The organism is Streptomonospora nanhaiensis (assembly GCF_013410565.1).
In the GTDB taxonomy this organism is placed as follows: Bacteria; Actinomycetota; Actinomycetes; order Streptosporangiales; family Streptosporangiaceae; genus Streptomonospora; species Streptomonospora nanhaiensis.
Genome location: NZ_JACCFO010000001.1, coordinates 2,510,863 through 2,568,279, shown reverse-complemented (window position 1 = coordinate 2,568,279; position 57,417 = coordinate 2,510,863). Strand labels below are relative to the sequence as shown.

At 76.0% G+C, this 57,417-nt stretch carries 51 protein-coding genes and 1 pseudogene (2 of these 52 cut by a window edge); 20 read left to right on the top strand and 32 right to left on the bottom strand.

Features of this window, described 5'->3' with window-relative positions:
• Positions 1-13: the start of a sulfatase-like hydrolase/transferase gene (locus HNR12_RS11115; RefSeq protein ID WP_179767418.1), read on the bottom strand. 1,421 nt of this gene lie to the left of the window's left edge; only the first 13 of its 1,434 coding nucleotides appear in the window; its start codon is at positions 11-13; its stop codon lies beyond the left edge, outside the window.
• A gap of 97 nt (positions 14-110) precedes the next feature.
• On the bottom strand, positions 111-1,448 hold the full coding sequence (locus HNR12_RS11110) for an MFS transporter (protein WP_179767417.1): 1,338 nt from the start codon (positions 1,446-1,448) through the stop codon (positions 111-113).
• Positions 1,449-1,864: 416 nt separating this feature from the next.
• On the opposite strand from HNR12_RS11110, the gene HNR12_RS11105 reads away from it, so the two are divergent.
• Both HNR12_RS11105 and HNR12_RS11100 read left to right on the top strand, forming a co-directional pair.
• Complete coding sequence (locus HNR12_RS11105) at positions 1,865-2,893, top strand: substrate-binding domain-containing protein (RefSeq protein ID WP_179767416.1); 1,029 nt, start codon at positions 1,865-1,867, stop codon at positions 2,891-2,893.
• A 148-nt stretch (positions 2,894-3,041) separates the two neighbouring features.
• A complete protein-coding gene (locus tag HNR12_RS11100; RefSeq protein ID WP_338119750.1) occupies positions 3,042-5,321 on the top strand; it encodes an alpha-galactosidase in 2,280 nt (759 codons plus the stop codon).
• Between the two features lie 45 nt (positions 5,322-5,366).
• Here the strand turns inward: HNR12_RS11100 and HNR12_RS11095 are convergent, their stop codons facing one another.
• Positions 5,367-5,669, bottom strand: coding sequence for a helix-turn-helix transcriptional regulator (locus tag HNR12_RS11095; RefSeq protein WP_179767415.1), 303 nt, complete (start codon positions 5,667-5,669; stop codon positions 5,367-5,369).
• 66 nt (positions 5,670-5,735) lie between these two features.
• On the opposite strand from HNR12_RS11095, the gene map reads away from it, so the two are divergent.
• Positions 5,736-6,518 carry a type I methionyl aminopeptidase gene (gene map / locus HNR12_RS11090; protein ID WP_179767414.1) on the top strand — a complete coding sequence of 261 codons (783 nt, stop codon included), beginning with the start codon at positions 5,736-5,738 and terminating at the stop codon, positions 6,516-6,518.
• A gap of 34 nt (positions 6,519-6,552) precedes the next feature.
• Here the strand turns inward: map and HNR12_RS11085 are convergent, their stop codons facing one another.
• Positions 6,553-7,203 (bottom strand): TetR/AcrR family transcriptional regulator, encoded by a 651-nt coding sequence (locus tag HNR12_RS11085; RefSeq protein WP_179767413.1) that lies wholly within the window; start codon positions 7,201-7,203, stop codon positions 6,553-6,555.
• A 153-nt stretch (positions 7,204-7,356) separates the two neighbouring features.
• Here HNR12_RS11085 and HNR12_RS11080 point away from each other — a divergent pair, with 153 nt between their 5' ends.
• Complete coding sequence (locus HNR12_RS11080; RefSeq protein WP_217782888.1) at positions 7,357-8,586, top strand: FAD-dependent monooxygenase; 1,230 nt, start codon at positions 7,357-7,359, stop codon at positions 8,584-8,586.
• A gap of 124 nt (positions 8,587-8,710) precedes the next feature.
• Here HNR12_RS11080 and HNR12_RS11075 read toward each other — a convergent pair whose 3' ends face one another.
• The gene (locus HNR12_RS11075; protein ID WP_308118926.1) at positions 8,711-9,772 is read right to left on the bottom strand and encodes a hypothetical protein; all 1,062 of its coding nucleotides are present in this window, start codon (positions 9,770-9,772) and stop codon (positions 8,711-8,713) included.
• A 583-nt stretch (positions 9,773-10,355) separates the two neighbouring features.
• Between HNR12_RS11075 and HNR12_RS11070 the strand changes: the two genes are divergently transcribed.
• The 8 genes from HNR12_RS11070 to HNR12_RS11035 all read left to right on the top strand — a co-directional run bounded on the left by HNR12_RS11070 (position 10,356) and on the right by HNR12_RS11035 (position 20,866).
• Complete coding sequence (locus HNR12_RS11070; protein ID WP_179767411.1) at positions 10,356-10,754, top strand: DUF2267 domain-containing protein; 399 nt, start codon at positions 10,356-10,358, stop codon at positions 10,752-10,754.
• A gap of 170 nt (positions 10,755-10,924) precedes the next feature.
• Entirely contained in the window at positions 10,925-11,893 is a 969-nt protein-coding gene (locus HNR12_RS11065; protein WP_179767410.1) for a TIGR03557 family F420-dependent LLM class oxidoreductase, read from the top strand.
• Between the two features lie 290 nt (positions 11,894-12,183).
• Positions 12,184-12,621 carry an Hsp20/alpha crystallin family protein gene (locus HNR12_RS11060; protein WP_274613982.1) on the top strand — a complete coding sequence of 146 codons (438 nt, stop codon included), beginning with the start codon at positions 12,184-12,186 and terminating at the stop codon, positions 12,619-12,621.
• A gap of 281 nt (positions 12,622-12,902) precedes the next feature.
• Positions 12,903-13,697, top strand: coding sequence for an SDR family NAD(P)-dependent oxidoreductase (locus tag HNR12_RS11055; RefSeq protein ID WP_179767409.1), 795 nt, complete (start codon positions 12,903-12,905; stop codon positions 13,695-13,697).
• Between the two features lie 80 nt (positions 13,698-13,777).
• Positions 13,778-14,749 carry an NADP-dependent oxidoreductase gene (locus HNR12_RS11050; RefSeq protein ID WP_246425053.1) on the top strand — a complete coding sequence of 324 codons (972 nt, stop codon included), beginning with the start codon at positions 13,778-13,780 and terminating at the stop codon, positions 14,747-14,749.
• 279 nt (positions 14,750-15,028) lie between these two features.
• Positions 15,029-15,529: a metallophosphoesterase family protein gene (locus tag HNR12_RS11045; RefSeq protein ID WP_179767408.1), complete on the top strand. Its 501-nt coding sequence runs from the start codon at positions 15,029-15,031 to the stop codon at positions 15,527-15,529.
• 124 nt (positions 15,530-15,653) lie between these two features.
• The gene (locus tag HNR12_RS11040) at positions 15,654-16,649 is read left to right on the top strand and encodes a zinc-binding dehydrogenase (protein WP_179767407.1); all 996 of its coding nucleotides are present in this window, start codon (positions 15,654-15,656) and stop codon (positions 16,647-16,649) included.
• 1,214 nt (positions 16,650-17,863) lie between these two features.
• Complete coding sequence (locus HNR12_RS11035) at positions 17,864-20,866, top strand: DEAD/DEAH box helicase family protein (protein ID WP_179767406.1); 3,003 nt, start codon at positions 17,864-17,866, stop codon at positions 20,864-20,866.
• A gap of 459 nt (positions 20,867-21,325) precedes the next feature.
• Here HNR12_RS11035 and HNR12_RS11030 read toward each other — a convergent pair whose 3' ends face one another.
• Both HNR12_RS11030 and HNR12_RS11025 read right to left on the bottom strand, forming a co-directional pair.
• A complete protein-coding gene (locus HNR12_RS11030) occupies positions 21,326-22,309 on the bottom strand; it encodes an MBL fold metallo-hydrolase (RefSeq protein ID WP_179767405.1) in 984 nt (327 codons plus the stop codon).
• Between the two features lie 190 nt (positions 22,310-22,499).
• A complete protein-coding gene (locus HNR12_RS11025; RefSeq protein ID WP_179767404.1) occupies positions 22,500-23,408 on the bottom strand; it encodes a serine hydrolase in 909 nt (302 codons plus the stop codon).
• A gap of 164 nt (positions 23,409-23,572) precedes the next feature.
• Here HNR12_RS11025 and HNR12_RS11020 point away from each other — a divergent pair, with 164 nt between their 5' ends.
• Positions 23,573-24,556, top strand: a complete 984-nt coding sequence (locus HNR12_RS11020) for a LysR family transcriptional regulator (RefSeq protein WP_179767403.1) — start codon at positions 23,573-23,575, stop codon at positions 24,554-24,556.
• Between the two features lie 21 nt (positions 24,557-24,577).
• Here the strand turns inward: HNR12_RS11020 and HNR12_RS11015 are convergent, their stop codons facing one another.
• The 6 genes from HNR12_RS11015 to HNR12_RS10990 all read right to left on the bottom strand — a co-directional run bounded on the left by HNR12_RS11015 (position 24,578) and on the right by HNR12_RS10990 (position 30,064).
• Positions 24,578-25,288: a response regulator transcription factor gene (locus HNR12_RS11015; RefSeq protein WP_179767402.1), complete on the bottom strand. Its 711-nt coding sequence runs from the start codon at positions 25,286-25,288 to the stop codon at positions 24,578-24,580.
• An 86-nt stretch (positions 25,289-25,374) separates the two neighbouring features.
• Positions 25,375-25,953, bottom strand: a complete 579-nt coding sequence (kdpC, locus tag HNR12_RS11010; RefSeq protein WP_179767401.1) for a K(+)-transporting ATPase subunit C — start codon at positions 25,951-25,953, stop codon at positions 25,375-25,377.
• Position 25,954: 1 nt separating this feature from the next.
• Entirely contained in the window at positions 25,955-28,012 is a 2,058-nt protein-coding gene (gene kdpB / locus HNR12_RS11005) for a potassium-transporting ATPase subunit KdpB (RefSeq protein ID WP_179770543.1), read from the bottom strand.
• Between the two features lie 98 nt (positions 28,013-28,110).
• Positions 28,111-29,805, bottom strand: coding sequence for a potassium-transporting ATPase subunit KdpA (kdpA, locus tag HNR12_RS11000; RefSeq protein ID WP_179767400.1), 1,695 nt, complete (start codon positions 29,803-29,805; stop codon positions 28,111-28,113).
• On the bottom strand, positions 29,805-29,894 hold the full coding sequence (locus HNR12_RS10995) for a potassium-transporting ATPase subunit F (protein WP_179767399.1): 90 nt from the start codon (positions 29,892-29,894) through the stop codon (positions 29,805-29,807). Before HNR12_RS10995 ends, kdpA begins: the two co-directional genes overlap by 1 nt.
• Entirely contained in the window at positions 29,891-30,064 is a 174-nt protein-coding gene (locus HNR12_RS10990; RefSeq protein ID WP_179767398.1) for a hypothetical protein, read from the bottom strand. Before HNR12_RS10990 ends, HNR12_RS10995 begins: the two co-directional genes overlap by 4 nt.
• Before the next feature lie 328 nt (positions 30,065-30,392).
• Between HNR12_RS10990 and HNR12_RS10985 the strand changes: the two are divergent.
• Positions 30,393-32,932 (top strand): annotated as a pseudogene (locus tag HNR12_RS10985) (ATP-binding protein).
• Between the two features lie 12 nt (positions 32,933-32,944).
• Entirely contained in the window at positions 32,945-33,094 is a 150-nt protein-coding gene (locus HNR12_RS27815) for an SDR family oxidoreductase (RefSeq protein ID WP_179767397.1), read from the top strand.
• A 46-nt stretch (positions 33,095-33,140) separates the two neighbouring features.
• Here the strand turns inward: HNR12_RS27815 and HNR12_RS10975 are convergent, their stop codons facing one another.
• The 7 genes from HNR12_RS10975 to HNR12_RS10945 form a co-directional block, all read right to left on the bottom strand.
• Positions 33,141-34,166: an ABC transporter substrate-binding protein gene (locus tag HNR12_RS10975; RefSeq protein ID WP_179767396.1), complete on the bottom strand. Its 1,026-nt coding sequence runs from the start codon at positions 34,164-34,166 to the stop codon at positions 33,141-33,143.
• Entirely contained in the window at positions 34,163-34,912 is a 750-nt protein-coding gene (locus tag HNR12_RS10970; RefSeq protein ID WP_179767395.1) for an ABC transporter ATP-binding protein, read from the bottom strand. The genes HNR12_RS10975 and HNR12_RS10970 overlap by 4 nt, the downstream gene beginning before the upstream one ends.
• Complete coding sequence (locus HNR12_RS10965) at positions 34,888-35,775, bottom strand: ABC transporter permease (protein WP_179767394.1); 888 nt, start codon at positions 35,773-35,775, stop codon at positions 34,888-34,890. Before HNR12_RS10965 ends, HNR12_RS10970 begins: the two co-directional genes overlap by 25 nt.
• Before the next feature lie 35 nt (positions 35,776-35,810).
• A complete protein-coding gene (locus HNR12_RS10960; RefSeq protein ID WP_179767393.1) occupies positions 35,811-36,335 on the bottom strand; it encodes a flavin reductase family protein in 525 nt (174 codons plus the stop codon).
• Positions 36,336-36,466: 131 nt separating this feature from the next.
• On the bottom strand, positions 36,467-37,075 hold the full coding sequence (locus HNR12_RS10955; RefSeq protein ID WP_179767392.1) for an NAD(P)H-dependent oxidoreductase: 609 nt from the start codon (positions 37,073-37,075) through the stop codon (positions 36,467-36,469).
• A 20-nt stretch (positions 37,076-37,095) separates the two neighbouring features.
• Positions 37,096-38,274: an LLM class flavin-dependent oxidoreductase gene (locus HNR12_RS10950; RefSeq protein ID WP_179767391.1), complete on the bottom strand. Its 1,179-nt coding sequence runs from the start codon at positions 38,272-38,274 to the stop codon at positions 37,096-37,098.
• Positions 38,275-38,356: 82 nt separating this feature from the next.
• Positions 38,357-39,679, bottom strand: a complete 1,323-nt coding sequence (locus tag HNR12_RS10945; protein WP_179767390.1) for an SfnB family sulfur acquisition oxidoreductase — start codon at positions 39,677-39,679, stop codon at positions 38,357-38,359.
• Positions 39,680-40,126: 447 nt separating this feature from the next.
• Between HNR12_RS10945 and HNR12_RS28420 the strand changes: the two genes are divergently transcribed.
• Positions 40,127-40,441 (top strand): ATP-binding cassette domain-containing protein, encoded by a 315-nt coding sequence (locus tag HNR12_RS28420; protein ID WP_308118609.1) that lies wholly within the window; start codon positions 40,127-40,129, stop codon positions 40,439-40,441.
• A gap of 106 nt (positions 40,442-40,547) precedes the next feature.
• Here the strand turns inward: HNR12_RS28420 and HNR12_RS10935 are convergent, their stop codons facing one another.
• Entirely contained in the window at positions 40,548-41,288 is a 741-nt protein-coding gene (locus tag HNR12_RS10935; protein WP_179767389.1) for a methyltransferase domain-containing protein, read from the bottom strand.
• Positions 41,289-41,414: 126 nt separating this feature from the next.
• Positions 41,415-41,735, bottom strand: a complete 321-nt coding sequence (locus tag HNR12_RS10930) for a gas vesicle protein K (protein ID WP_338119749.1) — start codon at positions 41,733-41,735, stop codon at positions 41,415-41,417.
• An 85-nt stretch (positions 41,736-41,820) separates the two neighbouring features.
• On the opposite strand from HNR12_RS10930, the gene HNR12_RS10925 reads away from it, so the two are divergent.
• The 4 genes from HNR12_RS10925 (at position 41,821) to HNR12_RS10910 (ending at position 46,669) form a co-directional block, all read left to right on the top strand.
• Positions 41,821-42,447, top strand: coding sequence for a TetR/AcrR family transcriptional regulator (locus HNR12_RS10925; protein ID WP_179767388.1), 627 nt, complete (start codon positions 41,821-41,823; stop codon positions 42,445-42,447).
• Positions 42,448-42,596: 149 nt separating this feature from the next.
• A complete protein-coding gene (locus tag HNR12_RS10920) occupies positions 42,597-43,703 on the top strand; it encodes a hypothetical protein (protein ID WP_179767387.1) in 1,107 nt (368 codons plus the stop codon).
• Positions 43,693-45,162: a glycosyltransferase family 4 protein gene (locus HNR12_RS10915; protein ID WP_179767386.1), complete on the top strand. Its 1,470-nt coding sequence runs from the start codon at positions 43,693-43,695 to the stop codon at positions 45,160-45,162. The genes HNR12_RS10920 and HNR12_RS10915 overlap by 11 nt, the downstream gene beginning before the upstream one ends.
• A 202-nt stretch (positions 45,163-45,364) precedes the next feature.
• A complete protein-coding gene (locus tag HNR12_RS10910) occupies positions 45,365-46,669 on the top strand; it encodes a hypothetical protein (protein ID WP_179767385.1) in 1,305 nt (434 codons plus the stop codon).
• Between the two features lie 44 nt (positions 46,670-46,713).
• On the opposite strand, the gene HNR12_RS10905 is transcribed toward HNR12_RS10910, so the two are convergent.
• From HNR12_RS10905 to HNR12_RS10860, 10 genes are all read right to left on the bottom strand, one after another.
• Positions 46,714-47,700 (bottom strand): zinc-dependent alcohol dehydrogenase, encoded by a 987-nt coding sequence (locus HNR12_RS10905; RefSeq protein WP_179767384.1) that lies wholly within the window; start codon positions 47,698-47,700, stop codon positions 46,714-46,716.
• A gap of 43 nt (positions 47,701-47,743) precedes the next feature.
• Positions 47,744-48,436, bottom strand: a complete 693-nt coding sequence (locus HNR12_RS10900) for an HAD family hydrolase (RefSeq protein ID WP_179767383.1) — start codon at positions 48,434-48,436, stop codon at positions 47,744-47,746.
• Positions 48,433-49,830 (bottom strand): tyrosine--tRNA ligase, encoded by a 1,398-nt coding sequence (tyrS, locus tag HNR12_RS10895; RefSeq protein WP_179767382.1) that lies wholly within the window; start codon positions 49,828-49,830, stop codon positions 48,433-48,435. The genes HNR12_RS10900 and tyrS overlap by 4 nt, the downstream gene beginning before the upstream one ends.
• Positions 49,831-49,897: 67 nt before the next feature.
• Complete coding sequence (locus HNR12_RS10890; RefSeq protein WP_179767381.1) at positions 49,898-50,929, bottom strand: hypothetical protein; 1,032 nt, start codon at positions 50,927-50,929, stop codon at positions 49,898-49,900.
• Entirely contained in the window at positions 50,926-51,729 is an 804-nt protein-coding gene (locus HNR12_RS10885; protein WP_179767380.1) for a glycosyltransferase family 2 protein, read from the bottom strand. The genes HNR12_RS10890 and HNR12_RS10885 overlap by 4 nt, the downstream gene beginning before the upstream one ends.
• A gap of 73 nt (positions 51,730-51,802) precedes the next feature.
• The gene (locus tag HNR12_RS10880; protein ID WP_179767379.1) at positions 51,803-52,519 is read right to left on the bottom strand and encodes a class I SAM-dependent methyltransferase; all 717 of its coding nucleotides are present in this window, start codon (positions 52,517-52,519) and stop codon (positions 51,803-51,805) included.
• A gap of 5 nt (positions 52,520-52,524) precedes the next feature.
• Positions 52,525-53,541, bottom strand: coding sequence for a hypothetical protein (locus HNR12_RS10875; protein ID WP_179767378.1), 1,017 nt, complete (start codon positions 53,539-53,541; stop codon positions 52,525-52,527).
• Positions 53,542-53,695: 154 nt separating this feature from the next.
• Positions 53,696-54,805, bottom strand: coding sequence for a hypothetical protein (locus HNR12_RS10870; protein ID WP_217782395.1), 1,110 nt, complete (start codon positions 54,803-54,805; stop codon positions 53,696-53,698).
• A gap of 13 nt (positions 54,806-54,818) precedes the next feature.
• The gene (locus tag HNR12_RS10865) at positions 54,819-55,703 is read right to left on the bottom strand and encodes a 23S rRNA (adenine(2503)-C(2))-methyltransferase RlmN (protein ID WP_179767377.1); all 885 of its coding nucleotides are present in this window, start codon (positions 55,701-55,703) and stop codon (positions 54,819-54,821) included.
• Between the two features lie 76 nt (positions 55,704-55,779).
• Positions 55,780-57,417: the 3' portion of a type IV secretory system conjugative DNA transfer family protein gene (locus HNR12_RS10860; protein WP_179767376.1), read on the bottom strand. The gene runs 102 nt beyond the window's last position; only the last 1,638 of its 1,740 coding nucleotides appear in the window; the start codon falls outside the window, past its right edge; its stop codon occupies positions 55,780-55,782.

Below are 57,417 nucleotides of genomic sequence, written 5' to 3'. Positions count from 1 at the left end.
CCCCGTCCGCCATCGCCGTCCCCCTCGTCCTTGCCCCTGCCGTTGCCGCATGTCTGCGGTGCCCGCCGTGATCACCCTGCCCGCCCCGCCCGCCCGAGCGGGGCGCCCGCTCACCCGCCCGCGCCCGGGGTGTCCCGGCCGGACGCGGCCTCCAGTTCGGCGGTGTCGACGTGCCGGGTCTCGCGCATGAACAGCGTCGAGACCACCGACACCGCGCCCAGGCCCACCACCAGCAGCGCCACCGGCCAGGTGGCGCCGTCGAAGGCCACCAGCAGCGACGTCGCCGCGGCCGGGACGAACCCGGCGACCATGGCCGAGGTCTGGTAGGCGAACGACATGCCCGAGTAGCGCACCCGCACCCCGAACATCTCGGTGAACAGCGTGGCCTGGAGGCTCGACATGCACACCGCGCCGCCCACGGCGGCCAGCGCCATCGCCGTCCACGCCCACCACGCGCTGCCCATCTCCAGCAGCCAGAAGTAGGGGAAGGCGGTGAGCGCCACGATCACGCCGCCGGCCAGGTACAGCGGGCGCCGCCCCACCCGGTCGGAGACCGCCCCGGCCACCGGCATCAGCGCCAGCCCGAGCAGGTTGTACAGCACCACGCCGGTCAGCGCCACGCCCTGGCCGAACCCCAGGCTGGTGGTGACGAAGCTGATGGCGAAGGGCTGGTAGACCTGGGAGGTCCCGGCCTCGCCGAGGCGCGCGCCGAACCCCACGACGACGCTGCGGGGGTAGCGGCGCAGCGCCGTCAGCAGCGGGACGCGCGCCTGGGCCTCGGCCGCCTTGACCCGGTGGAACGCGGGCGTCTCCTCGATCTTGAGCCGCACCAGCAGCCCCACCACCAGCAGCACCGCGCTGAGCAGGAACGGCACCCGCCAGCCCCAGCTCAAAAAGGCGTCCTCGGGCAGCAGCGCGAACAGGCTGACCACGGCGACCGCGATCAGGTAGCCGATGGGGCCGCCGGTCTGGGGCAGGCTCCCCCAGAACCCGCGGCTGTGGCGGGGGGCGTGCTCGACGGTGAGCAGGGAGGCGCCGCCGAACTCCCCGCCCAGGCCCAGGCCCTGCACGAGCCGCAGGGTGACCAGCAGGACGGGCGCCCACACCCCTATGGTGTCGTAGTCGGGCAGCAGGCCGATGAGGAAGGTCGCGCCGCCGATGATCATCATCGTGGCCACGAGGATCTGCTTGCGCCCGACGCGGTCGCCCAGGTGGCCGAAGAGGAGGGCGCCGATGGGCCGCGACACGAACCCGACGCCGAAGGTGGCCAGCGACAGCAGCGTGCCGATCAGCGGATCGGCGTCGGGGAAGAAGAGCCGGTTGAAGACGAGCGCCGCCGAGAGCCCGTAGAGGTTGAAGTCGTACCACTCCAGCAGGGCGCCGGAGAGGCTGGCGGCGATGACCTTGCGCATGGGTTGGCGGGGCGGGTCGTCGTTCGGGCGTGTCATGTCAGCCTTCTCCGTTCGGCGGTGGCGCCGGGCCGGAGACGGCCGGGTGCGCGGCGCCGGGGCGCACGCGGGCCGGGACCGGGCCGGACGAAGGTGCCGCGCCCCGCGCCGCCCAAGGGCGGCCGGACGGACGGCCGCGGCCGCGCGGGGAGAGCCGGCGGGCGGCGCGGCGACGCCGCCCCGGTGGCTCTGAGAGGACCCGCGCGGCCGACGCCCGGGGGTGCCGGGCGGGCGTCCTGCGTTCTGTTATTCGATTAACACGCCGCACGCTACAGCGCGGCGGTGGCGGCGTCCAGACCCCCGGGGCGGGTCGCCCGCGGGCGCGGCCCGCCCGGTAGCGGACGGCCGCGGCCGGCCCGGTCGGCGGGCGCCCGGGCCGGGCCCGCGCCGGGCGGCTAGGCTTGCCGGATGTGGCAGTGACCGAGCCCCCCGCACGCCCGACCCAGCGCGACATCGCGCGCCGGGCGGGGGTGTCGACCGCGACCGTCTCCTACGTGCTCAACGGCCGGCGCGGCGGGGCCAAGCCGCCGCCCGAGGAGACCCGCCGGCGGGTGCTGCGCGCGGTCGCCGAGGTGGGCTACCAGGTCGACCACGCCGGCCGCAGCCTGCGCCGCCGCCGCACCGACCTGGTGGCGCTCATGTACCCCGCGCCCTCCAGCCCCTGGTCGGACCGGCTGGTCGAGCAGCTGCAGGCGGGCGCGGCCGAGCGCGGCCTGGGCGTGGTGGCGCTCCCCCTGGGCGGCGCGGCCTCCGGCGACGCAGCGCTGCGGGTGCTGCGCGAGCGCTACGTCGACGGCGCCGTCCTGCTGCCCGACTGCGGGGTGGACCCCGCCGAGCTGGCCCGGCTGGCGGGCCGCGGCTTGGCCCTCGTCGTGTTCGACGACCACCTCGCCCCCGACGGCTTCGACGTCGTCCGCCAGGACCGCGCCCGCGCCTGCCGCGCCGCCGTGGAGCACCTGGTGAACTCCGGCCACCGGCGCATCGCCTACCTGGCCCACCCCGGCGAGGACCGCTGGGACACCGGCCGCTCGGTCAAGCTGCGCGGCCACCGCGACGTGCTCGCCGCCCACGGCATCGCGGCCGACCCCGGCCTGGTGCTGCCCGTCGCCGACTCCCGCCCCGCCGCCTACGCCGCGGTGCGCGACCTGCTGCTCCGCCCCGACCCGCCCACCGCCGTGCTGTCGGCCACCGACCGCGCCGCCATCGACGCCGTGTGGGCCGCCCGCGACCACGGCGTCGCCGTGCCCGAGGGGCTGGCGGTGGCGGGGATCGGCAACATCCCCGAGGGCCTGGTGATCACGCCCGCCCTGACCACCGTGGGCGCGCGCGAACTCGACTTCTCCCGCGAGGTCGCCCGCCTCTTCGCGCGCCTGGACGCCACCGCGCCGCTGCCCGGCGAGGTCATGGCCGCGCCCTGGGAGCTGATCGTGCGCGCCTCGGCCTGACCGCCGCCCCGGCCGCGCGGCACCGCACCGCCCCCGCCCGGCCCGCCGTCCGCACCCGCCGCCCCCGGACGCGCCTGCCGTGCCCGGCGCCCGGCCATGGCCTACGCTTGAACGGCTCGGCCGCCGCGAGACCGCGAGTGGAGGCGCTGTGCCCGACTCCGTGCCCGACCCCGCCCCCGGCACCGCACCGGACTCCCCGGTCGCCGTGCTGCGCCGCGCGGGCGCCTGCCTGGCCGTGGACCTCGCCCCGCTCGCCGGACGCGGCCTGCCCGAGGTGCTGCACTGGGGCGCCGACCTCGGCCCGCTCACCCCCGGCCTCGCCGAGCACCTGCGCACCACGTCGGTGCCCGCCGTGCCCCACAGCGCCCCCGACGCCCCGCGCGGGTTCACGGTGCTGCCCACCCAGGCCGACGCCTGGGCCGGCACGCCCGGCCTCAGCGGGCACCGGGCGGGCACCGGCACCGAGCCGCGCCTGCGGCTGCGCGGGCACCGGCTGCACGCCGGCGGCACCGCCGACACCCTGGTGCTGGACCTGCACGACCCCGCGGTCGGGATCTCCGTCGAGTTGCGCTACCGGCTCGACGCCTTCGGCGTGCTGCGCGCCCGCGCCACCGCGACCGCCGACACCGGCACGGGCACCGGCACCGCCACCGGCGCGGGCGAGCCCGCCCCCTACGACCTCTCCGCCCTGCGGGTGCTGCTCCCGCTGCCCGCCCGCGCCTGCGAGGTCCTGGACCTCACCGGCCGCTGGGTGCGCGAGCGCAGCCCCCAGCGCGGCCCGATGCGCGACGGCACCCTGCTGCGCCGCGCCCTGCGCGGGCGCCCCGGCCACGACAGCCCCCTGCTGGCGGCGGCGGGCACGCCGGGGTTCGGGTTCGGCGCGGGCGAGGTGTGGGCGGTGCACGTCGCCTGGAGCGGCGACCAGGAGTACCTGGTGGAGCGCCTGCCCGAGGGCGCCGGCGCGCACGCCGCCGTCCTCGGCGGCGCCGAGGCCCTGCGCCCCGGCGAGGTCCGGCTCGCCCCGGGTGCGGCCTACACCGGCCCCGAGATCGTCTTCTGCCACTCCGCCGCCGGACTCGACGGCGTGTCCGCGCGCCTGCACGAGAGCCTGCGCGCCCGGCCCCGGCACCCGGCCCGCCCGCGCCCGATCGTGCTCAACACCTGGGAGGCCGTCTACTTCGACCACGACCTGGACCGGCTGCGCGCGCTGGCCGACCGGGCGGCGCGGGTGGGCGTCGAGCGGTTCGTGCTCGACGACGGCTGGTTCCGGGGCCGGCGCCACGACCGCGCGGGCCTGGGCGACTGGGAGGTCGACCCCGCCGTCTGGCCGCACGGCCTGGACCCGATCATCGACCACGTCCGCGCGCTGGGCATGGACTTCGGCCTGTGGGTGGAGCCGGAGATGGTCAACCTGGACTCCGACCTCGCCCGCACCGACCCCACCCGCCTCCTCCACCCCGAGGGCGACCCCGGCCGCACCTGGCGCCACCAGTACGTCCTGGACCTCGCCCGGCCCGACACCTGGCGGCTCATCCACGACCGGCTCGACGCGCTGCTCACCCGCTACCCGATCGCCTACGTCAAGTGGGACCACAACCGCGCCCTCTACGAGCCCGTCCACCGCGCCGGGCCCGGCCCCCAAGAGCCCCCCGGAGGCGCCCGCCGCGTGCCCGGCGTGCACCGCCAGACCCGGGCGGTCTACGCGCTGCTGGACGCGCTGCGCGAGCGCCACCCGGGCGTGGAGTTCGAGTCCTGCGCCAGCGGCGGCGCGCGGATCGACATGGGGATCATCGAGCGCGCCGAGCGGGTGTGGGCCTCGGACTGCAACGACCCCGTGGAGCGGCAGGCGATCCAGCGCTGGACCGGGCTGCTGCTGCCGCCCGAACTGGTCGGCGCCCACGTCGGCCCGCCGACCGCCCACACCACCGGCCGCCGCACCGACCTCGCCTTCCGGCTGTGCACGGCCCTGTTCGGCCACTCCGGGATCGAGTGGGACCTCACCGGCTGCGACGAGCACGAGCTGGCGGCGCTCACCGCCTGGACCGCGATGGTCCGCGAGTTCCGCCCGCTGCTGCGCACCGGCCGGACCGTGCGCGGGGAGCAGACCGACCCCGCCGCGCTGCTGCACGGCGTGGTGGCACCCGGGCGCGACCACGCGCTGTTCTGCTTCGCGCAGGTGGCCACGGCCGCCGCCGAGCAGCCCGGCCGCACCCCGCTGCCCGGGCTCGACCCCGATCGGCGCTACACGCTGCGCCACCGCACCGAGCTGGGCGACCCCACCCGGGGCGCGGCCACCGCGCCCGCGTGGCTGCGCGCCGGCACCGCGCCGCCCGTGCTCAGCGGCGCCGCGCTGGGCGCCCTGGGCGTGCCGATGCCCCGGCTGCTCCCGGCGCAGGCGGTGCTGGTCGAGGCGCGCGCCGCCGACTGAGGCCGGGGGCGCGGGCGGCGGATCGGCGGCCGGGCCGCCGCGCGCCTAGGAGGCCAGCCGCGCGGCCGCGGTGTCGGCGGAGCCGACCGGTTCGGAGCCGCGCTCGGGCCGGGTGACCTCGGCCCACACCGCGTCGAGGGAGAGGCCGAGGACGTCGGCGACCGCGGCGATGGTCGGGAAGGCGGGGGTGGCCACGCGGCCGGTCTCGATCTTGCGGAGGGTCTCGGGCGAGACGCCGGCGTCGAGCGCGGTCTGGAGAATCGAGCGGTTCCCCCTGGCGCGACGCAGGAGGGCGCCGAGGCGCTGCCCGCGCTCGACCTCGTCGGGAGTGAGCGGCAGTCTGACCATGACGGCGATTGTAGTACCGGCATAGTATGGCCGGTATTGTTATTGGACCACTGAGAGGGGCGCCGCATGATCGAGATCCTGAAACCCGCCGAACTGGCCCAGGCGAAGGAGACGGGCGCCCTGGTCGGCCGCATCCTGCACACCCTGAAGGACCGCTGCGCGGTCGGCACCAACCTGCTCGACATCGACCGGTGGGCGCGCGACATGATCGTCGAGGCCGGAGCGGAGTCCTGCTACGTCGACTACGCGCCCTCCTTCGGCCGCGGGCCGTTCGGCCACTACATCTGCACGGCCGTCAACGACGCCGTGCTCCACGCGCGGCCCTACGACCGCGCGCTGGCCGACGGCGACCTGCTGACCCTCGACCTCGCCGTCTCCAAGGGCGGGGTCGCCGCCGACGCCGCCATCAGCTTCATCGTGGGCGAGTCGCGGCCGCCCGAGAGCGTGGCGATGATCGAGACCACCGAGCGCGCGCTGGCCGCCGGCATCGCCGCCGCCGCGCCCGGGGCCCGTGTGGGCGACATCTCCCACGCCATCGGCTCGGTCCTGCGCGAGGCGGGCTACCCGGTCAACACCGAGTTCGGCGGCCACGGCATCGGGTCGACCATGCACCAGGAGCCGCACATCTCCAACACCGGGCGGCCCGGCCGCGGCTACCGGCTGCGCCCCGGGCTGCTGCTGGCGCTGGAGCCGTGGATCATGGCCGACACCGCGCAGCTGGTCACCGACGCCGACGGGTGGACCCTGCGCAGCGCGACGGGCTGCCGCACCGCGCACAGCGAGCACACCATCGCCATCACCGACGACGGCGCCGAGATCCTCACCCTGCCGAGCCGGGTGCGGTCGTGACACCGGGGCCGCGCCCGCGGGGCCGCCCCCGCGGTCAGGGCGCGGCCCCCGCCCCGTCGCCGGCCGGGCCGGCGGCCCCCTCCGGCCCCCGCTCCGAAGGCCGCCGGCGCGCGGACCCGGGCGGGGCCTCGGGGCCCTCCGGGTTCTCCACACCGAGGGCCGACAGGGCGGCCGTCAGCACCGCCGGGCGCAGCTCCCGGGGGTCGGCGTCGCCGAAGAACACCAGGCAGTCCGACAGTCCGCCGATGGCGGTGACCGCGCGGCTCTGCGCGGTGAGGTCGGCGTCGGGCCCGGCCAGCAGGGCGATGAGCCGCCGCCGCCAGTCCATGACCCGCGCGCCCAGGTCCAGGTACGACAGCGTCGCCAGCTCGCGGGCGACCAGGGCGGTCACCCGGCGGTGGCGGCAGCTGGCGTCGAAGTAGCCGCCCAGCAGCGCGCGGGGGTCGGTGGCACCGGCGGCCTCGTCGCGGGAGATCAGCTCCTCGATCTCGTCGATCAGCGGCTGGACCAGGCTGCGCACCAGCTCCTCGCGCGAGGGGAAGTGGTAGTACAGCGCGGGCTTGGTCAGCCCCAGCCGCTCGGCGATCTCCCGCAGGCTCGTCCGCTGCACCCCCTGCTCGCTGAACAGGTCCAGGGCGGCGGCCTGGATCCGCTCGCGGGTCTCGCTGCTGCGCGCTCGTGGCACCTGGGCGGTCCTCCTCGGTCGTCTTGACGCATTGAGCGTAGTGCGCCCCCAGCGGGGGCGGATTCTTTTACCTACCGGAAAGTAAACCATTGACGGAGGTCTTCGCCGCCGTTTACGTTTACCTTCCGGTAAGTAAACAACGAGGAGGACACCGTGGGGCTGACCGTGCTGATCTCCGGGGCCAGCGTGGCCGGGCCGGTCCTGGCCTACTGGCTGCGCCGCCGCGGCCACAACCCGGTCGTGGTCGAGCGCACGCCCGAACTCCGCATGGGCACCGGCGGCCACGCCGTGGACCTGTTCGAGCCGGCCGTGGAGATCGCCGAGCGCATGGGCGTGCTCGACGAGGTCCGCGCGGCCGCCACCGGCACCGCGCGGCTCACCCTGGAGCGGCCCGGCCGCCGCCCGGTCGAGGTCGACCTGGGCGGGCTCGCCGCGGAGTCCGCCGACCGCCACGTCGAGGTGCTGCGCGGCGAACTGGCCCGCATCCTGCACGCCGCGACGCGCGACGACGTCGAGTACGTGTTCGGCGACTCCATCAGCGCGCTGCGCGAGGACCCCGGCGGCGTCGAGGTCGCCTTCGAGCACGCCGCGCCGCGCCGGTTCGACCTGGTGGTGGGGGCCGACGGCCTGCACTCCCAGGTGCGCCGGCTGGTGTTCGGCCCGGAGGAGCGCCACCGGCACTTCCTCGGCGGCTACCTCAGCGCCTTCACCGTGCCCAACCACCTCGGCCTCAGCGGGCGCATGGTGGTGTACAACGCCGTCGACCGGCTGGTGGGGCTCTACCCCGTCTGGCAGACCGGCGACGCCCGCGCGGTCTTCCTCCGCCGCCACGCCGAGGTGCCGTTCGACCACCGCGACACCGAGGCGCAGCTGCGCCTGCTGCGGGAGATGTTCGCCGACGACGGCTGGCAGGTGCCCCGCCTGCTGGAGGAGGCCGGCGGCGCCGCCGACTTCTACTTCGACTCCATCAGCCAGATCCGCATGGCGGAGTGGTGGCGCGGCCGCACCGCGCTGGTGGGCGACGCCGGGTACGCGCCCGGCCCGGCCGTGGGCGGCGGCACCACGGTGGCGTTCGTCGCCGCCTACGTGCTGGCCGGCCACCTCGCGGCGGCGGAGGGCGACCACCGCGCCGCCTTCGCCGGCTACACCGCCGAGATCGGCGACTACGTGGCCCGCAGCCGCGGGTTCGGCCCCCGGGCGATGCGCACCCTGGTGCCCCGCTCGCCCTTGGAGGTCCGCCTGGCCGGGTGGATGCTGAGCGCCCTGCCCCGCCTGCCCGCCGCCGTGAGCGCGCGCCTTCTGGGCGGCGAGAACCGGGTCTCCACCCAGCTGGCCCGCTTCCCCGTGCGCGAGTACCCGGTGGCCCCGCCCGCGGGCCCCTGATGGGAGGCGGGGCGGCGGCCGCCCGCCGGCGCCGCGCACCCCGCGACGCACGCGGCGGCCCCGGGGTCCGGGGCCGCCGTGGGGCGTAGGGAGCTGACCGGCGCTGGGCCGGGTGCCGCGCGGGCTACCGGGTCTTCGCCGCCTCCCGCGGGCTCGGCGTCCAGTCGGCCGCCGCGCGCACGGCCACGCCGGCGGCCTCGGCGATCTCGGCGGGGGTGGGCTCGGCCGGCTCGGCCTCGGGGTCGTAGTGGAGTTCGGCGACGTCACCGACGATCCGCACCTTCGACTCGTGCAGATCGGCGATGTCCTCCTGGCTCCACCCCGCCACCCGGTCGCGGAACCCCGAGCGGACGCCCAGGCGCGGTCCCCGCTTCTCGCGCGCGGCGAACCCCTCGATCACCTGCGACCGCAGCCGGCGGGCCGAAGGCCGGTCCATGCCCGCGTCCACGAGGTTGCCGTTGACCGACCGCAGCACCTCGGCCTCGGGCGCCGTCACCCCGCTGTGCACGGTGGTGGCGGTGTCGGGCGCGGGCAGTCCCGACGTGTCGCCCAGCTGGACCGCCTCCAGGAAGCGGTGCCAGAGCCGGTCGGCGGGCGAGCCCGGGTTGGTGATGAGGGTCACCCGGTCGGGGCCCACGATCCCGGCCCACCGCTGCGCGAGCCTGCCCAGCGCGAAGGCCCGCCACAGGTGGGTCCTGGGGTCCTCCTCCAGCTCCGCCCATCCCCGGTCGCGCTGCTGGGCGAGCTGGCGCAGATAGCGGTCGTAGCTGGTGGCGTGGCCGTTGCGGACGTGCTGCTGCCACACCGACGGCAGCAGCCGGCCCAGCCCGCGCCCGGTGATGAACACGTCGGTGTTCTCCGGCACCCCGAACTCCTCGACGGTGCGCCGCGCGGCGTCGGCGCGCACGACCGACAGCGCCTCGGCCGACACGACCGCGGTGCCCGACCAGTCGCGCACCTGCTTGCGCAGACTGGCCCACCAGGCCTTCTCCTTGGCGGCCCGCTCCTCGCTCACCCACGGGTACTCGGTGCCCAGCAGGCCGTAGGTGGCGGTCTCGTGGTGGTTGAGCCGCCCGCCCTCGGAGCGCATGCGGGGCGGAACCGGGTACAGGACGTTGATCGCGGCCAGTTCGCGCGTGCGGTCCTGCATCATCTGCTGCAGATACGTCGTTCCGGATTTCTGCACACCTATGTGCAGGACAAGCCGCTGTGCCACGGGCTACTCCCATTCCTCGAACTTGCGCGCGCAGAAGCTACCGCCGGGAGGCGATCGGCGGACGAACGCCAGGGGTACACCGGGGTGGGGCCGGCGCGGCGCCGGCCGCCGGTACGCGGACCGGCCGGTTCCGCGTCAGGCCCGCCAGGGGTGCGGTGCTGCGGCGCCTTCACCGAAATTGTCACACGCCACTCCTACGATGGCGATGCCTCCGTTGCCTGGAGGTAAGGCGTATGAGCAGATGCCGGACACCGGGGCCGGTCCGCGTGGAACGGGCCGGCCCCGCCCCGGCGCTCCGCCGCCGCGCGCCCGCGGGCTCCGGTCCGCGCCCCGCCCTCGGCGAGACGACTCCCACCCGCGCGGCTAACCGGTGGCACCGCGTGGGAAACCGGCCCGGCCCGTGCGCGCCGCCGCGCATACCCCGCCGCCCGCGTGGTAGCGGACCCGGTGGAGGACGGACCGCCCGGTCGCCGCGCCGGGCGCGAGTGCCATCGGCACGCAGAGCAGAGCAGTACGCAGACCAGTACGCACGCGCGACGGACTGGAGGGCGACATGCAGCACGACGCGTTCATCGGACAGGTGCAGGCCCGCGCCCGCCTGGACAGCCGCGGGGCCGCCGAGGCGTTCACCCGCGCCACGCTGGAGACGGTCGCCGAGCGGATCAACCCCGACCTCGCCGACGACCTCGCCGCGCAGCTCCCGCAGGAGATCGGCGAGAACGTGCGCCGCGTCACCGACCAGTACGACCCCACCGAGCGCTTCGGCCAGGACGAGTTCGTCGACCGGGTCGCCGTACGCGCCCACGCCGACCGCTCGCAGGCGTCCTTCGCCGCCCGCGCGGTCTTCGAGGTGCTGGACGACGCCACCACCAACGTGATGCCCAAGGTGCGCGGCGGACTGCCCGAGGACCTGCGGCGGTTCACGCTCGCGGGCAGCAGCGGCGGCACCTGAGCCCGCCCCCCGGCGGCGCCCGGGGGACGGCGGCGCGGCGGTGCGACAGCGGGCCGCCGCGCCCGCGCGCCCGCCGCCCGCGCGGCGTCGGGCCCCGGACCGCCGGCCCCGACCCCGGCCGGGCCCCGGCCGGGGGCCGACCACGCCAGCCGACCACACCGAGGAGAGCCGTGCCGCGCATCGGGTACTTCCTGTCGACCGAGCAGCATCCGCCCCGCGAACTCGTCCGCCAGGCGCGCATGGCCCACGAGGCCGGGTTCGACGGGCTCTGGATCTCCGACCACTACCATCCCTGGCTGGACCGGCAGGGCCAGGCGTCGTTCGTCTGGTCGGTGATCGGCGCCATCGGCGAGGCCGTCCCGCTGCCGGTGACCACCGCCGTCACCTGCCCCATCAGGCGGATCCACCCCGCGATCGTGGCGCAGGCCGCGGCCACCACCGGCGCCCTGCTGCCCGGCGGCTTCGCGCTGGGCGTGGGCACCGGCGAGGCGCTCAACGAGCACATCTTCGGCGACCCCTGGCCCTCGGCGCCCGAGCGGCTGGCGATGCTCGAAGAGGCTGTCGGGCTGATGCGCGAGCTGTGGACCGGTCGGCTGGTCTCGCGCAGAGGGACCTACTACACCGTGGACGGCGCCCGGATCTACACGCTGCCGGAGCGGCCGCCGCGGGTGCTGATGTCGGCCTTCGGTCCCAAGGCCGCCGACACGGCGGGCCGGATCGCGGACGGGCTCATCGTCATGGGGCCCGCCGAGGACACCGTGCGCGAGTTCCGCGCGAGCGGGGGCGAGGGCAAGCCCGTCCAGGGCGGCCTGCACGTCTGCTGGGGGCCCGACGCCGCGCGGGCGCGGGCGCTGGCCCGGCGGCAGTGGCCCAACGACGCCCTCCCCGGGGAGACCTCGCAGATCCTGCCGCTGCCCCGGCATTTCCGCCAGGTCACCGATGAGCTGATCACCGAGGAGCGGGTCGCCGCGCAGGTGCCGTGCGGGCCCGACCCCGAGGCGCACCTGGCCGCGATCCGCCCGTACTACGAGGCGGGCGCCGACGAGGTCTATGTCAGCCAGATCGGCCCGGACCAGGACGGCTTCTTCCGGTTCTACGCCGACGAGGTGATCCCGCGCGTCCGCGCGGACCGCCGCTAGCCGCGCCCGCGCCGCCCGGGGCGCCGGTTGAGCCGTTCTGAGCCCGCGTCCGCCCCACGCGCGCCCGCCGCACCGCCTTCGCCGCATCGCCGTGCCCGCGGGCACCCCGGCCCGGCCGCCGCACCCGGTGGCCGGGCCGGTGCCGTGCGGGGCGTCGGCCCTGGCCGCGGCCGGGATCGCGGTCCGACAGGCGCGGAAAAATCGGGGGCGCGGATGTTTATCCGCGCGGAAGGTCGGCAACAAAGTTGAGTGTCGACGCATCAGGTTTGCTGAGCAAACAGGAGGTGACCATGATGCTGATGCGTACCGACCCCTTCCGGGAGTTCGACCGCCTCGCCCAGCGGCTCCTCGACGACACCGCCGGCCGACCGGCGGCCATGCCGATGGACGCCTACCGCGAGGGCGACACCTTCGTCGTCTCCTTCGACCTCCCGGGTGTCCGCGCCGATTCCATCGACCTGGAGGTCGAGCGCAACGTGCTGACCGTCCGCGCCGAGCGCCCCGGTCCCGCCGACTCCCAGGGCCGCGACACGGTGGTCACCGAGCGCCCCTACGGATCCTTCTCCCGGCAGCTCTTCCTGGGCGAGACGCTCGACACCGACAACATCGCGGCCGACTACACCGACGGCGTGCTGACGCTGCGCATCCCGGTCGCCGAACAGGCCAAGCCGCGCAAGATCAGCATCGCCGCCGGCGGCAGCGGGCAGGCGCGCCAGATCGGCGCCTGACGCCCCCGGCGCCGGCCCGGCGCGGAGCGGGCCGCTCCGCGCCGGGCACCGGTCGCCTCTGCCGGAGGGCGGCGCCCGCGCGGCGCCGCCCTCCGGCGTGTCCGCCCCGCCCCCGCGCGCGGGGGCGGGAGGAGGGGACCGGGAGATGGGTGGGCGTCCTCACAGCCGGCCCGCGCGTGGCGTGCCGCCCCCGGCGCCGCCGCATTGCCACGATGGGGTCCGGTGCGCGGAGGACCGGCTCGGCGCACCGCCACGCACCCGGAGACGACGAAAGGCGCGCGATGCGACTCGACCTCAGCGGCAGGACGGCACTGGTCACCGGCTCCACCCAGGGGATCGGCGAGGCGATCGCCAGCGGCCTGGCCCGCTCGGGCGCCCGCGTGGGGGTCAACGGCCGCACGGCCGCCCGGGTCGAGGAGGCCGTGGCGCGGCTGCGCGCCGAGGTCCCCGGCGCCGAGGTGGTGGCCGTGGCGGCCGACGTCGCCACCGAGGACGGCGCCGCGCAGGCGGTCGCGGCCCTGCCCGAGGCGGACATCCTCGTCAACAACCTCGGCGTCTTCGGCTCCGCGCCCGCTCTGGAGATCTCCGACGACGAGTGGCGGCGCTACTTCGAGGTCAACGTCCTGGCGGGCGTGCGGCTGACCCGGGCCTACCTGCCGGGCATGATGGAGCGCGGCTTCGGGCGGGTGCAGTTCATCGCCAGCGACTCCGCCGTGGTCATCCCCGCCGAGATGATCCACTACGGCATGTCCAAGACGGCGCTGCTCGCGGTGGCGCGCGGCTTCGCCAAGGAGGCCGCGGGCACCGGGGTCACGGTGAACTCGGTCATCGCGGGGCCCACGCACACCGGCGGGGTCGAGGACTTCGTCTACCAGTTGGTCGACCGCGACCTGCCGTGGGAGGAGGCCCAGCGCGCCTTCATGCGCGAGCACCGGCCGCAGTCGCTGCTGGGCCGGCTGATCGAGCCCGAGGAGATCGCCAACATGGTGGTCTACCTCAGCTCCGCGCAGGCCGCGGCCACCACGGGGGCGGCCGTCCGGGTCGACGGCGGCTACGTCGACTCCATCCTCCCCTAGGCGGGCGCGCCGGCGTCCGCGTCGCGCGCCGCCGGGGGCGGTGCTGGCCTCGCGGCGGCGGGCCGGGCAGCCTTGGGGGCATGACTTCGCAACACACCGACCGGCCCGCCGTCATGCGCGCCGTCTCCCAGGACCGCTTCGGCGGTCCCGAGGTCCTGCGGCTGACCGAGCGCCCGGTCCCCGAACCCGGCCCCTCCCAGGTCCTGGTGCGCGTGCACGCCGCCGGCCTCAACCCCACCGACTGGAAGCACCGCTCCGGCCGCCGGTTCCTCGGCGACCCGCCCTATGTGCTGGGCTGGGACGTCTCCGGCGTCGTGGAGCGCGTGGGGATCGGCGTGACCCTGTTCGAACCCGGCGACGAGGTCTTCGGCATGCTGCCCTACCCGCACGGCGCCGGCTCCTTCGCCGACTACGTCACCGCGCCCACGCGCGCCCTGGTCCGCAAGCCCGCCGGCATCGGGCACGTCGAGGCCGCCGGCGTGCCGCTGGCCGCGCTGACCGCCTGGCAGGCGCTCGTCGACACCGCCGGACTCGCCGAGGGCCAGCGGGTGCTCGTCCACGCGGCCGCCGGGGGCGTGGGCCACCTGGCCGTGCAGATCGCCGTGGCCCGCGGCGCCCGCGTGGTCGGCACCGCCAGCGAAGGCAAGCACGAGTTCGTGCTCGGCCTGGGCGCCGAGGAGGTGATCGACTACCGCGCGGTGGACTTCGCGGCCGAACTGGACGGGCTCGACGTCGTGCTGGACACCGTGGGCGGCGACTACGGGGTGCGGTCGCTGGACACGCTGCGCCCGGGCGGCACCCTGGTCACGACCCTGCCCGTCGGGCAGGAGGAGGCGATCGCCCGGGCCCGCGAGCGGGGCATGCGGGCGGCGGCCATGCTCGTGGAGCACGACCACGCCGGGATGTCGGCCGTGGCGGACCTGGTGTCGCGTGGCCTGCTCAAGGCGCACATCAGCGAGGTGTTCCCGCTCAGCCGGATCGCCGACGCGCACCGCGCGGGGGAGACCGGCCACACCACCGGAAAGATCGTCGTGGACGTGGCCGGCGGCTGAGGCCCTGCCATCGCCGGAGGCCGCCGTACCCGGAACGCGTGCCGGGTCGGCGGCCGCCGTACCCGGCGCCCACCCGTCCGGCGGGCCGCTGGGGCGGGATCGGCCGGGCCGGATCCGCAGACCCGGATCGATCGAGCCGGAGCCGTCGAGCCGGATTGGCCGGTCCCGGGCCTGTCCCGCCGTGCCCGGTCCCGTCGCGTCGGATCGGCCGAGGGATTCCGTGGAGCCGCGGGTGCGCCGCCCGCGCCCGCGCGCGGGCGGAGGCTAGGGTGGGCGGCGATGAGGCTGCTGATCATCTCCGACACCCACATCCCGCGCCGCGCCCGCACGCTGCCCGACCAGGTGCTGGCCGAGGTCGAGCGCGCCGACGTGGTGGTGCACGCCGGGGACTGGTGCGACCTGGACTCGTTCACCGACCTCCAGGCCCGCGCCCGCCGACTGATCGGCGTCCACGGCAACAACGACGGTCCCGACCTGCGCGCCCGCCTGCCCGAGGTCGCCCGCGCGGAGGTGGAGGGCGTGCGGCTGGCCGTGGTCCACGAGACCGGTCCGGCCGCGGGCCGGGAGAAGCGCATGGCCGAGCGGTTCGGCGACGTCGACGTGCTGGTCTTCGGCCACTCCCATATCCCGTGGGACACCACCGCGCCCACCGGTCTGCGGCTGCTCAATCCCGGATCGCCTACCGACCGCCGCCGCCAGCCGCACCACACCTACCTCACCGCCACGGCCGCCGACGGCCGACTGCGCGACGTGCGCCTCCATCGGGTCGACCGCCGATGACCCCGCTCGGGCGGGGCGGGGTGCGTCCTCCGTCACAACGGGTTGACCTCAACATGAGTTGAGGTTGCAGGCTCGTGGTCGGACGCGCCCGCGCCGGGCGCCGGTGGAGGCGAGGAGAGCCGACATGCGTGCTGTGGTCGTGGAGGAGTACGGCGGGCCCGAGGTGCTGCGGGTGCGCGAGGTGCCCGAACCCCGGCCCGGGTCCGGCGAGGTGGTCGTGGCCGTGGTGGTCGCGCCGATCGATTTCGTGCAGACGCAGCTGCGGCGCGGGGTCACGCCCGGCCCGCCGCTGCCCGCGGTGCCCTACACCCCCGGCAGCGGGGTGGCCGGGCGGGTGCTGGCGGTTGGGGAGGGGGTGTCCGCCGACCTGGTGGGCACCCGCGTGTTGGGCCGCACCCCCGGGGTGGGCGGTGCCAACGCCGAGCGCGCCGTGGCCGCGGCGGCGTCGCTGATCCCCATCCCCGACGGCGTGTCGTTCGCCGATGCCGCCGCCCTGCAGAGCGACGGCAGCACGGCGATCGGCCTGGTCGAGGGCGCGGGCGTCCGTCCGGGCGAGTACGTGCTGGTGGAGGCCGCGGCGGGCGGGCTGGGCAGCCTGCTGGTGCAGCTGTCCCGCGCGGCCGGCGCGCGGGTGGTCGGCGCGGCGCGCGGCGAGGCCAAGCTGGCGGCCGTGCGCAAGCTGGGCGCGGAGGCGGTGGTCGACTACTCGCTGCCGGGCTGGACGGAGGAGGCCCGCGCGGCCACGGGCGGAGCGGGGTTCGACCTGGTCTTCGACGGGGTCGGCGGAGAGATCGGCCGCGCGGCGCTCGGCCTGGTCGCGCGGGGCGGCCGCTTGTCCGTGCACGGCGCCTCCAGCGGAGCCGCCACCGAGGTCGCGCCGGAGGAGGCCGCCGAACGGGGCGTGACGGTCCTGCCGCTGTCGCAGCTCTTCGGCTTCGGCGCCGGCGCCCACGAGTGGACCCGGCGGGCCCTGGAGGAGGCCGCGGCCGGGCGGCTGACCCCGCTGATCGGCGCCACCCTCCCCCTGGAACAAGCGGCCGAGGCCCACGCCGCGATGGAGGCCCGAGCGGTGGTCGGCAAGACCCTGCTGATCGTCGACGAGGCTGCCGCGCCCGCCTAGACGAGCGGAAGACCCCACCAGGGGCGGTTCCGGGGCGGCGGCGCCCATCGGTTCTGGGGGTGGGTGGTGGGGGTGGTGTCGGGGGCGGCGAGGGCGGGCGGGGGTTCGGCCCGCGCCCACCGGTCCTCGGGGCGGATGGCTGAGGAGGCGACGGCGGGCGGTCGCCGGAGCTGTACATCCGTTCGTGCGGCGGCCGAATGGCTGGTGGTCGGCAGGGGCAGGGGCGGCCCAAGTGGGCGCGTGGCCGGAGCCACCCGGCCGTTGGGCGCTGAAGCTTCCAATGGACGGGTGACGGAGACGGAATCCGCACATCGTCGGCATTCGGAGTGATGTTTCGTGATGGATTGCCCGTTTCGTCCCCCCGAAAGGAGGTGGAGGGGGCCACTGAGGGGCGCCGTGAACGCCAGGGTGACCACATGGTGAGACGGCAGGGTGCGGCGCCGTGGCCATATGCCCGCGATGCCCGTTTCTTGGGGCGGCGATCTCGCACTGGCGGTCATAGGGGCGACCGGGGATGCCAGGTCGTCGTGAAAGGCCCGGTTTTCGTCTCGCCCTGTGAGATCGCAGGGGGTTCGTGCTCCCTTATGTCCGGTTCGGGGCTCCGGCGGGCACGCCGCCGCGCACTCGTGGCGGTACCGGCGGGCGCAGGACCTGGCCCTGCCGCTGCCCCCGCCACTGGAGCCGCGAAGGGCCGCCGCCTTCCGGGGCCGGGCGCGCCCGCCGGGCCGTCCGGTTGCCTTGGTGCCGCATCGCTCACCGCAGCCACCCGCCCGCCCGCATCACGGAAGACGCTGACCCGCATCTCCGGCCGCCCTCCCCGCCCCGTCGCCTCCCCCACCCCTGACCCCCGGGCCGGTGGCCGCCGCCCTGGCCACCGGCCGCCCTCGCCGCCGCCCCGGCCATCCGCCCCGATCGGCGGTGGTCGCGGGCCTGGGCCCTGCTTGCCCCCTGCCCTTGTCGCCGCCTGGGCCATCCGCCTCGCAGCTCGGAAACCGCTGACCCGCAGCATCGGCCGCCCTCGACGCCCCGCCGCCCCCGCACCCCTGACCCCGGACCGGTGGCCGCTCGGCCCAACCGTCCGCCGTCCTCTCTTGGGCGGTCCCCGCGCTCGACCCCTGTGCGGGGGCGGCGGCATACTGGCCCCGATCGTGGACAGCGGGCGGGTGCCGCAGTGGCTCCGGCCGCCCGGAGGCGCGGACGGGACGGGGTGGGCCATGACGGCGGCCGACGCGCCGACGGTGATCGGCGACGCGCGCTGGCCCGGCACCCTGCGCCCCTACCAGCGCGACGTGCTGGAGCGCCTGCGCAACCGGTTCGCCTCCGGCGAGCCGCGTGCGTGGGTGGTGCTGCCGCCCGGTGCCGGAAAGACCCTGGTCGGGCTGGAGGCCGCGCGTGAACTCGGCGCCCGCACCGTGGTGCTCGTGCCCAATACCGCCATCCAGGGCCAGTGGGTCGCCGAGTGGGAGCGCTTCGAGCGCCCCGGCGGCGCTCGTGCCGGGACCTCGCGCGAGCTGACGGACGCGGTCAACGTGCTGACCTACCAGTCCCTGGCGGTGTTCGACCCGGACGCCGACGCCGACGCGGGAACCGACTCCCGGACCACCACCCACCCCGATAGTCGGACCGACACCCAGCCCGAAACTGAGACCGATGCTCGGTCCGACGTCCCACCCGGCACCCCACCCGTCCCCCAGAGCCCTGGACGGCGCCTGCTCGGCCGGCTGCACCCCAACGGGGCCGCCCTGGTGGAGGCCCTGCGCGGTGCCGGGCCGCTGACGATCGTCCTCGACGAGTGCCACCACCTGCTCCAGGTCTGGGGGCGGCTGCTCGCCGAGATCCTGGCAGAGCTGGACGCGCGGGCGCACGTCATCGGCCTCACCGGTACCCCGCCCACCACGCTCACCCGCACCGAGTCCGCGCTGGTCACCGGCCTGTTCGGGGCGCCCGTGCACGGCGCCTCCATCCCCGCGCTGGTGCGCGACGGCTACCTCGCCCCCTTCGCCGAGCTGGCCTGGCTGGCCGCCCCCACCGCCGTGGAGCGCGACTACCTCGCCGAGAACGGCCTGCGCTTCAGCGAGCTGTGCACCGACCTGCTCGCCCCCGGGTTCGCCGAGCCCGACTTCCGCTCCTGGCTGCACACCCGCTTCGTGGAGGGCGTGGACCCCGACACCGGCGAGCGGCGGTCCTGGCCGGAGTCGGCGGCGGCCGAGCCCGACCTCGCCGACGCGCTGCTGCGCCTGCACCACGCCGGCCACGTGCCGCCGCCCGAGGGCGCGCGCCTCCATGAGCGGCACCGCACCGCCCCGAGCGTGGCCGACTGGATGGCGCTGCTCAACGACTACGCCCGCCGCCACCTCCTGCCCGGACCGGGCCGCCCCGCCGCCAACGCCGAGGCGTTCGAGCGCGTCCGCGCCGCGCTGCCCGCCGTCGGCTACCAGCTCACCCGGCGCGGCGTGCGCACCGGCCGGTCGCCGGTGGACCGGGTGCTGGCGCGCAGCGCGGCCAAGGCGCGGGCCACCGTCGAGATCGCGGCGGTGGAGTCGGCCGCCATGGGCGATGAACTGCGCGCCCTGGTGCTGTGCGACCACGAGCGCGAGGGCGCCCGCCCCTCCGCACGGCTGCGCGGCGTGCTCGCCGACGAGGCCGGCTCGGCCTGGGAGTGCCTGGTGCTGCTGGGCGAGGACGTGCGCACCCGGCCGCTGCGCCCGATGCTGGTGACCGGGCGCACCGTCGCCACGACCGCCGAGGTCGCCGCCGACTTCATCGCCTGGGTGCGCCGGCGCCGCCCCGGTCTGGAGTTGGCCGCCGTCAGCGGCGGCGCCGACACCGTCCTGGGCATCGGCGCCCGCGAGGCGGACCTGGTGCGCGTGGAGGGGGAGTGGGGGTCGCGCACCTGGGTCCGGCTGGCCACCGCCTACTTCACCGAGGGCGGCTGCCAGGTGCTCGTGGGCACGCGCGGCATGCTCGGCGAGGGCTGGGACGCGCCCGCCGTGAACACCGTGATCGACCTGACCACCGCCACCACCCCCACGGCGGTGGTGCAGGGGCGCGGGCGCGCGCTGCGGCTCGATCCCGAGCGCCCCGGCAAGACCGCCCACACCTGGACGGTGGTGTGCGTGAGCCCCGACCACCCGCAGGGCGCCGGGGACTGGGAGCGGTTCGTCCGCAAGCACGAGGGCTACCTGGCGGTGGACCCCGAGGGCGAGGTGATGAACGGCGTCGCCCACGTGGATCCGACGTTCTCGCCGTTCCACCCGCCGCCCGCCGAGGCGTTCGACGCCGTCAACGCCCGCATGCTCGCGCGCGCCGAGGACCGCCTCGGCACCCGCGAGCGCTGGCGCGTGGGCACCCCCTACCGCGACGAGGTGCTGCCGACCCTGCGGGTGTCGCCGCTGCCGGGCGCGGCGCCGGAGTGGACCCGCTCCGTGCCCGAGGACGCCGAGGTCCGGCCGCCGGGCGCCGTTCCCGCGCAGTGGGGGATCGCCATGCGCGACGCCGACCCCGCCGACCGCCCCTCGCAGGCGCCCACCCCCGCCTCGGCGGTCCTGGGCGCGCTGGCCGCCGCCTGCGTCGCGCTGTTCTGCCTGGCGCTGGGCCTGATCACCGGGGCGGTGGTGGCCGCACCGGCCGCGCTGGCGGCCGTGGAGCGGCTCGTCGTGCGCCGCGCGCGCCTGGCCGCGGCGACGCGGCTGGTGCGGGAGGCCGCCCGGCCGCCCGGCGTGGTGGCGTTCGCCCGCGCCGTGGCCGACGCGCTCGCCGCCACCGGGCAGTCCGAGGCGGGCGCCGAGGGCGTGCGGCTGCACGTCGACCGCGACGGCAGCTACCGCGTGACCCTCACCGGGGCCGGGCCCGAGGCGGCCGAGCGCTTCCGGGCGGCCCTGGACGAGGTGCTGTCGCCGGTCACCGGCACCCCGCGCCGTCTGATCGCGCGCTATGAGGTGGCGCCGGAGGGCCACCCGGGCGGCGAGCGCGGCCTGGCCGCCGCCTGGCTGCGCTACGAGGCGCCCTACAACCGGGTGGCCGCGCACGCGGTTCCGGCGGTCTTCGCCCGCGACCACGCCCGCCTGGCGGCGTTCGAGCAGGCGTGGCGGCGCTGGGTGTCGGCCGGGGTGTCGGTGTCGGGGGCCCTGGCCGCCCAAGCCCCGGCCCTGCGGGCGGAACCCGGCGCGGCGACACCCGTTCCGGTGGCCACCACCAGCCGCCTGACCTGGTGGTGAGCCGGCCTGCGCTTACGGCCGGACGGCCCGGGCGGCCCAAACCCAGGCGGGACCCGGGCCGCCCGGGCCGCCCGGATCCCGCCGGGGCCGGGCGGTTCGAACGGCCGCCCGGAGGGCTCAGCGCCGGGCCCGGCCGGGTTGGGCCTCGCGACGGTCCATCGGGAATTCCCGGCCGCCGGTAGCCAGCGGAGCTCGTGCGCGCGCCCTGGCGCCCCCTGGCGTCCCCGGCGGGCCGGCTCGCCGGGGGACGTTCGTTCCGGGGGCGCGGTGCGGTAAGGGCGGGCCGAGCCCCTGCGCGGGCCCGCGCCCGCGCCCCACCGCCGGGCGCCGGGTGACCTCCGTCGGCGGTCTCCGGCGGGTGGGCCGGCCGGGGCCCCGCCCGGGGCCGCGCGGTGCGAGCGGTGAGGGCGGGCACCATCCGCCCGCCGCGCGAGGCCCTGGCGGACGGCCCTCTCCGGACTAGCCGAAGGTGTAGGGGGTCAGGTACTCCGGGATGACGACCTTGGTGCCCGGCGCGACCTCCTCGACCTTGGCCGCGAACTCCTCGGGGCCCATGGCCTCGCCGGTGGCGTCCACCGGCGGGTTCTTCAGCGGCACCTCGAAGTCGTCCCAGTGCACCGGCACGACGGTGGGCGGCTTGCCCAGCGCGCGGATCAGCCGGGGGACGTAGTCGTGGGTGGCCGAACTGGAGGGCAGCGCGATCATCGCGACGTCGGGTGTCAGGCCCGCGACGCTGCGCTCGGCGAAGTCGCTGGCGCCCATGAAGAAGATCGAGGGGCCGCCCTTGACCCGCACCTGGAAGCACAGGGTGTCGCCCTCGGGCAGGTCGGCGATCGTGGCCGGTTCGGTCGCGGGCGGCGCGGAGACCGAGCCGGGAAACGCCATGGAGTAGTTGCCGTTGCGGCTGTGCAGAGAGGGCACGACCTCCACCACGAACTCGGGGAAGTCGAAGACCTCGCCGCCCTTGACCGCGCTGAGCTGGGCGGTGTCGACCTTCATGGCCTGGGCCAGGTGCGCCGTGGTGGAGGTGCCCACCACCCGCGCGCCGGTGCTCTTGGCGATGTAGGGCACGTCGTTGAAGTGGTCCCAGTGGGAGTGGGTGACCAGGATCAGCGACGGGTCGCCCATGTGCCGGTCGACCACGTCCTTGCGCACCTTGAGCCCCGTCGTGGGGTCGAACTTCCCGGTGAACAGGCCGGTGGGGTAGCGGGACAGGTAGGGGTCGACCAGCAGGGTGGCGCCCGCTGCCTCCAGGCGCCAGCCCGAGGTGCCCAGCCAGCGCAGCCGGGCGGTGGTGCTGTGCCGGCGGGCGCGCGGCGCGGGCGCGGGCGCGGTGTCGGCGGCGGCCGCGGCGGTTCCGGCGGCCCCGGCGCCCAGCAGCGAGGCCAGGGCGGTCCCGGCCCCGGCGGTGCGCAGGAAGCGTCGGCGGTCCAGTGCGGACATGGATCTCCCCCAGTCGGTTCGGTGGCGGGTGGCGCGGTCCGGCGGTGCGGTGGCCGCGCGGGGACGACCCAACCAGCGCGGCGGCCGCCGCGTCCAAGACCGGACGCCCGCACCTCTCATACGCGGACGCGTATGAGACCTGGCGGCGGCCGCCGCCGACCGGGGGAGAGGGCGCGAAAACCGCCCGGCGTCACGCCGCGGGCGCGCGGCCGGACACCGAGCGCAGCTCCTCCACCGCCGTGCGCGCGGCCCGGCCGATGGCCAGGTCCACGTCCAGGCGGCGGGCGTCGGACTTGACGGTGGGGGTGGCGGCGAACACCGCGACCGCGTACCGGCCGCCGTCGGGGTACTCGGCGACCCCGGCCTCCATGTGCAGGCCGGGCAGCGTGCCGGTCTTGGCCGACACCCGCACCGCCGGGGGGAACCCCGAGGCGATGCGGGTCCAGAAGATCTGCTGGGCCAGGAAGCCGCGCACCGCCGCGCACGCCGGTGCGGGGCCCGCCGCGTCGCGCCAGACCAGCTCCAGCAGCCGCGTGATGTCGCGCGCGGTGCTGGAGGTCGTGCGGTCGGGGTCGAACACCCGCAGGCGGCGCATGCGCTCCTCGGGCAGCGTGGGGAAGACCCGGGCGAACTCGCGGTAGTCGCGCGCGCCAACGTCGGCCAGCATCATCTCCAGCACCTGCCGCGGGCCGCCGATGATCCGGGTGCGCTCCAGGCCCAGTTCGGCCGCCAGCAGCCGCACGGTGTCCAGGCCCACCCGGCGCAGCAGCACGTCGGCGGCGGTGTTGTCGCTGACCTGGATCGCGGAGTAGGCGAGGTCGCGCAGCGACATCTCGACGTCATCGGCGTAGCCGGCGGTGCCCCACCCGCCCAGCCGGTCGGCGGCGCCCACCACCACCCGCTCGGCGGGGTCGAGCTGCCCGGCGTGGGCCTGGCGGGCGAACTCCAGCACCAGCAGCACCTTGAAGATGGAGGCGATCACCACCTGGTCGTCGGCGTGCCAGGCGATCTCGCCGCCGCCGTCGAGGTCGCGGGCGTGCAGCTTCGCGGTGACTCCGGTCTCGGCGAACACCGCCGCCAACCGCTCCTGGATCGACACGCGGGCCACGCTAGCGCCTCGGCGCCGCCCACCGCCCGCCACCCGTCCTCCCACCGGGCACCGCCACCGGCCGTCGGGCACCGTCGGGCACCGCCACCGGCCGCCGGGTGCGGCGCCGGCGACCGATAGCCGAACGGCTATGGGCGCGGCTAGGCTGGGGCGCCGTGGACCTGTCCCGCCACCTGCGCCACTTCCTCGCCGTGGCCGAGGAGATGCACTTCGGCCGCGCCGCCGAGGCGCTGGGGATCGCCCAGCCGCCGCTCAGCCAGTCCATCCAGCGCCTGGAGCGGGAACTGGGGGTGGCGCTGTTCGACCGGTCGCGCCGCGCCATCGAGCTCACCCCCGCCGGCCGGCTGCTGTGCGACGAGGCCCGCGCGCTGCTGCTGCGCGAGGAGCGGCTGCGCACGGTGATGCGCAAGGCCCGCGACGGCGAGCTGGGCGCGCTGCGCGCCGGGGTGCCCGCCGACACCCCCGCGCCGGTGCTGCGGGCGCTGCTGGAGGCCCTGGCGGAGCGGGCGCCCGGCCTGGAGGTGGACCTCCAGGAGCTGACGACCGCCGAGCAGGTGCGGCTGCTGGCGGCGGCCCAGCTGGACGTTGGCCTGCTGCACCATCCGGTCGAGGCCCCCGACGTGCACCTGGGCCCCACCGCCGACATCCCGCTGGGCGCGGTGCTGGCGCGCACCTCGCCGCTGGCGCGGTCGGCCGAGGTCGCACCGGCCGACCTCGCCGGCCACGACCTGGTCGCCTTCCCCCGCGCCACCGCGCCGGGCGCCTACGACCACCTGCTGGACGCCTGCCGCGCCGCCGGTTTCAGCCCCGCCCGGGTGCGCCACGCGGGCAACCCGGAGTTCCTGCTCGGGCTGGTGCTGGCCGACCGCGGCGTGGCGCTGGAGCCCGAGGCGCTGGCGCGGCGCGAGCCCCGCGCCGCCTGGCGGCCGCTGAAGGGCCGCCCGCTGGTGCGCCGGATCGGCGCCGCCTGGCCGCGGCACGCGCCGCACCCGGCCGCGGCGCAGTTCGCGCGGGTGGCGATCGGCCTGCTGGCCCCGCCGGAGCCGCCCGCGCCGCCGATCGGCCCGGCCGAGCGCCCGTGGTCGGTCGTCTACACCCCGCCCGAGCAGGGGGCGGGCGGTGCGGGCTTCCCCTTCTGACGGCGCGGCGCGGTCGGCGGCTCAGGCCCCGTCCCGTGCGGCCTCCGGCGGCAGCCGGAACCGGAAGCCCATGCCCGGCTCGGTGGTGAAGTAGCGCGGCCGCGAGGGCACCGGCTCCAGGCGCCGCCGGATCTGGGTCATGTAGACCCGCAGGTAGTTGGTCTCCTTGACGTAGGCCGGCCCCCACACCTCGCGCAGCAGCTGTTCGTGGGTCACCAGCCGGTCGGTGTTGCGGACCAGCACCTCCACGATGCTCCACTGGCGCGGGGTCAGCCGCACGGGTTCGCCGCCGCGCGTCGCCTCCTTCGCGGTGAAGTCGATCGTGAAGTCCGGGGTGGCCACCACCCCGCCGCCCTCGGGCATGACCGCGCGGCGCATGACCGCCCGCAGCCGCGCGAACAGTTCGTCCACGGCGAAGGGCTTGGTGACGTAGTCGTCGGCGCCCAGGTCCAGGGCGCGCACCTTCGCCGCCTCGGTGTCGCGGCCCGAGAGCACCACGATGGGCACCGTGCTCCACCCGCGCAGCCCCTGCACGACCTCCAGGCCGTCCATGCCCGGCAGGCCCAGGTCGAGCACGACCACGTCGGGGTGGCGCCGCGCCGCGATCCGCAGCGCCTGGTCGCCGGTCGCCGCGAGGTCGGCGGCATACCCCCGGGCGCGCAGGTTGACCTCCAGCGCCTTGCGGATGCGCGGGTCGTCGTCGACGACCAGCACCCGCCCGGCCACGCTCATCGTGTCGTCCCCTCCTCGCGGCGCCCCCGCGCCGCACCGCGCCCCGCCCGAGCGCCCGCCCCGGCCGGGGCGGGCGCTCGGCGCGCTCAGGCGGCCTCCTCGTCCAGGGCGAGGTTCAGCTCCAGCACGTTGACCCCGTCCTCGCCGAGGACGCCCGCCCAGCGGCCCTGGGTGTGCTCCTCGACCAGGCGCAGGACCTCGGACTCGGCCAGGCCGCGCTCCCGCGCCACCCGCGGCGCCTGCAGCCGCGCGTTGGCGACCGAGATGTGCGGGTCCAGCCCGGAGCCGGAGGCCGTGACGGCGTCCACCGGCACCCGCGCGTCCGGGGCCAGCCCGTTCTCCTCACGGTAGGCCACGGCCCGGGCGTCGATGTCGGCGAGCAGGCCGGGGTCGGTGGGGCCGAGCTGGCTGGCGCCGCTGTGGGCGGCGTCGTGGTCGACCGCCGAGGGGCGGGGGTGGAAGTAGCCGGGGTCGGTGAACGGCTGCGAGAGCAGCCGGGACCCCACCACCTGGCCGTCGCGCACCACCAGGGAGCCGTCGGCCCGGTCGCCGGCCAGCGCCTGGGCGGCGCCGGTGACCGCCAGCGGGTAGAGCAGCCCGGTCAGCACGGTGAACACCAGCAGCATGCCCAGGGCCGAGGGCAGTTGGCGCAGTGCGCGGCGCATGTCAGGAGACCCCCAGTGCGGTGACGATCATGTCGATGAGCTTGATGCCGGCGAAGGGGGCGATCAGCCCGCCCACGCCGTAGAGCAGCAGGTTGCGGCGCAGCATCGCCGCCGCCGAGAGGGGCCGGAACCGCACCCCGCGCAGCGCCAGCGGGATCAGCGCGACGATGACCAGCGCGTTGAACACCACGGCCGCCAGGATCGCCGAGCGCGGCGAGGCCAGGTCCATGACGTTGAGCGCGTCCAGCGGCGGCAGCACCCCGGCGAACATCGCCGGGATCACCGCGAAGTACTTGGCGACGTCGTTGGCGATGGAGAAGGTGGTCAGCGCGCCCCGGGTGATCAGCAGCTGCTTGCCGATCTCCACCACCTCGATGAGCTTGGTGGGGTCGGAGTCCAGGTCGACCATGTTGCCGGCCTCCTTGGCGGCCTGCGTGCCGGTGTTCATGGCCACGCCGACGTCGGCCTGCGCCAGGGCGGGCGCGTCGTTGGTGCCGTCGCCGGTCATGGCCACCAGCCCGCCGCCGCGCTGGTGCTCGCGGATCAGCGCGAGCTTGTCCTCGGGCGTGGCCTCGGCGAGGAAGCCGTCCACGCCGGCCTCCTCGGCGATGGCGCGGGCGGTGAGCGGGTTGTCGCCGGTGACCATGACCGTGCGGATGCCCATCGCGCGCATGCGGTCGAAGCGCTCGCGCATGCCCGGCTTGACCACGTCCTTGAGGTGGACGACCCCCAGGACCCGGGCCGCAGCGCCGTCCCGCGCGCCGCCGGCCCCCGGCGCGGCGGCCTCGGCCACCGCCAGCGGGGTGCCGCCTTCGGCGCCGATCCGCGCGGCCGCGTCGGCGAGGTCGCCGGGCACGGTGCCGCCGCACTCGCGCACCCACGCCGCCACGGCGTCCACCGCGCCCTTGCGGATGCGCGTCCGCGCGCCGTCCACCCCGCTCATCCGCGTCCGGGCGGTGAAGGGGACCGGCTCCAGGTCCTCCTCGGCGCCGGCGCCGGCCGGTGCGGCGGCGCCGCGGGTGAACTCCACGATGGAGCGGCCCTCGGGCGTCTCGTCGGCCAGGCTGGAGCGGTGGGCGGCGCGGGCCAGGTCGCCCTCGTCCACGCCGGGCATGGCGACCAGGGCGGCGGCGTGCCGGTTGCCCAGGGTGATGGTGCCGGTCTTGTCCAGCAGCAGGGTGTCGACGTCGCCGGACGCCTCGACGGCGCGGCCCGACATCGTCAGCACGTTGCGCCGCACCAGCCGGTCCATGCCGGCGATGCCGATGGCCGACAGCAGCGCGCCGATGGTGGTGGGGATCAGGCAGACCAGCAGCGCCACCAGGACCAGCACCTCCTGGCGGGCGCCGGAGTAGACGGCGTACGGCTGGAGGGTGACCACGGCCAGCAGGAACACCGCCGTCAGCCCGGCCAGCAGGATGTTCAGCGCGACCTCGTTGGGCGTCTTGCGGCGCTCGGCGCCCTCCACCAGCGCGATCATCCGGTCCAGGAAGGTGGCGCCGGGCGGCGCGGTGATCCGCACCGCGATCCGGTCGGAGAGCACGCGGGTGCCGCCGGTCACCGCCGAGCGGTCGCCGCCGGACTCCCGGATGACCGGCGCGGACTCCCCGGTGACCGCCGACTCGTCCACGCTGGCCACGCCCTCCACGACGTCGCCGTCGCCGGGGATCACCTCGCCGGCGGCCACGACGCACACGTCGCCCACGGCCAGTGCCGTGGCGGGGACCTCCTCGGTGGTGCCGTCGGGCAGGCGGCGCCGGGCCGCGGTGTCGGCGCGGACCCGGCGCAGGCTCGCGGCCTGCGCCCTGCCCCGGCCCTCGGCCAGCGCCTCGGCGAAGTTGGCGAAGAGCACGGTGAACCAGAGGAACAGCGCGACCAGGCCGTTGAAGACGTTCTCGGCGGCCGTGGCCGAGCCCAGGTCGCGCAGGAACAGCACGGTGCACAGGGCGCTGCCGACCAGGACGACGAACAGGACCGGGTTGCGGGCCTGCACGCGCGGGTCGAGCCTGGTGACGCTGCCGAGCAGGGCCTGGCGCAGGACCGCCGGCTCGGGCAGCAGCGGGCGCCGCCGGTCCGGGCGGCCGGTGCGGGGGGGCGGGGACTGCGGCGGGGCCGGCGGGTGCCGGTGCCGCCTGTCGGGTGGTGGACACGGTTCTCCTACAGGGACAGGTGCTCGACGACGGGGCCCAGCGCGAGCGCCGGCAGGAAGGTCAGCCCGGCGACGATCACGACGACGCCGACGAGCAGGCCGGCGAACAGCGGCGTGTGGGTGGGCAGGGTGCCCGCGGTCGCGGGGGCGGGCTGCTTGCGCGCCATGGACCCCGCGATGGCCAGCACCGGGATGATCAGCAGGAACCGGCCGACCAGCATCGCCAGGCCCAGCGTGGTGGTGTACCAGTACGTGGTGGAGTCCAGGCCGGCGAACGCCGAGCCGTTGTTGTTGGCGGCCGAGGCGTAGGCGTAGAGGATCTCGGTGAGCCCGTGGGGGCCCTCGGCCGAGCGCGAGGCCAGCGCGGTGTCCAGCACGGAGGACGCGGCGGCGAACCCCAGCAGCACCGCGGGCATGGCCAGCAGGTAGAGCACGACCAGCTTCATCTCGGCGGCCTGGATCTTCTTGCCCAGGTACTCGGGGGTGCGGCCCACCATCAGCCCGGCGACGAACACGGCCAGGATCGCCATCACGAGCAGGCCGTTGAGGCCCACGCCGGCGCCGCCGGGGCTGACCTCGCCCAGCATCATGTGGATCAGCGCGGTGCCGCCGCCCATGGGGGTGAGGCTGTCGTGCATCGCGTTGACCGACCCGTTGGAGGTGCCGGTGGTCGAGGCCGCCCACAGTCCCGAGGCGGCGGCGCCGAACCGGGTCTCCTTGCCTTCGAGGTAGCCGGCCGCCTGGTCGACCCCGAGGGCGTCCAGGCGGGGGTTGCCCGCCGTCTCCAGCGCCATGGCCGCCACGGACATGCCCGCCCACACCAGGGCCATGACCGCGAACACCGCGCGGCCCTGGCGGCGGTCGCCCGCCAGGTGGCCGTAGGCGAAGGCCAGCGCGAACGGGATGATGAGGATCGCCCAGTTCTCGACGAGGTTGCTCAGCGGGGTGGCGTTCTCGAACGGGTGGGCGGAGTTCATGTCGAAGAACCCGCCGCCGTTGGTGCCCAGTTGCTTGATGGCGACCTGCCCGGCGGCGGGGCCGCCGGGGATGAACTGGCGGGCGCCCTCCAGCGTGGCGGCCGCGGTGTGCCCGGTGAAGTTCTGCACCACCCCCTGGCCGGCCAGCACCACGGCGAGCACGAACGACATCGGCAGCAGCACGCGCAGCGTGCCGCGGGTGAGGTCCACCCAGAGGTTTCCGACGGTGGCGGCGCGCCGCCGGGCCAGGCCGCGGACCAGCGCCGCCATGACGGCCGTGCCCGCCGCCGCCGACACGAAGTTCTGCACGGTGAGCCCGGCCATCTGGCTGAGGTGGCTCATCGTGTACTCGCCGCCGTAGGACTGCCAGTTGGTGTTGGTGACGAAGCTGACGGCGGCGTTGAACGCGACGTTGGGCGCCACGCCGGGCAGGCCCAGCGGGTTGAGCGGCAGCACGCCCTGGAGCCGCAGCAGGGCGTAGAGCAGCAGGAAAGAGACCAGGCTGAACGCCAGCAGGGACAGGGCGTAGCCGCTCCAGCGCTGCTCGCGGGCGGGGTCCACCCGGCACAGCCGGTAGACGGCCCGCTCCACGGGCGCGAACACCCGGTCGCCCGGCGCGCGGCCGCCGTCGCCGTAGACGGCGGCCAGGTAGCGGCCGAGCAGGGGTGCGGTGAGCAGCAGCAGCGCGACGAGCGCGGCGAACTGCAGCCAGGCGGGGCCGGACATCAGAACCTCTCGGGAAGCAGCAGTGCGGCCACCAGGTAGGCGGCCAGGGGGACGGCGAGGGCCAGGGCCAGGGCGTCGTCGAGGCTCACGGCGCGACCGCCTCGCCACGCGCGCCGGACGCGCCGGACCGGTCCGCGGACAGGTTGCGGGCTGCGGAGTCGGCGGGGTCGGCGCCGATGATCCGTTCGCAGCCGCGGACGTAGCCCACGCACAGGGCGAAGAACGCGACCGCGACGAGCACGAACACGATGTCGGCCATCGGTCGGGCTCCTCTCGTGGAAATGGGGCTGATGCGGATGAGGGGCGTTAACGCGGTGAATGGGGTGAAAGACCGCGAAACGCGCACCTCACCCACACTGCGCGCCCCGCCCCGGAGCCGCCCGCGCCCCAACGCCCTCTTAGCCCGGTCGGCCGCGTTCCTTAGCACCGCCTTGACGCGGGGGCGGGCGGGGTGACGCGGGCGACACGGCACCGGCCGCTAAGAACCCACTAAGCGCCGTTGCCGCCGCGGCCTCGGGCGACTACAACGGGTGCGCGGGCCGGCCCCGGTGTGCGGCCGCCCGCGGGCCACGAGGGAGGGCGAGGCGATGCGACGCGGACGGCTGCGCGTCTACCTGGGCGCGGCCCCGGGGGTGGGCAAGACCTACGCCATGCTCGCGGAGGCCCACCGGCGCCGGGCCCGCGGCGCCGACGTGGTCGTCGCCTACGTCGAGACCCACGGCCGCACCGAGACCGAGGCGATGATCGGCGACCTGGAGGTCGTGCCGCGCCGCACGGTCGAGCACCGCGGCGCGGTCTTCACCGAGATGGACCTCGACGCCGTGCTCGCCCGCCGGCCGCGCGTCGCGCTGGTGGACGAGTTGGCGCACACCAACGTCCCCGGCTCGGCCAACGCCAAGCGCTGGCAGGACATCGCCCGGCTGCTGGACGCCGGCGTCACCGTGCTCTCCACGCTCAACATCCAGCACCTGGAGTCGCTGAACGACGTGGTGGAGCGCATCACCGGCGTCCCCCAGCGCGAGACCGTGCCCGACGCGTGGGTGCGCGAGGCCGACCAGATCGAACTGGTCGACATGACCCCGAGGCGCTGCGCCGCCGCATGGTGCACGGCAACGTCTACGCGCCCGACAAGGTCGACGCCGCGCTGCAGAACTACTTCCGCGTCGGCAACCTCACCGCGCTGCGCGAACTCGCCCTGCTGTGGCTGGCCGACAAGGTGGACGACCAGCTCGACCGCTACCGCAGCGAGCACGAGGTCACCGCCACCTGGGAGGCGCGCGAGCGGGTCGTCGTGGCGCTCACCGGCGGCGCCGAGGGCGAGACCCTGATCCGCCGCGCCGCCCGCATCGCCGCGCGCAGCAAGGGCGCCGACCTGCTCGCGGTGCACGTCGCGCGCTCCGACGGCCTGGTGGGCGCCGACCCGGCGCTGCTGGCCCGCCAGCGGGTGCTGGTGGAGTGCCTGGGCGGCACCTACCACGAGGTGATCGGCGACGACGTGCCCACCGCGCTCATCGAGTTCGCCCGGGGCGCCAACGCCACCCAGCTGGTGCTCGGCGCCAGCCGGCGCGGGCGGCTGGGCCACGCGCTGTCGCCCGGCGTGGGCCTGACCACCACCGCCATGGCCGGCTCCATCGACGTCCACCTGGTCACCCACGAGCACGTCGGGCGGGGCGGCCGCGGCGGCCCGGTGCCCGCCCTGCCGCGCCGCCGCAGGCTGCTCGGCCACGCGCCGGCCCTGGGCGCGCTGCCGCTGCTGGTGCCGGCCACCGGCCTGCCGGCGGGCGAGGACTCCCTGCCCACGGCCATCCTCGTCGTCTTCGCGGCCGTGGTCGGGGCGGCGCTGACCGGCGGCATGGCGCCGGCGCTGACCGCCGCCGCCGGCGGGTTCCTGCTGATGGACGTCTTCCACACCCGCCCCTACCTGACCCTGGCGATCGCCAGCCCGCGCGACGTGCTGGCGCTGGCGGTGTTCCTCGTCGTGGCGGTGGCGGTGAGCGCGGTGGTCGACCGCGCGGCCCGCCGCACCCGCGAGGCCGCGCGCGCCCAGGCCCAGGCCCAGACGCTGGCCACCGTGGCGGGCAGCGTCCTGCGCGGGTCCCGGCCCCTGGCCGCGCTGCTGGAGCGCCTGCGCGAGACGTTCGGGTCGGAGTCGGTCGCCCTGCTGGAGCGCTCGGCCGAGGACGGCGGCGCGCAACTGGACCCCGGGGCGTGGACGGTCGCCGCCTCGGCCGGGGAGCCGCCGAGCGCCGATCCCGGCGAGGGCGGCGTGGAGGTGGCCATCGACGACACGCTGCGGCTGGTGCTGCGGGGCGGGCGGCTGGCGGCCGAGGACCGCCGGGTGGTCGAGGCGTTCGCCGCCCAGGCGGCGGTGGCCCTGCGCCACGAGCGGCTGGCGCAGGAGGCCGCGGCGGCCCGCCCGCTGGCGGAGGCCGACCGGCTGCGCACCGCGCTGCTGGCGGCCGTCAGCCACGACCTGCGCGGCCCGCTGGCCTCGGCCAAGGCCGTGATCACCAGCCTGCGCAGCGAGGAGGTGCACTTCGACGAGCGGGACCAGGCCGAACTCCTGGCCACCGCCGACGAGGCCGTGGACCAGCTCACCCGGCTGGTGGCCAACCTGCTGGACATGAGCCGGCTGCGCGCGGGCGTGCTGGGGGTCTCGCTGAGCGACTTCGACGTCGCCGACGCGCTCATGCCCGCCCTGGAGGAGGCCGCCCCCGAGGCGCCCGTGCGGCTGCGTCTGCCCGAGGAGCTTCCGGCGGTGCACGCCGACCTGGGCCTGCTCCAGCGGGCGCTGGCCAACGTGCTCGGCAACGCGCTGCGCTACAGCCCCGCCGACGCCCCGCCCGAGGTCACCGCCACCGAGGCCGACTCCCGGGTGGAACTGCGGGTCGTCGACCACGGCCCGGGGATCCCCGAGGAGGAGTGGGACCGCGTGTTCGTCCCGTTCCAGCGCCTGGGCGACACCGACAACACCACCGGCGTCGGCCTGGGCCTGGCCCTGTCCCGCGGCCTGGTGGAGGCGATGGGCGGCACCCTCACCCCCGAGCCCACCCCCGGGGGCGGCCTGACGATGCTGGTCTCGCTCCCGGCCGCCGACCTGGCGGAGCCCGCGGAACCGGTCGGCTGAGCCGCGCGGGCGGTGGCGGGGCCGGTCGGCCGCCTACGGCCGGTCGGCCGCGTGGCCGACCCCGACGAACTGGCCGCCGCGATCGTGTTCCTCGCCTCCGACGCCGCCCGCAACATCAGCGGCGCCGTGCTGCCGGTGGACAACGGCTGGGCGGCGGTCTGATCCCGCCGCGCCCCGGCGCCCCCGGGGGAGGCGCCGGGGCGCCGGGTCACCGACCGCCCGCGGCGGCGGGCTCCTCGCCGGCGCCCGGGCCGGCACCCGGCGCCTCGGGGACGATGCCGTTGAACCGGTCGTCCACGAAGTCCGCGATCCGCGGGGACTCCGGGATCTCCCCGGCGTCGGCGAAGGAGTCGGCCAGCGCCTGCTCGGCCGCCACCAGTTCGTCGTCGATCAGCCGGGGCACGGGATCGCGGCGGCGCGCCGCCTGCTCGGTGACCTCCACCGGCAGGCCGCTGTGCTCCGACCACACCTCGGCGTACTCCCGGGGGTTCTCCCGGCTCCACAGCACGGCGCGGTGGATGCGCCGCACGTAGTCCTCCAGCGCGGCGGCCAGCGCGGGGTCCTCCAGCGCCGCCGTGTTGGCCACCTGGAAGGTGTAGGTGTTGACATAGCCCTCGGCGTCGACCAGGATCCGCGCGCCGGTGCGGTCCTCGGCCTGCGACACGTAGGGGTCCCACACCGCCCAGGCGTCCACCCCGCCCTCCGAGAACGACGCCAGGGCGTCGGAGGGCTGCACGTAGTTGACGTCGACGTCGTCGAACGACAGGCCCTCGTCGGTGAGCACCCCGAGCAGGTGGCCGTGCGCCGAGCTGCCCTTGGCCACCGCGATCGAGGCCCCCGCCAGGTCGGCCGGCTCCCTGATCGGCGACCCGGCGGGCACGATGATCGAGGAGGCGGTGGGCGCGGCGTCGAAGGCGGCCACGATCCGGATGTCCGACCCCGCCGCAGCGGCGAACACCGGCGGGGTGTTGCCCACCTGCCCGATGTCGACGGCGCCCGCGTGCACCGCCTCCAGCAGCGGCGGGCCCGAGGTGAACGTCGACCACTCGATTCGGTAGGGGACGTCCTCCAGTTCCCCGGCGGCCTCCAGCAGCGGTTCGGCGCCGGCGATCTGGTCGCCCACCCGCAGCGTGACCTCGCTGATGTCGTCGGCGCCGCTCTGCGCGCCGCCGCCGCAGCCGGCCGTCGCGGCGAGGGCGGCGGTCAGGGCCAGGGCGGCGAAGGTGCGGTTCACGGTGCTCCCATCGGGGTCACGCCGAGTTCGGCGAGGAGTCCGGTGCGCAGCCGCGCGACCCGGGGGTCCTCGCGGTGGCGCGGTCGGTCGAGGCCGACGGGCACGTCGCGCGCGATGCGCCCGTCGGTGAGCACGAGGACGCGGTCGGCCAGCAGCAGCGCCTCGTCCACGTCGTGGGTGACCAGCAGGATCGCGGGCCGGTGCCGGTCCCACAGCCGCAGCACCAGGTCGTGCATGGTGGTGCGGGTCAGCGCGTCCAGCGCGCCGAAGGGCTCGTCCAGCAGCAGCAGGCGCGGCCGGCGCACCAGGGCCCGCGCCAGCGAGGCGCGCTGGGCCTCGCCGCCCGACAGGGTGAGCGGCCAGGCGTCGGCGTGGCCGGCCAGCCCGACCTCGCCCAGGGCCGCCAGCGCGTCGGCGCGCGGCGAGGGGGTGTCCAGGCCCAGCACGGTGTTGGCCCACACCCGCTTCCACGGCAGCAGGCGCGGCTCCTGGAAGGCCACCATGACCGTGTCGGCCGTGGCGGACTCCCCGCCGAAGTCGCGGTCCAGGCCCGCCAGCACGCGCAGCAGGGTCGACTTGCCCGACCCGCTGCGCCCCAGCAGCGCCGTGAACTGCCCGTCGGCCAGGTCGAGGTCGAGGCCGTCGAGCACCCGCCGGCCGGTGAACTCCTTGGTGAGCCCGCGCACCCGGGCGGCGGCCGGCCCGCGCGCCCCCGCCGCGCCTACAGCTCCAGGCCGCGCCGCCATACCAGGGCCCTCCTCTCCAGCAGCCGCACCAGCGCGTCGGTGGCCAGGCCGAGCAGGCTGTAGACGATCAGCCCGAGCACCACCACGTCGGTCCGCAGGAACTCGCGGGCGCTGTTGACCATGAAGCCCAGCCCGGCGTCGGCGTTGATCTGCTCGGCCACGATGAGGGCCAGCCAGGCCGCGCCCAGGCTCAGCCGCAGGCCCACCAGCACGTGCGGCAGCGCGCCGGGCAGCACCACGTGCCGCACGACGGCGGCGCGCGGCAGCCCCAGCACGGTGGCGACCTCCACGAACTTGGCGTCCACGCCGCGGATCCCGGCGAAGGTGTTGATGTAGAGCGGCACCGCCACCGCGATCGCGATGAGGGTGACCTTGGGCGGCTCGCCGATCCCGAACCACAGGATGAAGAGCGGGATCAGGCCGAAGATCGGCACCGTGCGCAGCATCTGCATCGGCGGGTCGAGCAGGTTCTCGCCCCAGCGGCTCAGCCCGGAGGGCAGCGCGAGCAGCGCCGCGGCGGCCGCGCCGATCGCGAACCCGATCACCACGCGCTGCAGCGACACCCCGATGGCGGGGAGCAGGGTGCCGTCGGCGATCAGGTCCACGGCCGTGCCGGCGATGACGGAGGGCGCCGGCAGCAGGCGCTCGGGGATCAGGCCCAGGGAGGTGCCGGCCTGCCAGAGCACCAGCAGCGCCAGCGGGCTCAGCCAGCGCTGCCAGGCGCGGCGCCGGGCGCGCGGCGCGGGCGCGGCGGGGCCGCCGGGCGCAGCCGGTGCTCCCGGTGCGCCGGCCGCGCCGGGGGCCGCCTCCGGCGCGGCCGGCGGATCGGCCGTGGTCGGGGAGGTGGTCGTGGGATGGCTCATGGGTGGGACTCCTCGAATGAAGGTGGGCGGTCCTGTCAGGCCCCGGGGAGGAAGCCGCCGTAGGCGCCCCGGTGGTAGAGGAGCGGCGGCCGGGGGTCGCTGAGTTCGTAGCCGTGGGCCACCTCGCCGACGACGAGCCAGTGGTCGCCGATGAGGCGGGTGTCGTGGCGGCGGCACACCAGGTGGATCGCGGTGTCGTCCAGGACCGGGACGTTCTCGGCGCCCGGCCGCCACGACGTCGGCGGGGCGAAGCGGTTGATGCCCTTGGTCGCGAAGCGGGCCGCCAGGTCGGCCTGGTCCCGGCTGAGCAGGTGCACGCCGAACACCGACGCGTTGCGCATCCGCACCCAGGTGGCCGAGGTGTCGGCGACGTAGAACGCCACCAGGGGCGGGGCCAGGCTGACGCTGGTGAAGGAGGTGGCGGTCAGGCCGACCGGGGTGCCCGACACCGTCGCGGTGACGATGACGACCCCCGCCGGGTGGTGGCCCAGCAGCGCGCGGAAGCGGTCGGCGTCGATGCCGGCCGTGGCGGTCGAGGACGTGGCGCGGACGGTGCGCATGGGGTGCTCCCTCTCCCTCTCATCCAGGTGCGGACACAGCGGACACGCGCGTGGCGCCCACACGCGTGGCGGGCGCCCGCGCGGCAGGCGCGCGCGGCGGCGGACCGGAGGCGGGCGGCCACGGGGCCGCCCTAGGCGGTCCGCGCGCCGAGGGCCCCGGCGGCGCGCAGGGCGGGGGCGGCGCGGGCGGTCCAGGCCGTGAGGAGGTCGTCCAGCGGCTCGAAGTCCTCGGCCTCGGGGCCGTTGGCCTGGGGCACGGCGTCCTGGGGCACGGCCAGTCCGGGCACCGCCGCGTGCGCGCCCAGTTCCAGCAGCAGCGGGCGCAGGTGCACCTCGACCGCCAGCGCGTGCGCGGGGGAGGCCATGACCAGCAGCGGGACGGCGGTGACCCCGGCGAGGCCGCCGCCGGGCAGCAGGTCCAGGAACGCCTTGAGCAGGCCGGTGTAGGTGGCCTTGTAGGTGGGGCTGGCCACCACCAGCAGCCGCGCCGAGCGGACGTGCTCCAGCGCCTCGGACACGGCCGGCGGCGGGGTGTCGTCGAGCAGCCCGCGGCGCAGGTGGGCCAGCTCCACCACCCCCACGTCGTCGGGCAGGCCGGCGGCCCCGGCGGCGCGCCGGGCCGCGCGCACGGCGGCGGTGCGGGTGCGCGAGTCCGGGCGCGGGTTGCCGATCAGGGCGGTGACGGGCCGCGCGGCGGACGCGGCGGGAAAGGCGGCGAGGGGGGACGCGTCGAGGGACACGGTGCGGCCTCCGGCGGTGGTCACGACGAGCGGGCGGTGAGCGGGGCGGTGGCGGAGGCGGCGAACGGGACGCCGCCGGGCGCGGGGTCGGCCGCGTGCCCGGCCGGCGGCCGCCACAGGCCGCGTTCGCGCAGCAGCGGCAGCACGCCCTCGCCGAACCAGTACGCCTCCTCCAGGTGCGGGTAGCCCGAGAGGATGAACTCGCCGATGCCCAGCCGGTGGTACTCGGCGATGCGGTCGGCGACCTCGGTGTGGCTGCCCACCAGCGCGGTCCCGGCGCCGCCGCGGGCCAGCCCCACCCCGGCCCACAGGTTGGGGTAGATCTCCAGCTTGTCGCGGCGCCCGTTGTGCAGGGCGAGCATGCGGCGCTGGCCCTCGGACTCGCTGCGCCGCAGGCCCGTCTGCACCGCCCGCACGGTCTCGGGGTCCAGGCGGCTGAGCAGCCGGTCGGCCTCGGCCCACGCCTCCTTGGCGGTGTCGCGGGTGATCACGTGCAGGCGGATGCCGAACCGCAGGCTGCGGCCGATGTCGGCGGCCAGGGCGGAGACCCGCTCGATCTTGGCGGCGACGGCCGCGGGCGGCTCGCCCCAGGTGAGGTAGGTGTCGACCCGGCGCGCGGCGACCTCCAGCGCGGCGGGCGAGGACCCGCCGAAGTAGAGCGGGGGCCGCGGGTCGGGGCGGCGGTGCAGCACCGCCTGCTCCACGCGCAGGTGCTCGCCGGTGAAGTCGACGGTCTCGCCGCGCCACAGCCGGGTGACGATGTCGAGGAACTCGTCGGTGCGGGCGTAGCGGGCGTCCTTGTCCAGGAAGTCGCCGTGGGTGCGCTGCTCGGCGCTCTCCCCGCCGGTGACGACGTTGAGCAGCAGCCGCCCCCCGCTCAGGCGCTGGTAGGTGGAGGCCATCTGCGCGGCCAGGGTGGGCGAGAGCAGGCCGGGGCGGAAGGCCACCAGGAACTTCAGCCGCTGGGTGGAGTTGACCAGCATCGCCGTGGTCAGCCAGGCGTCCTCGCACCAGGCGCCGGTGGGGGTCAGCACCCCGGCGAACCCCAGCTGCTCGGCGGCGCGGGCGACCTGGGCGAGGTAGCCGGTGCCGGGCTCGCGGGTGCGCCACGCGGAGTGCACGGCCGCCCCGTGGCCGCCGCCGACGATCCCGCGGCTGTCGCCCTGGGTGGGCAGGAACCAGTGAAAAGTGATGGCCATGGCGGTGGGCCGGTCCTTTCTGCTCGTCACGCGAGGGGAGGGGTGGGGGGAGAGGGGAGGGCCGGGAGCGGCCGGGCGGCGGTCAGAGCTGCCCGTGGCGCGGCGGGCGCCGGCCGTTGAGGCTGTACTGGCCGATGTGGTGCACCTTCCAGCGGGCCGGGTCGTGCACCGTGTGGGTGCGGGCGTCGCGCCAGTGGCGGTGCAGGTTGAGGGAGTCGGCAGCGGCGCGGGTGCCGCACAGCTCGAACAGCGCCGAGGCGGTGTCCACGGCCGCCTGCCCGCCGGCGACCTTGGCGGCGGCCACGGCGATGGACGCCTCGGCGGTGGCGTCGGCGGTGGGCAGGGCGTCGGCCTCCTGCACACGGGCGGCGGCGGTGGCCAGCAGGGCCTCGGCTGCGCGGACCTGGACCTCCAGTTCGCCGAAGCGCTGGACGAGCAGCGGGTCCTCGCGGGCGGCCTCGACACCGGCCTCGAACCAGGGGCGGCTGGAGGTGCGCACGAACTCCCCGGCGCGGCCGAGCGCGCCGCGGGCGGCGCCGACGTCGATGGCGGTGTGCAGGAGTTGGGCGTAGGCGCCGTAGGTGGTGGGCCGGGTGAACGTGAGGTAGTGGGGGATCACCAGGTCCTCGGCGACGTCGACGTCGGTGAAGCGCACCGTGCCGCTGGCGGTGGTGCGCTGGCCCATGCCGTCCCAGTCGTCGGCGACCTCGACCCCGCGGGCGCCGCGCTCGACATAGGCGATGTGCGGCAGCGGCTCGGGTTCGCCGGGCACCTCGGCGGGGGCCACGACCGCGAGCCAGTCGGCGAGCAGCGAGCCGGTGGCGTAGTACTTCGTGCCGTTGATCCGGTAGCCGCCGCCGGCCAGCCGCTCCAGGCGGGTGGCGTGGGTGTGGGCGGTCCGGCCGGAGCGCTCGGCCTGGGCGTTGGACAGCAGGGAGCCCGCGAGGACGGCGCCGTGCAGCCGCCGCGCGGCGCCGGGGCGGGCGCGCAGGCGCAGGGCCTTGAGGAAGGCGAAGTGCGGCTGGAGGATCTGCGCCAGGCTGAGGTCGGCGGTGCCGAGGAGCCGCATGACCTCGGCGACGGCGACGGCGCCGATGTCGGCGCCCCCGTCCGGGCGCGGGACCGTGGCACCCAGCAGGCCGCTGCGCCCGATCGCGCGGACCTCCTCGGCCGGCAGCCGGCGCTCCCGGTCGCGCTCGTCGGCGCCTTCGGCGAGGTACCCGACCAGTTCGCGGGCGGCGGCGACGGCCCCGGCGTCGTCGGCGACGACGCGGGACGGGCCGCTGCGGGGGTGGGGCGGACCGGCGTGGGGGTGCGGCGCGGGGTCGGCGGTGGTGGCGCCGGGGGTGTCGCCGGCGGTGGCGGCGGGACGCGCGGAATCGGGTGCGAAGAACGTGTCGGACACTGCGGCCACCCTCCTGGTGCCTTCAACCAATTTTTCCTACTTGTTTGATGGGTATTGATGTTGTGAGTGGGTGGGGTGGTTGGGGCGGGGTGGGGTGGGGTGGGGGTTGCGGTCGGGTGGGCTGGGCGGCGGGCCATCCGGTCCGCCCCGCAGGCACGACAACCAGGGTGAATGCGTCAGTCGACTTTGTCAACCAAAAAAGTAGGTAATAGCGCACGCGTCACACCGGCCCCATGCGTCAAGACCGTGCCCGCCCGGGGTTCCCGGCCTGAGCGCGGTCACCGTGAGGGGATGCCGTCGGGCGTGTCGGTGGGCGGGGTGGCACGGATCGCGGAGGAGAGGGGGAAGGGGGCGGGGAGCGGGTGACCCGGCCCACCGGGTCGGCGCCGCCCTCGCCCGCCCGGCCCGCGTGCTCCTGGCAAGTCCGCGCGCGGCGCGGCCGCCCGGGTGCCCGGTCTGCTGGAGCGGGTGGGCCTGCCCGCCCGCTTCGCGGACCGCCGCCCCGGCGCGCTGTCGGGCGGTCAGCGCCAGCGTGTCGCGATCGCCCGCGCCCTGGCCGCCGAGCCCGCCGTCCTGCTGGCCGACGAGCCCACGTCCGCCCTTGACGCGGCCACCGCGCGCACCGTCCTGGACCTGCTCGACCGCCTCCGCGCCGAGCACGGCCTGGCCGTCCTCATCGCCACCCACGACCGGGGCGTGGCCGCCCGCGCCGACCGCGTCCTCGCGATCGACCCGGCGGCGCGCGGACTCCGGGAGGTGTGAGGGCGGCGGGCCCGCGCGGGCCCGCCGCCCCCCGCCGGCGCGGTCCCGGAGTCCCGGCGGACCGGAGGTCACGGCCGGCACGAGGGGGGTGCGCCCGGAGCCGTGTTCAGGGGCTGGTGGCGACCGTGAACAGGCCGGCCTCGGTGGGGCCGTGCGGCTGTGTGGTCAGGCCGTGGGCGGCGGTCTCGGCCGCCAGGCGCCGCGCGGTCAGCGTCCACCAGTCGTAGTGGACCTCGTCGCGGCTTACCAGGCGGTCGCCCTCGTGGACCTCGTAGGTCATGTGCCAGGTGATCCGGTCCCCGCCCGCCGGCTCGGCCTCGGCCCAGCCGAGGTAGGTGCGGGAGCCCACCTCGACGCGGCTCATCGGGGCGCGCTCGACGCGGGCGGGCTCCACCGGCGGGGCCAGGTTGACCAGGGCGAACCCGCCCGGAACCAGGCGCCCGGCCAGGTCCCGCCACAGGCGGTCGCGCTCCTCGGGCGCGAAGTGTCCGATGAGGTTGGCCGCCACCACGCCGCCGAGGCGGTCGGGCAGCCGCGCCGAGAGGAGGTCGTCGCCGTCGACGGTCACCCGCGTGCGGAGGTCGTCGTCGGCGGCGATCCGCGAGAGCAGCACCGCGCGCAGCACGGGCGAGGGCTCGACCGCCAGGATCCGGGCGGAGGGCAGGGTGCGGGCCAGCAGCCGCGTACCCCAGCCGCCCCCGGCGCCCGCGTCCAGCAGCGGGGCGTCGCCGGCGGGCATCGCGCGGACGGCCTCGGCGACGGCGCCGCCGAAGTGGGACCACCACCCGGCGATCATGATGTCGATGAACTGCCCGGACACGGCATAGGGGTCGGCGTAGTCAGCCACAGCGGACCTCCCCGAAACGGGAGGCGGCGGGGGCGGAGAGGGCGGAGAGGGCGGAGGAATGGAAAGAAATGAAAACCATTTCCACATCCTAGGCGGGCGGGCGCGGCTCCACCGCTCCTGCCCGGTCTAGCCGTCGCCTGACGTGGGCAGAAGCGAGCCCAGCGGGCCCAGGTCGAGGTTGAGGTCGGCCGCGCTCAGGCCGTAGCGCTCCCGCAGTTCGGTCATGCGCTCCTCCAGCAGCATCAGCGTCATGCCGATGCGCTCCTCCTGCTCCTCGGTGAGGTCGCCGACATCGACCCGGCGCAGTGCCTGGCGCTCCATCAGTTGGCGGACCAGCTCCACCACGGTGAGGACCAGTTTGATCAGGTCCCGCTCCACGGTGTCGGGCTCGGTGGCGATGCGGTGGCGCAGGCTGTCGGCCTGGCCCCGCCTCGGCGACGCCCGCACGGCGGTGCGCCGGGCCGGTGAGGTGCCGCGCGGGCGCGATGATGGGGCGGCACCGACACCACCGGCCACGGAAGGGGGCACCGCGATGGCGCCGAAGAGGGTCGACCGCGCCGCGCGCCGCGAGGACATCCTGGACGCCGCCGTGCGCGTGTTCGCGCGCCGCGGGTTCGCCGCCACGCGGATCGAGGACGTCGCCGCCGAGGCCGCGATCGCCAAGGGCAGTGTCTACCTCTACTTCGACAGCCGCGACGCGCTGCTGCGCGCGGCCTTCGAGCGCGTCGCCGCGCGGTCCGAGCGGCTCGCGGCCGCGGCGGCCCGGCCGGGCGCGCCCGCGGTCGAGCGGCTGGCCGGCATGATCCGCGGGGCCGTCGCCATGCTCGCGGCCGAACCCGACCTCGCCCGGATCATGGTGGACCTGTGGAGCACCGGCCGCGCCCGGCCCGGCACCCCGGCGGAGCCCGCCGCCGCGCCGCTGGACCTGGCCGAGGTCTACCGGGGCTACCGGTCGCTCATCGCCGGCCTGCTCGCCGAGGCCGGCCGGGAGGGCGACCTGCGCCCCGGCCTGGGCGGGCCCGAGGCCACCGTCGTGGTCGCCGCGATCGAGGGCGCCCTGGTCCAGTGGCTCGTCGATCCGGAGGTCCCCTTCGCCGACCTGGCCGAGCCCATCGTCGCCACCTGCCTCGACGGCCTCCGCCCGCGCCCGGCCGGCTGAGAGGGCCCGCGCGCCCCGCCGGCGCTGCGGCGGCCGCCTCCGGCCCGTGTCCGCCTCCGGTCATCCGCCCCCCCGGCGCGCGGGGGCGCCCGCGAGCCGGTGGTTGACTGTTTCCGGTCTGTACCGGAGGCAGTGTTGGGGGGATCGGCATGGCCGTGGGAGAGGGACTGGGCGAACGGTTCGAGCGGCTGTACTCGCTCGCCGCGCGCATGCTGTGGGCCCAGGGGGAGCCCGCGTGGCAGGGCTCGGGATGGCCGGCCGAGCGCGCGCGGGCGTGGCGCGACCTGGAGCGGGTGCTGGCCGAGGACCCCGGATCCGACGTCGGACCGCCCGGCCCGGCACCCGACCCGGCGCGCCACCTGCTGTCCCGGTGGGCGGCGGACGGCGGGCGCCCGCTGGGCTTCGCTGCGGCGGTGGGCGCGTGGGAGGAGCGCCTGGACGCCGACCCGGGAACGCTGGTCGTCCGCGACACCGCGCCCTCGGGTACCGCCGTCGCCCCCGACCGCGCCGTGGTCCTCGCCGACCGCTGGTACTCCACGGTCCGCGACCTGCTGGACGAGCTGGCCCACCGGCTGGCCCCCGGACGGCCGGTCGCCGGCCTCAGCCCCGAGGCGGCACCGCTGTCCGCCCGCCTGCACGAGCTGGCGGACGCGCTGCGCCGCCCGGTCACCGGCACCCCGGCCACCCCGCACCCGGCTGAGGCCATGCCGGCGCCCGCGCCGTCGCGGCCCCTCGCCGAGCGGCCCGACCTGCCCGCCGCCTACGAGCGGCTGCGCGGGGCCGCCCGCCGCGCCGCCGAATCGGTGACCGGCGGGATGGACCTCTCGCTGGCACCGGAGGTGCCCGCCGCCGCCCGCGACGTCCTGCGCGCCGCCGCCGAGGAGCCGGTCCCCGAGTGGCGCGAGCGCCACGAGGGCATCGACCCCGCGCGGCACATGGCCTACGGCTACCGGTGGACGGACACCGGAGGCGGCCCGCTGGGCTTCGCCCAGCGCGCCGCCGAGATCACCGCCGACCTCGCGGACACGCCCGCGCCCGCGGCCCCCGAGGACTACCTCCCGCCACCGGAGGAGGTGCCGGACCGCGACTGGACCGTGCTCTCCCACGCCGGCGCCCTGGTCCGCGCCGACCTCCTGGACGAACTGGCCGCCCGCCTCCACCCCGCCATGGCCCCACCGCACCGCCTGCACGCCGCGTCCCACACCGTGGTCACCCTGCTGACCAGCCGCCTCAAGGGGGCGTCCGATGGCCGCTGACGAGGCCCTGCCGCCACCGTCGTGGGAGCGGACGCCCCGGGTGCTGATGGTCGCCTACGTCAGCGGCCGCCACCCCATCGGCGGCGGGGTGTCGGTGTTCAACGAGCACCTGACCAACGCCCTGGCCCGCGACTTCGACGTCACCCTACTGATGTCGGCCCCGCCGCACGAGCACCCCGGCGTGCGCGTCGTCACCGTCGATCCGGAGCGGATCGCCATGGCGGACTTCCCCCGGCTGGCACTGCACCTGACGCCGGACGACGTCGGCCTGCCGCGCGACCCCGGCGCCTTCGACCTGATCGTCAGCCACAACGAGTTCCTGGGCGAGGCGGCGATCCGCGTCCGGGAGGAGTGGTACCCCCAGGCGCGCTACGCGCACGGCGTGCACACCGCCGCCGAGAAGTACCGGCGGCTCATCGGCGAGGAGGCGCTCGGCCGGCAGGAGGCCGATCGCCACCGGTGGATCATGAACCGGATGGACGACAGGGACGTCGTGTGGGGCGTGGGCCGGCCGCTCACCGACGAGGGCCTGCGGATGGCGCGGACCGTGGTGCCCGGGCCCCGGCACCTGCGCTCGCACGAACTCATCCCGGGGTTCCAGACGCTGCCGGGCACCGCACCCCCGTCCGGGGACCGCCCGTTCACCATCTACACCATCGGGCGCCTGGACGACCCCATCAAGGGCATGGACCAGCTCTTCGAGGCCGTCCGCCGGCTGCGCGCGCAGGGGGTGAACGTCGTCGTCCGCTGCCGGGGCGTGCGCGGCACCGACACGCTCTCCCAGGAGGAGAACCTGCGGATCGAGCAGCGCCGGGTGGACCGGATCATGGGTGAGGCGGGGGCGGTCACGCTCCTGCCGTTCACCTCCGACGTGGCCGAACTGGACGCCGAGATGCGGCAGGCCGACCTGTGCGTCATGCCCTCGCTGCACGAGGGGTACGGCCTGGTCGCCGTGGAGCCGCTGGAGCGCGGCGTCGCCGGGCTGGTCAACCAGGACAGCGGGATCGCCCATCTGCTGCTCCACCACCCCGACGTCCCGCGGGAACTCGGCCGCAACGCGGTCGTCATGGACGACGGCCTGGACGCCAACGCGCGCGTGGCGGCCTGGGCCGAGGCGATCTTGGCGGCGGTCCGCGAACGCGCCGAACGGTGGGCGGGTGCCGAGCGGCTGCGGCTGGTGGGGCAGCGGTTCGTCTGGACCCACTCCGCATCGGCCCTGGTCCACGCGGGCCTCCTGCCCGTGGACCGGGACCCGGGCCTGCCCCGCCACACCCGCCAGGGCGCCGACGGCAGGCTCCTCATCGCCACCGAGCGCGTCGAGGCCGAACACGCGCGGGCGCAGGCGCGTCTGGACGTGCCACTGCGGCGCGGGGCATCCCGGGGTGGGGCCCTGCGCCCTCGGGCGCAGGGCCCCACCCCGGGGCCGAAGAGGCGCGGCGGGCGCGGCGCGGGGTACTGACCCGCGCCCGCCCGGGGCTGTGACCTCGACCCCCGTCCCGGGCGGGGAAGGCGCGGCTTCTAGGATTCCCCTGACGTCAATGGGGACGGGGGGGGACGATGCCGCCGAAAGGCGTGGTGTCGCTGATCAAGGCTGTCGAGGGGCCCGGCACGAGCCGGGGCGGATCGGGGAGCTGCTGGCGGCGGAGCCCGCGCGGCGGGCGGTGGCGGCGCTCGACGGCGACGAGCGCCGGCGCGGGGCGGTCTTCTCGACGCTGTCGACGATCCTGGTGGAGCTGGTCTACCTGCGGGCGATGGTGCACACGGTGGGCCGCATGGACGGCACCGGCCAGGGGCGGCTGCCCCGGACGGAGCCCATCCGGACGGCCGACTGCACCGACATCTTCGCCAAGCGGATGCATCTGCACGTCCCGCAGGGCGAGGGAATCCCCGTTTACCCCCTCCGGCCGGACCAGGAGCGGTTCCTGCGGACCGTCAACGGCGTCTTCGACGCGGCGCTCACCGAGGTCCTCTTCAACTGGGAGGGACGGGGCGTCTCGATCGCCGATCCCCGGCACCTCTACCACCCCGTGATGGTGGAGATGGGGCGCTACCGCGCCCCCGGCGGCGAGCGGCTGGTGCGGGACACCCTCGTCTCGATGGTGCGCCAGCAGTCCTACAACACCCTCTTCGCGATGGAGCAGCTGGCGGGCCCCTGGGGGCGCATGACGGCGCCGGAGGTCCGGGAGACTCCGGGCGCCCGCAAGGTGGCGGGCGCGGGCGACCTCGCCCTGGCGGTCCTCAACAACGTCCGCGTGATCCGCGGCGCCGCCACCATGCGCGGGCTGGGCGGGCTGTCGGTGGTCGGCGTGCTGAACGGTGTTCCCTCGCGCGGCAGCGGCGTGTACCACTACATGCTCCAGACGCGCGGCGAGGAAGGGCTCGCCGAGTACGTGCGGCGCTGGCGGACGGACCAGGGGCAGGACTTCCGCTCCGGGTTCTTCTCGCGAATCGAGTCCTGGGACAAGGGATTGCCTGTCGTGGACCTGCTGCTGTTCCCCAAGGGCCCGGCTCCCGAGGCGGACAGCGACTCCTGGCGGTACACCGGCGGCCGCTCCGGCCCCTGCCCCGCCCGCGCCTCCGAGCGGTTCCCGGCGCTCGTCGCCGACGCGGTGCGCCCGGTCTGGTCCCGGCTCCAGCGGTTCGCCGACGAGGCCGGACTCTCCGGCCGGGGCCAGACGACCTCACCGGACGGCATGAGCATCGTGGAGCAGGTGGGCTGGACCCTGGTCCACCACCTGCCGAGCCTGGTGGGCGGCCGGACCACCGGGACCGGGCTGACCCTGGCCGCCGACGAACGCCTCACGTTCGTCTCGTTGGGCGAGGCCGCCGCCCGCGCCCACCGCGGCGGCCGCCCCCTCGACGCCCGCCCCCTCCACCTGCCCCCCACCGCCCGGAGCCCCCGCCCTCACAACGACCGCACCCCGCAGCGCGTCAACCTGAGCAAGAACCCCAGACCCACCCGCTAGAGACCCCGCCCGCCCTCTGCCGCGCGCTCGGCCCCAGCGGAGGCCTACTCCGGCAGGACCAGTGCCTGGCGGGTGGTGCGGGGGCCGGAGCGGGTGAGTGCGGTGGGGAGGGCGTCGAGGGGGCCGGCCGGGGTTACCAGGTGGCGGGCTGCCTCGGGGGCATCGGCGAGGAGGGACAGGGCCAGGGGGAAGTCGCCGGGGCCGCGGCGGCAGTGGGAGAAGGAGCCGACCAGGCGGATCGAGCGGCGGAAGAGGTCGCGGAGCGGCGTGGGCAGGGCCACCCCGGGGGCGTAGGCGTTCTGGACGACCACCGTGCCGCCGTCGCGGACCAGGGCGATCGCGGTCTCCAGCGGGGCGGCGTCGCCGCCGCTGGCCGCGTCCACGACGGCGTCGAACGCGCCCTCCCGCGCGGCCGAGCGCGGGCGGAGGGCCGCCGGCAGCACCGCCGCCAGGGCGGGGCCGGGCGCGCGCCCGTCGCGGTGGACGACCGTGGTCCGCCATCCCAGCCGGTGCGCGTACAGGGCGGTGAGCAGGCCCACCGGTCCGGCGCCGACCACGGCCAGGCGCCCGGGCGGGCCCACCGGGGAGCAGCGCAGGCCGTGGACCGCCACCGCCGCCGGGTCGGCGAGCACGGCGTGCAGCGGGTCCACGCCGCGGGGGAGCGGGTGCAGGGCGGACGCGGGCACGGCCACCCGCTCGGCGAACCCGCCCGGCAGGTCCCAGCCCAGGCGGCGCAGGTCCGGGCACAGGTGGGTGTCGCCGGCGGCGCACCGGTCGCACCGGTCGGGCCGCGCGCACGGCACGAGCGGATCGACGGCGGCGGCCTCGCCCGCGGGCGTGGTGCCCACGACCTCGTGGCCGGGCCGCCAGGGCTCCGGCAGCGCGAAGTCCGCAGGCCGCAGCAGCTTGGCGGTGTCGCTCCCGCAGACACCGGTGTGGGTGACCCGGAGCGCCACCTCGCCCGCACCCGGCCGCGCGGCCTCGTCGTCGTGCAGGCCGAGCGCGCCCGCGCGGACCTCCCACGCCCTCATGGCCCTCCCGGACCTCCCGGTTCCTCCGGTCCTCTCGGACTTCTCATGCCGGCATCAGCTCCGCGAGGCGGGCGGGTACGTCCTCGACTCCGGGCAGCACCGGGCCCGGCCACGGGGTCTCGCCGAACACCAGGGCGGCACCGCCCCGGCGGCGCACGGCCACCGGGGTCATCCCCGCCGCCAGCGCGCCGCGCAGTTCGTCGCCGCCGCCGTCGCCCACGTACAGGGTGCGGTGCGCCGGGACGCCCAGGGCGGCGCCGATCCGGCGGTAGAGCAGCGGGTCGGGCTTGACGGCGCCGGCCTCGCAGCTGAACACCGCGGCGTCGGCCAGCGCACTGAGCGGGCCGCGCGGCCACGCCGCGGCGACCTCGGCGGCGGCGTCGCTGAGCACCCCGACCGCCACCCCCCGGCCGCGCAGCGCCTCCAGCGCGGCCCTGACCGGCGGGTCCGGGCGGATCCGCTCCTCGCCCAGGGCGCGCAGCTCCGCCGCCACCGGCGCGACCGCCGATTCCGGCGCCCCGACGGCGGCGGCCAGGTGCGCGGCGAGGGCGTCCAGCCCGGGCAGGGTGCCGTCGTGGCGCGGCCGCCAGGTGCCGGTGAGGTAGTGCTCGACGCGTGCGGGGGCGCATCCGGCCGCCCCGGCCAGCCGGGCCGCCGCGCGGGCGCGCTCCCGGGCGGTGGGCGCGGCCACGAGGGTGCCGAACAGGTCGAAGACGACCGCGCCTGCCGCCGTCACGCGGGCAGGACGACCCGCGCCAGCTTGCGCCCCACCTTGAGGTAGAGGCCGTCGGCGGGGTCGCCCAGCTTCTCCTTGACCACGGCGGCCAGGGGCTGGCGGGCGTCGTCGGCGTCCAGGGTGGTCTGGCGCTGGCCGTCGGGGCCCTCCACCACCAGGCGCAGGCCGTTCTGCTGGGCCACCCGGCGGACGTCGCCGTTGCTCTGCGCGAAGCCCAGGCCCTTGACGACCTCGACCACCGGCCTGCTGAGGTCGGTGACCTCGGGCAGGTCCTCGATGTCGGCGAAGGAGCGGGTGGAGAAGCGGGCGACGAACTCCTCGCGCGCCCGCATGGCGGCGTCGACGCCGTGGATGGCCGCGGTGACCTCGCCGGCCAGGATCTTCTTCAGGTCCATCGGGTGCAGCGAGCCCTGCTCGACCCGCCGGCGCACGATGTCGAGCTCGGGGTCGACCCACTCCGACAGCGCGCGGAAGTAGGGCTCCACCAGGCGGTCGGGCACCGACATGAGCTTGCCGAAGATCTCGCCGGGCGGCGCGGTCAGCGCCACGTAGTTGCCCTTCGACTTGCTCATCTTGGCGCCGGAGCCGTCGGTGCCCTCGATCAGCGAGGTGGCGACCACGAGTTCGGGGGTCTGGCCGCAGATGCTCATGACCTTGCGGCCCATCTGCATGTTGAGGAACTGGTCGATGCCGCCGACCTCGATGTCGCACGCGGTCTCGACCGAGTCCAGCGCCATCACCACCGAGTACAGCAGCTCGGCCATCGACAGGCCCTGGCCGCTCTCCAGGCGGGTGCGGAAGTCCTCGCGCTGCAGCGGCATCGACACCGGGATCTGCGCGGTGATCTCGATGATGCGCGGCAGCGAGACCTGCCGCAGCCAGTCGCCGTTGTGGCGGAAGTCGGCGTGCTCGAAGTCGAAGAACGGGCTGACCTGCTCGCGGTAGGTGGCGAGGTTGCGGGCGATGTCGTCGTCGGTCAGCGGCGGGCGCTCCTCGGTGCGCCCGGAGGGGTCGCCGATCTTGGCGGTGACGTCGCCGACGATGAACACCACCTTGTGGCCCATCCGCTGGAAGCGGCTGAGCAGCAGCATCGGCACGGCGTGGCCCAGGTGGACCTCGGCCCCGGTGGGGTCGATGCCGAACTTGGCGACGAAGGGGCGGTCCTCCTTGCCGGCCTCGACGATGCGCTCGACCAGCGCGTCGGCGGAGGGCTGGAGCTGCTGCACGCGGGCGGCGATCAGCGCCGCCTGCTCGTCGGGAGACAGGTCCGACAGGTCCAGGCTGCGGCGCCGGGTGGTCTCGGCCAGCAGATCGCGCACAACGGCGTCGGCGGCGAGGTCAGCGTCCGCCAACAAGGCCGCGGCCTGGTCAACGGACTGGCTCAGTCGGGTCATCAAGCTCTCCGGATTTCGAGGTCGGACCACTCCATCGTAGTGGCCGCGCGGTCGGCGGACGCTCGCGTCACCGCGGCCACCGGCCGATCAGCTCGACCATGTACTCGGCGAACTCCGCCACCGCCCGCCGCCACGCCTCGCCGTTCTCCCGGCAGCGGACGTGCAGGTCCAGCAGGGTGGCGGCGTCGTAGCGGGGGATCTGGCACATGAGCTGGTAGGTGGCCGACTCCTCCGGCACCGGCGGCTCGGCCATCAGCAGGCGGCGCACCTCACCCGGCGGGGTGGTGACGTCGATGGCCGAGCCGGGGATGCTCTTGCTGAACTTGGGGTGCCCGCCGAACCCCCGCACCATCCGGGTGTAGACCGCGCTGAGGGTGAAGTCCGACCGCAGCGGCACGTGCGCGTCCAGCCGCTCCCGCGTCTGCTGGGCGAAGCGCACGTAGCGGTGCTCGTCCACGCCCAGCAGCACCAGCACCGCGTCGTTGTCCTGGCCCAGCGCCAGGAAGTCGGCGGTCATCAGCGACAGGGCGAGGGAGCGGCGGAAGGTCATGGTGGCGTCGACCAGCCCGCGGGCCGCGAAGTAGGCGTGGTTGTCCTCCTCGGCGGCGTCGAAGTCGTCCTGGGCGACGTAGCGTCCCAGCAGGTACATCACCTCCAGCGCGGGCAGGTAGCCCTCCTGCCGGCGCACGGTCCCGGCGGTGTCGTCGAACCCCAGCCGCAGGCTGTACTCCCGGAACCGCTCGGCCAGGTCGCGCACCTCGCCGTAGGGCTTGGCCTTGCCGTTGTAGGCGTCGAGGTCGCCGAGCACGATCTGGCAGCGCTCGCCGCCGCGCTGCAGCTCCACCATCTTCAGGATGTGGGACACGGTCGCCAGGTGCGGCACGCCCGACATCCCGAACCCGGTGGTGACCACCCGCCGCGCCGCGGGCGCGTCCACGAACCGCTCGCCGTGGTGGTGGCACAGGTAGCGGGCGTTGAGGGTGTCGGCGTCCAGCCCGGCCATCGCGAAGTCGAACTGCCACAGGTCGAACGGCGCGTAGCCGAACTGGTCGAGAACCCTCCGGTAGTAGGACTCGGAGAACAGCACGGCTTCGGTCATGGCGATCTTCCTTCCCGGCCGGCGGCTGCCGCGGCCCGCTCGCGCCGGCGGCGGGCCTCCTCGCGGTGCTCGGCGGCGCGGCGCCGGTAGTCGGCCGCCAGCCCGGCGAGCCGGTCGGCGCCCGCCCACGCCGGCGGGCGCGCGCTGAGCTCGTCCAGGCGGGCGGCCACCTCGGCGCACACGCCGGCCATGTAGTCGGTGAAGACCCCGGGGGTCCGGCGGTCGGTCATGCTCTGCTCGTGCACCCGGTAGCGGGTCAGCGGGGCCGGCAGCACCCGGCCGCGGCCCACGTCGGCCAGCACGTGGAAGAACAGCTCGTTGGTCACGGGGAGCAGGTCGCGCGCGGCGTCGGCGCGCACGGCCAGCGTGCTGGTCGCGCCGCCGGGGTGCAGCCCCGGCCCGAACGGCTCGCCCCGGGCGTCAACCACGTGCTCGGCGTGCTGGATGAACAGCAGGTCGGGGTCTGCCATGTGCGGCGCCAGGGTGCGCAGCTTGTCCGGGGTGAAGGCGTCGTCGGCGTCCAGCGGCACGAACCACCGCCCCGACGCCTCGCGTACCGCCCGGGTGAGCGTGGCCGCGAAGCCCTCGTGGGCCTTCTCGACCACGCGCACCCCGGGGAAGCGCGCGTAGACCTCGCGGCTGCCGTCGGTGGAGCCGTCGTCCACCACCACGACCTCGTCCAGGCGGTAGCCGCCCGGCTCCTGCCCCACGGCGCTGGCCAGCGCCTCGCCCACGTAGCGCCCGTAGTCGTGGTTGAGCAGGACGACCGAGACCGAGGGCGGCGGCGTCACCGGGGCCACGGCCGGTACCCCCGGGGGACGCGGGGCGCGCGCGGCGGGCGGCACGCCCGGTCCGGCGTGCGGCGGGCGGCCCTCACCGGGCGCGCGCTTCCGTGCCGCGGGCTCCGGCCGCCGCGCCCGGCGCGGCCGGGCCCAGGACGACGAGCTGGGTGGTCAGCCCGCCGTCGCGGTCGTCGCTGCGGGTCAGCCCGGCCCGCTCCACCGCCACCGGGAACCCGCCGAGGAACGCGCGGAACTCGTCCTGGGCCCACTCCCGCACGTGGGAGGGGTTGCGCGGCGGGCCCGGGTGCGCGGTGCCCGCCCGCAGGTCGCGCGCGGGCGTCGAGACCACCGCGCACGCGGCGCCCTGGTCCAGCAGCCGGCAGATCAGCCGCATCGCCGGGCGGGGGTCGACCAGGTGCTCCAGCACGTCGGAGCACACCACCACCGAGCGGGCGGCCGTTCCGGGGCTGATCGGCAGCGCCGCGGCGGTCTCCAGGTCGGCCTCCACCCACCGGCCCCGCGGCAGGTTCTCCCGGCACCACGCGATGTTGGGGCCGTAGTCCACCCCCACCAGCTCCAGCCCGGGGTCCTGCTCGCCCAGGGCCGCGAGCTTGCCCGCCCGCCCGCACCCGAGGTCGATGACGGCCGTGCGGCCGTGCTCGCGCGCCAGGTCGAGCACCAGGGGGTAGACGTCGGGCTGCCAGGTGACGCCGTCGTCGTCGGCGTCCACGAAGTACTCCGGCGGCACCCGCTGGGTGTAGCCGGCGCGCAGGCAGTGCAGACCGGGGTCGAGCGTGTCGGATGCCACGGCGGTCACACCCCTCCCGTGGCGGCGAACGCCTCGCTCTTGAGGACGCTGCCGCTGCGCAGCGCGTCCTCGGCCAGCTCCCGCCCCTCCACCAGCGTGTCCGCCAGGCCGGCGCGCACCAGCAGGAAGGCGCTGTTGACCGCGACCAGGGCCCGGTGGCCCTCCAGGCCGCCGCCGGCCAGCAGTTCGGCGGTGCGGTCGGCGGCCTCGGCCGGACCGCACGGCGCGGCGGGGGCCGCCTCGACCGCGCCGACGGCGACCTCCGTCCCCAGCGCGCGGACCTCCACCGGGCCGGCGGCGCCGCCGCGCACCGCGCAGGCGTGCAGGTCGCCCGCCAGGCCGATCTCGTCCAGGTAGTGGCCGCTGGGCAGCCGCGTGCTCACCACCTCCACCTCGCCCATGCCGAAGCGCCGCAGCACCTCGGCGGCGACGTCCACGCGCGGGTGGGCCAGGCCGAACACGGTGACGTCGCCGCGCACCGGGCTGGCCAGCGGCGCGAGCCCGAAGGAGAAGGGGTTGGGCGCGTGGAACCGGCCGCCGTAGACGCTGTCCAGGGCGGGGATCTCCGGCTCCACCGCGACGAAGGCGAACCGGCGGGCGGCCATGTCGGCGCGCACCTCGTCCGCCGTCCGCGCCTCGCGCAGCCCGAGCGCGCGGACGAGGTCGCGCGAGCCCAGCGCCGAGGAGGTCGCCGCCGAGCCCACCTTGATCACGCGGGCGCCCACGGCCGCGGCGACCAGCGCCGCGGGGGTGGAGATGTTGGGCGTGCGGAACCCCTTCTTGCCGCTGCCGGCCAGCAGCAGCACCGGGTGGGGCCCCTCGCCGCCGACGTGCTCCTGGGGTGCCCGCGCGTCCATCGCCAGCGCGCTGCGCAGCAGCGCCTCCACCTCGTCGGCGACCGGGCCGCGCACGGTCACGGCGGTCAGGATCGAGCCGAAGACCACGTCCCGGGTGGGAGCCGGCAGGTCGCGGATGGCGTCGCAGGCCGCCCCGAGTTCGGCTGGGCGCACGTCATCGCCCACGGATATCCGGCGCAGCACCGAGCGGATGGGTGCGGGGAGGTCGTGCGGCCGGGCGGCCGGTGCGCCGCGCCCCTCCGCACCCCTGCTGCGGCCCGGAACTGGCGACGCGAGTTTCTGTGTGTCGGGACTCAACGGCGACGATCCCCCTTTGGAACTAATCACTGTAGACGCGCTGGTGGGCAGCGAGGATCTGCTGGTGCTCGGTGCGTCGGTAGTCGATGAAGTCCCGGTTCAGGGGGCGTGGTTCATCGGACCGCGCGGCCGCGGAGCCCGCGGCGACGCGCTGGTGTGCTCGGTCCAGGGCGGCGACGAAGCGCTCGCCGAACGTGTAGGGGTTGCCGTTCGTCCAGTCGAACCACTCGGGTTCGGCGACCAGGCCCCGGTGCCGTTCCGCCTGCTCGGGCAGGTGCCCCACCGAGGAGGCGACGGCCAGCATGCCCAGGTCGAAGGCCAGCTCCAGCTGCCCGGAGTGGGTCGCCCACAGGTAGGGCAGCAGCAGCGCGTCCGCCGCCAGGGCGGCCTCCACCACCTCCCGGTCGGTGGGGTAGGGCCGCATCGTCGTGATGACGCGGCGGTCGGCGCGGGCGGCGTCGAGCAGGCGGAGGACGACGCCGTCGGAGGCGCGCAGCTCCACGGGACTCAACCCGCGCACCAGCAGCTCCAGCCGGCTGTCGGGGTCGGTGGTGGACAGGCTCCAGTTGAGCAGCGCGGCGAGCTGGTCGCGGTTGGCGCGCATGGAGCCGTACAGCAGGAACCGCGGCGCCGGGTTCGCCCGGGGCGGCGGGCCCGCCCCGAGCGAGTCGGGGTCCACGACGTACCCGTGGGGGATCACCGCCGCCTCGACCTCGCGCCCCAGGATGCCGCCCAGCTCCGTCCGGGAGCCCCGGGTCAGGCAGATCCACGCCGCGCCCGCGGCGTCGACCACCCGCAGCCGCTTGTGGAGGCCGCTGTCGTCGCCGAACATCGCCCGCAGGTCGTGCGCGGTGCACACCACCCTGGTCCGGGCCGCGCCGCACGCGTCCAGCAGCCGCTCCAGGTCGGCGGGGTCCTCGAACTCGATGTGGTGCAGGTGCAGGACGTCGAACCAGGTGAAGGGGCGGTGGTCGAGCAGCCAGGCGGCGCTGACGTCGACGGGGACCACCGCGCCGGCGGCGTCGGTGCCGTTGACGGTGCGAAAGCCCGCCGCGCGCAGCTTGCGGACGTAGGGGGTTCGGGCGGGAAGGTGGACGACGCGCAGCGCGCCGCCCGCGGACGACGTGTTCACCGGTCGGCTCCCGCTAGTTGGTTCTTCCGGCGGCCTCTTCGGAGGAGCGCAGCTGCCCGCAGCCGCCCCCGACGTCGGTCCCGATGCTCTCCCAGACGTAGGTGGGCAGCCCGTGGCCCCGGCACAGCTCGGCGAACGCCTGGATCGTGGCGTCGTCGACCGGCCGCAGACCGGTGCCCTCCACCGGGTTGTAGTGGGAGAGCTTGACCCGGAAGCGGGGGTCGCCGGAGATCATGGCGGCCAGCTGCCCGGCGGCCTCGGGGGAGTCGTTCACACCGTCGAACAGCAGGTAGTTGATGTTGACGACGGTGTTCTTGACGTCGGCGTAGTGGCGCAGCGCGACAAAGAGTTCGTCGATGGCCGTGTGCGACTTGGTCGGGATGAGCCGCTCCCGGACCTCGTCGGTGGTGCCGTGCAGCGAGATCTGCAGCTGGACCGGGATGCCGAACTCCGCGAGCTGGTAGATCTTCCGCGCGATTCCGATGCTCGACAGGCTGAAGTGGACGTCGCACTGATCCCCGTAGGCGCCGAGCAGCGCCTCGCACGCCTCCCGCACCCGGGGCAGGTTGTGCAGCGGCTCGCCCATACCCATAAACGACACGTCGAACGAGCGGGGAAGGGCGTCGAGTCCGGCGAGGGTCTGGTGGACCTGGCCGGTGATCTCCTCGGTGGTGAGGTTGCGCAGCAGGCCGTTCTTTCCGGTCGCGCAGAAGGTGCAGCGCACCGCGCAGCCCACCTGGCTGGAAATGCACATCGACGGGCCGGCGGCCCCGCGGTTCATCAACGGAAGATAGACGCTCTCCACGGTCTGGCCGTCGGAGAGCTGCCAGAGGTACTTCAGGGTGCCGTCGTCGGATTCGAGGACCTTGACAGGCCGAATTGCCGTTCCCTCGCTCAAGTTTCTCCTTAAGGGCAGCGGATGGGGCAAACGACGTTCTCAGGCTGACTCGCGGGGCGGTGCGAAAGGCGCGTGCTCATTCGCCCCCGGCGGGGTCATAACGGCGAAGACTCGCCTTGATATCCTCTGCGTGCGGACCCTTGAACCACTGCACCGGTTCGACAACGGTGGCAGGGGCGCCAGACGGTACCACGACCGCGCGGCCCCGTGGAAGGGCGCTCAGCGTGGCCACGTCCAGGGTCTTCTCCTTTTGGATCTGGGTCGACCGCTGGCGGCGGCCCGAATCGATCAGACCGTCCTTGCTGATGCTGGACGAATAGAAAACCCGGTCGTAATTCCCGATCACCTCCGACAGTTCTCCGAGGAAACCGGCGTCGGCCACGCCGCCGCCGTAGACGCGGATGTTCGAGGAGTCCCAGAGCTTGCGCATTCCGGGTTCGCCCCACACCTCCACGCCCTGGGACCAGCTCTGCAGGTGCGTGCGCACGACCGCGCCCCGCGACCCGAAGTGGCTGTAGAGGTTGGGCAGCTCCTGGATGCGGCACACGTTCGCGGCCTCGTCCAGCTCCGCCAGCAGCGGGGGGTCCAGGCGGCCGCCGGGCAGGTTCACCGACTTGTGGACGGCGGCCTCCAGCGTGTCGTGGGTCAGCGCGGCGACCAGCGGCGACGCGCTGCCCTCGCCCTCCATGCTGAGCATGTACAGCGTGTCGCGGCTGCTGATGAACGCCTCGGGGTCGAACTCGGGGAGGTCGCCCGAGCGCGGCGGGGTCACCCAGCGCAGCACGCGGGGGTCCTCCAGGCACCGCAGCAGCTTCATGGCCGAGCCGTAGATGCCCTCGCGCCACTGCTCGGGGAACTGGATGAGCGTCTCCAGCTTCATCGACACCAGGTCGTCCTCGGAGGACTTCTCCAGCAGCAGTTCCAGGGGCTCGGTGCTGCGCTGGGCCAGCCAGCGGTACACGTCGCGCAGCGTGGAGCCCGACCGCGCGGCGGTCAGGAACAGGTAGGCCAGCAGGTTGTCGCCTTCGAGGTCGAAGTGGTGCAGCTGGGTGTTGACCGGGCGGGTGCTGGTCACGAAGTGGGTGACCAGCGTGGCCGCCTCCCGGGTCCCCTTGATCGCGCGCAGCGGGTTGAACCAGAACTCCGGCTCCTGGTCGGCGACCCCCTGGGGGTCGAACACCCAGCAGCGGCCGACCTTCGCGCGGACCCCGCGGGTGGCGTCGTGCACGTCGCGCTTGTTGCTCGTGGCCACGACCGGCCCGGGGGCGTCGATGATCGCGGGGATGACGTAGGCGGAGGACTTGAACCGCCGCGGCCCCGCGATCATCAGGAAGGTGTCCTCCCAGCTGCTGCGCAGCGGAATTCCGTGCGGCACGGTATTGCCGAGGTAAATGCCGTGGTCGGAGGGATCGGAACTGATGCCCATCTTGCGGAGCCGGGCGGCCGAGGCCGCCACGCCCTTGGGGCTCAGCGCCGCGAGGTCCTCGGGAGTGGACAGGTGCCGGGCCATGCGGTCGACCTTGTGCTTCCGGGTGCGGCGCGCGAACACCCGGATACCGGCGAATCCGCCCGCGGCCAGGCCGGCGGTTATCAGGACCAGGGAAACCGTCGAAACCGCCCCCGGCCAATCCCGTTCGCCGAGAACGAGGTCGACGAGGTAGAAAAGCGGGTTGGGCGGAAACTCCTCACCGCGCGCGACCTCGCCGATCGCCCC

Bases quoted from the DNA above. Each gene is read 5' to 3' on its own strand.
- HNR12_RS11110 (WP_179767417.1), bottom strand. From the start codon at position 1,448: ATGACACGCCCGAACGACGACCCGCCCCGCCAACCCATGCGCAAGGTC.
- HNR12_RS11095 (WP_179767415.1), bottom strand. From the start codon at position 5,669: ATGGTCAGACTGCCGCTCACTCCCGACGAGGTCGAGCGCGGGCAGCGC.
- map (WP_179767414.1), top strand. From the start codon at position 5,736: ATGATCGAGATCCTGAAACCCGCCGAACTGGCCCAGGCGAAGGAGACG.
- HNR12_RS11070 (WP_179767411.1), top strand. From the start codon at position 10,356: ATGCAGCACGACGCGTTCATCGGACAGGTGCAGGCCCGCGCCCGCCTG.
- HNR12_RS11060 (WP_274613982.1), top strand. From the start codon at position 12,184: ATGATGCTGATGCGTACCGACCCCTTCCGGGAGTTCGACCGCCTCGCC.
- HNR12_RS11055 (WP_179767409.1), top strand. From the start codon at position 12,903: ATGCGACTCGACCTCAGCGGCAGGACGGCACTGGTCACCGGCTCCACC.
- HNR12_RS11050 (WP_246425053.1), top strand. From the start codon at position 13,778: ATGACTTCGCAACACACCGACCGGCCCGCCGTCATGCGCGCCGTCTCC.
- HNR12_RS11045 (WP_179767408.1), top strand. From the start codon at position 15,029: ATGAGGCTGCTGATCATCTCCGACACCCACATCCCGCGCCGCGCCCGC.
- HNR12_RS11040 (WP_179767407.1), top strand. From the start codon at position 15,654: ATGCGTGCTGTGGTCGTGGAGGAGTACGGCGGGCCCGAGGTGCTGCGG.
- HNR12_RS11035 (WP_179767406.1), top strand. From the start codon at position 17,864: ATGACGGCGGCCGACGCGCCGACGGTGATCGGCGACGCGCGCTGGCCC.
- HNR12_RS11030 (WP_179767405.1), bottom strand. From the start codon at position 22,309: ATGTCCGCACTGGACCGCCGACGCTTCCTGCGCACCGCCGGGGCCGGG.
- HNR12_RS11015 (WP_179767402.1), bottom strand. From the start codon at position 25,288: ATGAGCGTGGCCGGGCGGGTGCTGGTCGTCGACGACGACCCGCGCATC.
- kdpC (WP_179767401.1), bottom strand. From the start codon at position 25,953: ATGCGCCGCGCACTGCGCCAACTGCCCTCGGCCCTGGGCATGCTGCTG.
- kdpA (WP_179767400.1), bottom strand. From the start codon at position 29,805: ATGTCCGGCCCCGCCTGGCTGCAGTTCGCCGCGCTCGTCGCGCTGCTG.
- HNR12_RS10990 (WP_179767398.1), bottom strand. From the start codon at position 30,064: ATGGCCGACATCGTGTTCGTGCTCGTCGCGGTCGCGTTCTTCGCCCTG.
- HNR12_RS10970 (WP_179767395.1), bottom strand. From the start codon at position 34,912: ATGGCGGCGCGGCCTGGAGCTGTAGGCGCGGCGGGGGCGCGCGGGCCG.
- HNR12_RS10965 (WP_179767394.1), bottom strand. From the start codon at position 35,775: ATGAGCCATCCCACGACCACCTCCCCGACCACGGCCGATCCGCCGGCC.
- HNR12_RS10960 (WP_179767393.1), bottom strand. From the start codon at position 36,335: ATGCGCACCGTCCGCGCCACGTCCTCGACCGCCACGGCCGGCATCGAC.
- HNR12_RS10950 (WP_179767391.1), bottom strand. From the start codon at position 38,274: ATGGCCATCACTTTTCACTGGTTCCTGCCCACCCAGGGCGACAGCCGC.
- HNR12_RS10925 (WP_179767388.1), top strand. From the start codon at position 41,821: ATGGCGCCGAAGAGGGTCGACCGCGCCGCGCGCCGCGAGGACATCCTG.
- HNR12_RS10920 (WP_179767387.1), top strand. From the start codon at position 42,597: ATGGCCGTGGGAGAGGGACTGGGCGAACGGTTCGAGCGGCTGTACTCG.
- HNR12_RS10915 (WP_179767386.1), top strand. From the start codon at position 43,693: ATGGCCGCTGACGAGGCCCTGCCGCCACCGTCGTGGGAGCGGACGCCC.
- HNR12_RS10905 (WP_179767384.1), bottom strand. From the start codon at position 47,700: ATGAGGGCGTGGGAGGTCCGCGCGGGCGCGCTCGGCCTGCACGACGAC.
- tyrS (WP_179767382.1), bottom strand. From the start codon at position 49,830: ATGACCCGACTGAGCCAGTCCGTTGACCAGGCCGCGGCCTTGTTGGCG.
- HNR12_RS10890 (WP_179767381.1), bottom strand. From the start codon at position 50,929: ATGACCGAAGCCGTGCTGTTCTCCGAGTCCTACTACCGGAGGGTTCTC.